This window comes from Cytobacillus oceanisediminis, assembly GCF_022811925.1.
Taxonomy (GTDB): Bacteria; Bacillota; Bacilli; order Bacillales; family Cytobacillaceae; genus Cytobacillus; species Cytobacillus oceanisediminis_D.
Genome location: NZ_CP065511.1, coordinates 2698088 through 2755758 on the forward strand (window position 1 = coordinate 2698088; position 57671 = coordinate 2755758).

The following is a 57671-nucleotide window of genomic DNA, read 5'->3' on the forward strand; positions in this document are numbered from 1 at the left end:
CAAAATAAAATAGTGAACTGTTTTTTGGAAAGTATAGCTTTCAAGAAATTTATATAGCTTTGGAAGCTCCAGCGTATTTTCAGTCTTAATTCCGATAGATACAAGTGGTTTAGCCGAATCAGATCTTTCTATAAATAAATCCTGGTAATTGAAGTCTTTTTCAGCTTTCTGACTGGGATTTTGTTCAGCAGCCCGAATAGTCATCTGATTACGCCTATGAATCTTTCTCGCTGATTTTAATAAAATATCTGCTGAAATCGGCTTAAGTATTAAATCGGATACACCCATGTCGATGGCTCTTTTTGCTTGTGAAAAGGTCGCTTCCATTGTTAAGGCAATCAAATCCGGCCCTATGATCTGAGTGGTTTTTAAAAATGAACCATAATTTTCTTCATTTATTAGATCAAGTTCAAAAATCAATAGGTCTGGCTGAAAAGTTTCAAGCTTCTTAATAAGCCCTGATTCATTTTGGGCGGACTCTACTTGCCATGCGTTCATAGAAGATTTAAGAAGCCACTCTATGCCTTTTGTATCGTACTCATCCCGATTGGCCACAAGTACTTTGTACATGCTGCCACATCCTTTTTTAATTCTATTATGAAATAATATTTTGGCAAATGTAAAGAAATTATCGTAATAATCTCAGAAATATTAGACAAGTTATGATGCCCTTCCTGCATATCTATATATGGACAACCAATTAGGAAGGAGTATGAGCATGCCTTTTGTTGTATTAAAGAAACGCAGCATCATTGCATTTGTCATCATATTTTCAGTCATCGTTTCTGCATCAGTATGGTTTTTTTCAAAGTCTGATAGTATGACGGTATTCAACCAGACGGAGGGAGAAAAAGTCCGGGAAATTCACATGGTTACAGGAGAATTTAAAGCCAAGCTGCCTGATGGCAAAGAAATCGAAGCTTATCGCTGGGATCCGGGAACTATTTTTCTGGAAAAAGGTGAAAAGGTAAATCTGAAGATTTGGGGAGTCAATGGAATGGAACATCCATACATCATAGAAGGAACTGATATTAAAGGTGTGGTAAAGAAAGCAGAAGAAACGGTGGTCCCTCTTCAATTTGATAAAGAAGGCGTTTACCGTCTGGTGTGTCTTACTCATCCGGATAAGGATAATAGCGGACCGATGATTGCTTATATTGTAGTAGACTAATGGGAAAAGCAAAAGCACCGGATTATCCGGTGCTTTTCTTCTTACCTCCCAATAAACATCTGTGTCCAGTAATGTCCATAATAACCGCCCTGTGCATATCCCACTCCGATTTCTGTGAAATTGGCTGATAGGATGTTCTTGCGGTGACCTTCGCTGTTCATCCATGCTGTTACAACTTCCTGAGGTGTTTTTTGACCTGCAGCAATGTTTTCTCCAGCGGTTCTGTAAGTTATTCCAAAGCTCTTCATCATATCAAACGGGCTTCCGTATGTAGGAGAGTTGTGATCGAAATACTTCTTATTGATCATATCCTGAGATTTGTATCTTGCCACTCTCGCAAGCTCCCAATTTGATTTTAGAGGCTTTAACCCATATTTTGCCCTTTCCTGGTTTACGAGCTGAACTACCTGCTCTTCCACACTTGTGGTAGCTTTTGATAAAGCAGGAATATTCACCTTTTGTCCAGGATAAATGAAGTTCGGATTTGAAATCTGCCCGTTGGCATTAATGATTTCAGGAACTCCCACCTGATACTTCAGGGCGATCTTCCACATTGTATCCCCTGGCTGAACAGTATGTACTGTTGATGCTTTTGCATCGAAATTGAATCCAAAGACAAGTGCGACAGACAACATTAGAATGAATGAAAGTTTTGATAGTGTTTTCATATTTATATTTAATCAAAATCTCTTATTCTATTAAACAGGTAATTGTTGGCGCTGATTGTAAGAATTTCATGATCTCCTCGTCACTTTTCTTCAAGTTGGATTTTCAATCTCTATATAACAGTTCATAAATACGAGTGGTTTTATAGTACACATAAGCGTTATTAAATACAGTTTTACTATATTTCACAATACGTTCAAAAAGATTGTGATTTATTTCACATTATATCTGTTATATTGAATGTATAGTTAAGTTGTAATAACTGTTATACACATTGATTATATGAGGTGAACGAATATGGAAAGTTGGAATGGCTTTAAAAAGGGCATTTGGACACATGAAATTGATGTTAGAGACTTTATTTTGAAGAATTACTCACCTTTTTTCGGGGATGAATCATTTTTGGAGGGTCCAACAGAAGCTACTTCTTCATTATGGGAACAAGTAATGGATCTCACAAAAAAGGAACGTGATATTGGCGGCGTGCTCGATATGGACACAGAAATCGTCTCAACAATTACTTCACATGGGCCTGGTTACCTGGACCAATATAAAGAAAAAATTGTGGGTGTTCAGACTGACCGTCCGTTTAAGCGCTCTCTTCAGCCATTTGGCGGAGTCAGAATGGCTGTGGCAGCTTGTGAAGCATACGGCTATGAAGCCAGCAAAGATATGGAAAAGATATTTACAGACTATCGCAAAACACATAACCAAGGCGTGTTTGATGCCTATACCGATGAAATGAAACTTGCCCGCAAAGCCGGCATTATTACTGGCCTGCCAGATGCATATGGCCGAGGGAGGATTATCGGTGATTACCGCAGGGTTGCTCTTTATGGAGTTGACCGCTTGATTGAAGCCAAAAAAGCGGATTTGAAATCAACTGCAAGTGTGATGACGGAAGACAATATTCGCCTTAGAGAAGAGATTTCAGAACAGATCAGGGCTCTGGATGAACTGAAGGAGCTGGCAAACAGCTATGGTTTTAATATTTCAAAGCCTGCAGGAAATGCTCTCGAGGCTTTCCAATGGCTGTATTTCGCCTATCTTGCTGCCATCAAAGAACAAAATGGAGCAGCTATGAGCCTTGGCCGTGTCTCGACTTTCCTTGATATTTTCATAGAAAGAGATATCCAGAACAGCATGCTTACCGAGAAGGAAGCCCAGGAACTGGTCGATCACTTTGTCATGAAGCTGCGCCTTGTTAAATTTGCGAGAACGCCTGACTATAATGAATTATTCAGCGGCGATCCTACATGGGTTACAGAGTCCATTGGCGGGATGGCTCTTGATGGCCGTCCGCTTGTTACGAAGAATTCTTACCGGTTCCTTCATACTTTGAATAACCTGGGTCCAGCACCTGAACCGAATTTAACAGTATTATGGTCCAGCAAGCTTCCGGAGAACTTCAAAAAATATTGTGCAAGGATGTCAATAGAAACAAGTTCAATTCAATATGAAAACGATGATATCATGCTTCCTGAATATGGGGATGATTATGGAATTGCCTGCTGTGTTTCTGCAATGGCGATCGGAAAACAAATGCAATTTTTCGGTGCAAGAGCAAACCTTGCAAAGGCCCTGTTATATAGCATTAATGGCGGAAAGGATGAAAAACTTAAGCGTCAGGTCGGCCCTTCCTATGCCCCAATTACCTCAGACATCCTTCAATATGAAGAAGTGATGGAGAAGTTTGATTTAATGATGGAATGGCTGGCAGATCTCTATATTAATACTCTGAATATCATTCATTACATGCATGATAAATATAGCTACGAACGGATCGAAATGGCTCTGCATGACTCCGAAATTCTCAGAACAATGGCCACTGGCATTGCGGGTCTGAGTGTAGCGGCCGACTCACTGAGTGCGATAAAATATGCAACTGTTAAGGCAATCCGTGATGAGAACGGGCTAGTGATTGATTTTATGACAGAAGGAGATTTTCCGAAATACGGCAATAATGATGATCGCGTTGACAGCATAGCTATAGACCTGGTTGAACGGTTTATGAAAAAACTTCGCAAGCATCCGACTTACAGAAACTCTATGCATACGATGTCTATATTAACCATTACATCCAATGTGGTATATGGAAAGAAAACCGGCAATACGCCTGATGGACGACGTGCCGGCGAGCCATTCGCCCCGGGAGCAAATCCGATGCACGGGAGAGATACGAAAGGAACGCTTGCTTCCCTGTCTTCTGTTGCAAAACTGCCCTACAAGCATGCGCTGGATGGCATCAGCAACACCTTCTCCATTGTCCCTAAAGCACTCGGGAAGGATGCTGATAGCCGTATCCGCAATCTGGTATCTATATTGGATGGATATGCCATAAAGTCTGGACATCATCTAAATGTAAATGTATTTAATAAAGAAACGCTTCTGGATGCCATGGAACACCCGGAAGAATATCCACAGTTAACCATTAGGGTATCAGGCTATGCTGTGAACTTCATTAAGCTGACTAAGGAGCAGCAGCTTGACGTTATCAATCGAACATTCCATGAATCAATGTAACCAATAGGATGGCGGGCCTTTATAAGAGGCCCCCTCTTCAAAAAAAGTTTGAGCAATGGTGCTGTGGCTGCGCCGGTTGCCTTTTGGAAAGGAAGATGATGATGTACGGCAACATTCATTCAATTGAGACATTCGGTACAGTAGATGGGCCTGGCATTCGTTATGTCATTTTTACACAGGGGTGCCTCCTTCGCTGTCAATTTTGCCATAATGCGGACACTTGGGAAATTGGGGCAGGAAAACAAATGTCCGTTTCAGAAATCATGAATGATCTGCAATCTTATCTCCCTTTTTTGGCGGCTTCCGGAGGCGGCATAACAGTGAGCGGCGGTGAACCTTTGCTTCAGATTCCTTTTCTTATAGAACTTTTTAAAGAATGCAAGAAACTTGGCATTCACACTGCAATAGATTCATCGGGAGGCTGCTATTCCACCTCCCCGTTTTTTCAAACCCAGCTGAAAGAGCTCCTGGAATATACGGACCTGGTGCTGCTGGATTTGAAGCATATTGATAGGGATAAGCATAAAAAACTGACAGGACTTACAAATGAGCATATACTTCAATTTGCCCAGTATCTGTCTGATAATCAGGTGCCGGTATGGATCCGCCACGTGCTTGTGCCTACAATATCTGATGATGAAAGTGATCTGGAACAGCTGGGGCGTTTCATTAAAGAGTTGAATAATGTGAAAAAAATTGAAGTTCTTCCCTATCACAAGCTTGGTGTTTATAAATGGGAAGCGCTCGGATTGGAATATCCGCTGAAGGATATTGAGCCGCCAAGTGAGGAAAAAGCAGCATGGGCTTATCAGCTTTTGACTGGGTTATAAAAAGTTGGTTTTGATTTAGGATTTTAGATACAGCGTTTTACGTGGTTTGCCCCAATTGCGATTGGGGCTTTGTTTGTATCTTGTATTTGTTCGTTTTTGCAGTATAGGTGTCGGGTTCTGACTCAAAACCGCGAACGGATGGTCGTTGTGTCCGAAGCTGGCATGGGTTCGGACTCAAAACCGCGAACGGATGGTCGTTGTGTCCGAAGTTGACTGGTGTTCGGACTCAAAACCGCGGACGGATGGTCGTTGTGTCCGAAGTTGGCATGGGTTCGGACTCAAAACCGCGAACGGATGGTCGTTGTGTCCGAAGTTGACTGGTGTTCGGACACAAAATCGTTAACGGATGGTCGTTGTGTCCGAAGTTGACTGGTGTTCGGACTCAAAATCGCGAACGGATGCTCGCTGAGTCCGAAGTTGGGATGGGTTCGGACTCAAAACTGCGAACGGATGGTCGTTGTGTCCGAAGTTGGCATGGGTTCGGGCTCAAAACCACGAACAGATGCTCGCTGAGTCCGAAGTTGACCGGTGTTCGGACTCAAAATCGTTATCAGATACATGCTGAGTCCGAATTTAGATTGATTTCAATATCATTTCACCCTCTTTCTAAGCTATAATTTAATTGAGGTGGATAAATATGACAAATTTCTTGAAAAGGCCTAAATGGCTATGGTTTGGTGTACTTACATGCTTGATTCTGCTTTCCAACTATACTCTATATAGAACCACCCTTTTTGATCCGGTTCCTGACGAAGCGGCGGTTGGCTCCCTGCTTGATTTTCTGGTCGTTGTACCGATATTGGCGTATTTCCTCGTACTGCGCAAGAGATATTCGCTGAAGTATTTAGGAGCAGTCATTTTAGCAGGATACGCTGCTGCTTATTTAATTATCCCTGCCAGGCATTTCCTGCAATTTCCCTTTTTGCCCTATTTAATAGTTTTTTCCGAAATGCTTTTTATTGGGCTGGAGCTGTTTATTGCCTATAAGATTCTTACTAAACTGCCAGGACTTTTAAGAGAATATCGCAGGCTGAATGGAATCAATTCGCTTTTTCTCTTTAATGCTAAGAGATCGGCGGATAAGTATTTACCCAATCATAAAATAGGGTCTGTTTTTGTGACTGAATTCGCCATGTTTAATTACGCCCTGTTTTCATGGAAAAAGAAAACTTCGATAAAGCATGGCGATTCTTTTACCTACCATCAAAAAACAAGTGTGAATGCTGTTTACATCATGCTGATCCATGCGATTGCCATTGAATCAATCGGACTGCATTTCTGGCTTCATTCATGGAATGCTATTGCAGCATATATCGTATTAATAGCAAATATTTATGGTATTTTGTACTTTCTGGCCGAGATAAACGCCACCCGCTTAACACCTTTCGTGCTTACTGATTCTCACTTGCTGCTGCAGTCCGGATTCTCAAAAAGTATGTACCTTCCATTGGAAAATGTTAGAGAAATCATGTACTATGATGGACCTGAAAAGTTCAGCAGACAAGAAATGAATGATTTATTTGATGCCAGAGTGCCTGATTTAATTCAAGAAAAGCCGATGTTCGAAATTCTGCTGAAAGATCCCCAGGTTTATGAATTAATGTATGGCTTAAAAAGAAAGGCCAGCCGCATCGTGCTGAATGTGGATGAACCAGAACGGTTTTACCGGGAAATGCTGAATAGGCTGAACCAAAAGTAAAAGGAAAATCCCTTAATGGATTTTCCTTTTTAAGTAGGCTTATTTCCACCAGTTATCATGCATGGATGCAGGCAGCTGGCGCTTGTGTTCAGAAACCAGGTAGCGTTTTTCAATTTTTTCTGCAGCTTCCGGATTTACTGATTTCCCTTCAAGGTAGTCATCCAATTCATCGTATGAGATACCTAATTCAGTTTCATCAGCCTGTCCGGGTTTCTGGTCAAGAAGATCGGCAGTAGGCACTTTTAAGTATAGTCTTTCCTCTGCCCCCAGCTCTTTAAGAAGTGCTTTTCCCTGTCTTTTTGTCAGTCCGGACAGCGGCAGGACATCTGCGCCGCCATCGCCATATTTTGTAAAGAATCCAGTCACTGCTTCTGCAGCATGATCCGTGCCGATGACCAGCAAGCCATATTGGCCGCCAATCGCATATTGGGCAATCATTCTCATGCGGGCTTTAACATTGCCTTTATGATAATCCTTCAGGGGTTCTTCCGGGATAATACGATCATACTCCGTTTTCACTTCATCGACTGCATTTTTAATATTAAAGACCATTTCTTTGTCAGCCTGAATAAAGGAAAGGGCAAGCTGTGCATCCTTCTCATCCTGCTGAACGCCGTACGGAAGGCGGACTGCTATGAATGTTGCGTCCTTCCCTTCTTTTCGAAGCTCTTCAACCGCAAGCTGCGCAAGTCTTCCTGCAAGAGTGGAATCCTGGCCGCCGCTTATGCCAAGTACATAACCTTTTGAATTTGTTTTAACAAGATAATCCTTTAGAAACCCAATTCTTTTCTTTATCTCTTCCCTTGGATCGATATTGGGATTTACATTTAAACTTTCCATAATTTCTTTTTGCAGATTCATTGCAGGTTCCTCCCTCTTCTTAAAGCTTCAGCCTTTTATATTTTGTTGCACCTGGCTGATCATTTTCATCTTATTATCCCAGCACTCCTGGCTAAGGTCGACTGGGTATTCCTCCGGATTTAGTGAACGGCGGTATTCATCCCATAATACATTGAGATTTTCCTTTGCAAAGCTCTGCATCTCTTTTAAAGATGGAACTTTATAGGTAAGCTTGCCTTCCTGAAAAATCACTTTATGCAGTTCCCTGGCTTCGAAATTTGTAACGAACTTGCTTATAAATGTGTGAACTGGATGGAACATCTTAAGCTTTGGCTCAGCTTGAGGAGTTTCATGATCCAGAGCAATATAGTCCCCTTCTGATTTATGGTTATCTCTGTTAATAATCCGATAAACCCTCTTTAATCCGGGAGTTGTCACTTTTTCCGGGTTGCCGCTTATTTTTATGGTGTCAGCCATTTTGCCATTTTCATCTTCTATTGAAACGAGTTTATAAACAGCCCCTAATGCAGCCTGTTCGTACGCTGTGATCAGTTTTGTGCCAATGCCCCAAATATCGATTTTCGCTCCTTGAGCTTTCAGGTTTATGATGGTGTATTCATCCAGATCATTTGAAGCAATAATCTTTGCTTCGGGGAAACCTGCATCATCAAGCATTTTTCTTGCTTTTTTAGAAAGGTAAGCCAGGTCCCCGCTATCAAGCCTTATACCTTTAAAGTTAATTTGACCCCGCATTTCCTTCGCCACTTTAATTGCGTTCGGTACTCCTGATTTAAGGGTATCATACGTATCGACGAGAAAAACACAGTCCTTATGGCTTTGGGCATATTTCTTAAAAGCTGTATACTCGTCCCGGTAAGCCTGTACAAATGAATGGGCATGGGTCCCTGCTACAGGTATGCCAAACTTCTTGCCTGCTCTAACATTAGATGTGGCATCAAAGCCGCCGATATAGGCAGCTCTTGTTCCCCAGATAGCTGCGTCCATTTCATGGGCTCTTCTTGAACCAAATTCCATGGCTGTTCCATCGCCAATTACTTCTCTGATTCGAGTTGCTTTTGTAGCAATCAATGTCTGGTAGTTAATGATATTCAAAATAGCTGTTTCAATAATCTGGGCTTCAGCCAGGGGAGCTTCTACACGCAAAATTGGCTCATTGCCGAATACAAGCTCACCTTCTTCCATTGATTTGATGGTCCCTGAAAACCTCATGTTTTTCAAGTATTCGAGGAAACCTTCTTCATAATTCAATTCGTTTTTTAAGTACTGCACATCACTGTCTGTAAATCTGAAATTTTCTATATACTCAATAACTCTTTCCAGGCCGGCAAAAATTCCATAGCCGTTGCCAAAAGGCAGCTTCCTGAAGAACACTTCAAAGACAGCCTTTTTATTATGTATGTTGTCTTCCCAGTAAGTCTGGGCCATATTTATTTGGTACAAATCAGTATGCAAGGATATACTATCATCCGCAAATTCCCTCTGCATTATCGCAACCTCCTGTGACAAATATAACAATTCCTTTTAAAATTCTGTTATCTGCTATTATCCCCCATTCGATTTTTTATCATCTTAAATGGATGAAAAATTTGGCTATTATTTTTAATAGTAGTGAAGTTCATCGTCTTTATCAAATTTTTCAACCTCCAGGCATACGGTTATTTACCCCTTAAGGATTTTTTTACACATTCTTCAGCGTTTGTTCGTTATATTGAACATTGATATTATCCTGTTATAACACTTTAAAATTATTTCCCGAGTGTCCCGCGCCGCGATATTATATTGAAATAAGAAGCGGGAATATCACCTCAGTCTGCACTCTCCTATTACTGCAATCACCAATTTTCCGCCCTCCGCATAAGATGTCATGAACTGACAAGGAGGGCTGTGAGAAATGGAAAGACGGGGACTTTTGCCTTTCGTTGTGACCGCATTTTTTGCCGTAATGATTTCGCTCTTTGCTTTCTCCCTGATGGATTCAAAGGATGACGCGCCAAAAACTCAGACCATTCCAGATAGCCAAAGCAAAAGCAATGACAGTGATATCAGTAATCAAGTAAAAAATAATATAAAAGGCAATAAAGCCAATGTAAATAACTCAATCGACAATGATTTGAATAATGGTGATGATAGCCAAATTGATAATAATGTTACGAATGACATTGAGGTAAATGTGGATGTTAATGTAACTAATACAATAAAAAATAAGGCTGATAAAAATCAGGACTCCGGTCAAACAGGAAATGGAAATGAAAACAGCGGCAGCGATAAAGGTGCGAAAAATGACCAGGATGGCAAGTCAGAGGATGATGAAGTCGTTTGGGGTGTAGACTCGGCAAGTCTCACCACAAGCGACTTGCTTTCATGCGTACGGGAAAACTTCGGGTCTCCTAAAGTGTGGGGACGCTATTTAGGTGAAAAAGAAGGTGTATCAGCAGGCATCACACCTCAGGAGGCTGAACTTCTGCAAAGCAATGATATTAAATTACTCGTGATTTGGAATCGATTTAATGAGGCAACAGGCCTGGAAAATGGACAGAGTGAGGCGAAAGCAGCTATTGAATTGGCACAGGAGCTGGGAATACCGGAGGGTGTAGCGATTTTTGCGGATATTGAGCCAAATTATCCTGTTGATTCTTCCTTTATTGAAGGCTGGTATCAAGCAATGGAGGAGTCACCCTATCATCCTGGCATATATGGGGTTTTTGATAAGGAACAGGCCCTGACTAAATCTTTCAGTCAAGAAGCAGCCGAAAATTCTTCCCTTCTTGAAAACACATTCATATGGACAGCTGCGCCAAATATAGGAATTACTGAGCAGGAACAGGCACCTGGATATAAACCTGAAGCTCCTGCAAATTCATTGATTGCAGGCTGGCAGTATGGAATTGATGCAAAGGCGTGCAATATTGATACAAATTTATTCAACAAAGACATTCTGGATGTTCTTTGGTAAATATATAAAAAATAAAGAGCCCACAAAGGCTCTTTTATATTTTGAAGCTGTTTTTCGGCATTCCGTTATTCCAAAACTGGTTCATGACAAACGGCGTACCAATAAACACAGGAACTATATAATAGCTGAGACGGTAAAACATGAGAATCAGCAGCCCCAATTCGGTGGGAACACCCTGCGATTCCAGTCCGATCAAAAATACAAAATCAAAGGAACCAATGCCTCCAGGGATCATACTCGCAATGCCAGCACAAGCTGAAATGATGACAATTGGAAACAGAACAAAAAATGAAATCGATACTTCAAGGGCCCGGGCAATTCCCCAGATACATATGATAATAAATAGCCACTCCGATAAAGAAACAGCCAGCAATTCCCCTGCAAACCCCTTTTTGATGTGTTTCATATTCCAAAATGAAGACTTAAAAAAGTAAACGCCCAGCAGCAGAGGTGTATAAGCAGCAACGGCCCAGACTGCGATCTTTATAAGTTTAACATCATCATATAAATGTAAATCTGTAAAAAGGACAATCCATGACAATATGGACAAGCCGGTTAGGTAAAAAAGTGACAGTTTGGCAATTATTTTGATATATGGAGTACTGCCAGTTAGGTAATCCTTATAAAAATAGGACCTGAGTGTAGCTCCGGCCACACCTCCAAATCCGATAAAGTTAGAGAATGCGTTGGCAGATAAAGAATAAAATAAAAGCTTTTTTTTAGGCACTCTAATTCTGAAAAGCCTTTGGAGTATTTCATCATAAAAATACATTGGAAAAAGTGCAGCCAGTCCCAATAAAAGGATAAAAAATACTCTGCGGAAGGTTAGCCGTTCAACATAAAGCTCAAGGAGAGCCCAATTAAAATCATTGAATATCCCTTTTGCCTCCAGCATGACAAACAGCAAAATGAATAAGGGTACGAGGAGTTTGGCAAGTGTTATAATAGTTTTTTGTTTTAACAAAGACAAAATACCCCACCATTCATGTAGTGAACTAGAGATAATGATTATTTAATCTCCCTGATAGAGTGTATCATACTAAAGCGGACAATATATATACTTTCTCCTATTATATTCCTGCATAGGTACAATAGAATGGACAAACGATAACTTTTTTGCAATTGGTTCACATCTGCAATTGTTTTCAATGCAGCATTCAATTATACTTAAATCTGTGAATAGAGGTGAAATAATATCTTTGAAATAATAACTGAATCGTCTTTTATTTCATCAGAATATACTCTTTATTTAACATATATCATTGGTTTAGCAGCAAAGCTGTTAATCATTTGGAAAATAGAGCCGACTTTATACAGTACTAGATATATTGAGAACGAAAAAAGACAATTTGAAAGACTTCCAGGGTTCTGCATGGAGCGGGGCTTTATTTGCGATTCAATTCAATCCTGGCTTGCAAAACTTATTCTAAAAAAAGGTGAAGAAAGTGATGAGCCAGAAGGTCTCTCCCCTATTTAAAGAAAAATATAGCGGGAGGCTTGACCTGTATGAGAAAAATTAAACTATTATTAGCTCTTATCATGATTACTGTACTGCCAATATTCTTATCTGCCTGTCAGACACAAGGAGGACAAGGAACAGGCTTTTTCCATCATTATTTTGTCGATCCGTTTGCATTGGCAATACATGGAACAGCTGTTTTCTTTCATGGCAATTTCGGCTTGGCCATTATCTTCATTACCATAATGATTAGGCTGATATTAATGCCTTTAATGCTGAAACAATATAAAAATCAAAGCGTAATGAAAGAAAAAATGGATAAGTTAAAACCTGAACTTGAAAAAATCCAGCAAAAGCTGAAAACAGCGAAAAAACCACAAGAGCAGCAAAAGCTGCAGCAGGAAATGTTCGGTTTGTATCAATCTCACGGAGTAAATCCTCTGAATGCTGCGGGATGTCTGCCAATCTTTATTCAAATGCCCATTCTGATGGGGTTCTATTATGCCATAAGAGGAAATCAGGAAATTGCTGCACATTCGTTTCTCTGGTTCAATCTTGGTCAATCTGATATTTGGATCACAATCATTGCAGGAATTGTTTACTATCTTCAGTACCGATTCACTCTAACTAACATGACTGCGCAAACGCCAAAGCAAATGAAATTCATTGGTTTATTGTCTCCTGTAATGATTATGCTGGTTTCTTTAAATGCTCCTGCAGCTTTGCCGCTATATTGGACTGCGGGCGGAATATTTTTAGTTTTCCAATCATGGCTTGGCAGAAGATTATATACAAAGGATAAACCTGATACTGTGCAGTTCATGTCAGAATCGTAATTATATGGGGAGCGGGTTAAATGCCTGCTCCCCTTTTTGTTGTTATATATTAAATAAATCTGCATAAAGGCCATAATTCTTGGAAAGATAAGGGGGAAAAAACGAAAGGAGGAAAGTTTATGATTAAACGCAAATTAATGATGGCGGGGGCTCTGTCAGCTGCATTGCTTGCAGGCTGTGCAATGAACGATAATGATATGAATGAAACAGCACAAAGAAACAGAGACTTGACAGAGCCTACAAAAGTGAACGACAGCAATTTTGGAGAAAATGGACGGACCACTGAACCGGGGATTGACCTTACCCGCACAGGAACAGACAATGAAAATCGAAATGAATCCCCGCGAATGGAGGTTGCAGATAAAGCTGCCGATAAAATTACCTCTATCCCGGAAGTCGAGTCAGCGAATGTAATCGTGACAGACAATAATGCATATGTTGCCGCACGCTTGAATGGTGGAAATGGAGAATTGACTAAGGATGTCGAGGGGAAAATTTCCGATCAGGTTAAAGCAGTCGATCAGGACATTGATAATGTATATGTTTCTGTTAACCCCGACTTTTATGATCGAATGACAGGATATTCAGAGGACATTCAAGCCGGTCAGCCAATTGAAGGATTTTTTGATGAATTTACAGAAACTGTCCAGAGAATTTTTCCTACACAAAGGTAAAGGAATATAAAAAAACGGCCAATTTTAACTGGCCGTTTTCTTCATTCGATTAAGCATCCTGGAAATAGTCTTTATAAAATCCGCTTACTTTTCCGGAATTGTCTACGATGAAATAGAATTCTTCAGTTTCATTTTTTACATCATAGATATTTCCTGCTGTCAATGCCCGGTCTACAATGTATTTTGCTGCATCCGTATGCACACATTTTACTTTTTTCAATGTTTCGCGTTCATGCCATTTTAAATGAATCAAAATTGCCACTCCTTCATAATCTGCATAACTTTCTATGATTAGTTTTTATTATAAAGAATACGAACTGTTGTCTGCAACTAGATTCTTTTTAACTGCTGGCATTAACTTCATTATTTTCCGGAATCTGCTGATTTTATCCGCCTCAAATGTATACACATCTCCAGTTAGCGTGTTTTTCATTGTTACATAGTTAATTTCACAGATTTGGTCCATTCGTACAAACTCTAAATGATCATAATGCTCGTTATCATATTCCACTTCATAAAAGCCATTATCTGCTAAAATTTTCATTTTGATGACCTTCTTTCTAAGATGATGGCAAAGGTAATATACCACCCGCTTAGCCTGTTTCAAACCACCAATTAGAATTTTGCGCTATTTTAGCATATTTTAATAGATGAAAACTGGTCAGCACAGAGAAAAAAAATCAATATTGGCTAGAGCTATGCATCCAATCTAATTTGAACACCCAGTTTTTCCAGCTGCTGTTCAAGCTTTCTGTAATAATCGTTACTTACTCTGCCTCTTGCTCCCCGGAGAATTTCAAGGGCGTAATGGTCAGGCGGGGGCAGCTCCCCCTTTTTATTGTAGACATGAAAAGTCAGGACATCTCCATAAAACTTATCTCCAACTTTAACATTCACAAAGGCAGGACGATACCATTGTCCATAAAAACCTTCTCTATGGAACAGGTATTCAACTGCTTCATAAGGAAGTTCATATAGAACTCCTTCAGTGATGCCGCCATTTTCTATAATATCTGCCCTTCCTCCATCATCCCTGGAAAATAGGTATTGCATCGAATAACCGGCCAGCGTTCCCCCGCCGACGATGGTTTTGAAGTGGTGATCTACCTTTGCCACGCAAAACCTCTCATCATCCATGCAGGAACCGTAAGCAAAATAAAAGGTCTTTTCCGGTTTATCCTTCATTAAGCGGTAAAGCTTCCAATCCCCATGAAGAATGGGTTCGGCTAACAGTTCATCCCGGCAGGAAATATATACAAGTGCACTTACATCTCCTGCATCAGTATGAACAGTCTGTTCCACCCTGTCATACAAATTATCTTTTCTTCCCGGGATATAATCCTCAAGTTCATCCAGCTCAGTGAAATGATCTAAATGCACTTCATAAAGCTCTCCATACACTTTTTGGTCAAGTGATGGTTTCATAGAGGGATAGCCAAGTCCTGTATCAAATAATTCCCCATATACCCATGCCTGCTCGGCAATGCAGGGACTGCCTTTTAAAACGAAGTGATTTGACTCGTGTTTTCTTAAGGTTCCATAAACAAACAGCTTTTGAGTTGTCATTAGCACTTGCTCCCCCTTATTTCTCTCTTTTGTTTATTATACTACCATTTTCTGAAGATTCTTTTCAAAAAAATAAGACGGAGAGCATTCTCCGTCCTAGCTGCATTGGCATACTGTGAACTTTTTTACTAAAGGAAGCTTGCAGCAAAATTTTTCTTTCGTATTTTCTTGGAACGGATTAATCTGGTTTAGTCCAGCAATTTCCTTCAGCTTAGCCTTATTCAATACTTCAATGACATAAATTTCCTCGTACATTTTCTATCTCTCCCTTCATTTTATCTTTAATCTCATTTTAAATACTTTCACGCAGTAAAACATTGGCTGTGGGATTGAGATTTATTAAGACTTATGAATGAAGGAAGGCGGAGTTCTTTAGAAAAGCGGAAGGCGCCTGGAGCTAGACAGTTATCTAACTTCAGAATCTATACCTCTTATTCCATAAAAAAACCTGCTGGAAAAGTCCCAACAGGTTAAATGTACTTTATTTCAATGTATTTGCTTTTTCGATGACTTCTTTAGCCTGTTCACGCAATCTGAATTTCTGAATTTTTCCAGAAGCTGTCATTGGATAATCCTTCGTAAACTCTATATAGCGAGGGATTTTATGGCGTGAAATTTTCCCTTTGCAGTATTCGCGAAGTCCGTCTGTTGTTAATTCAGTGCCTTCTTTTACGATTATCCAGGCGACCACTTCCTCACCATAGACGGCATCTGGAACTCCAACCACCTGAACATCCAGGATCGCTGGATGCGTATAAAGAAATTCTTCAATTTCGCGGGGATATATATTCTCTCCTCCGCGAATGATCATATCCTTTAGTCTTCCAGTGATTTTACAGTATCCGTTCCCATCCATTACAGCGAGATCACCTGTATGGAGCCAGCCTTCTTCATCTATGGCTTCTTTTGTAGCATCAGGATTTTTATAATAACCCTTCATGACATGATAGCCTCTTGTACACAATTCCCCTTGTTCCCCGGACGGTACTTCGTTATTGGTGCCTGGCTCCACAATTTTCACTTCCACATTGGGCAGTGCTCTTCCTACAGATTCCACTCTCAGTTCAATCGGATCATCCGTCCTAGTCTGCGTAATGACTGGAGAGGATTCTGTTTGTCCATAAGCAATGGTTATTTCGCTGGCACCCATTTTTTCAATAACGTCTTTCATGACTTCAATAGGGCAATTTGATCCAGCCATTATGCCAGTACGGAGAGTCGATAGATCATACTTTGAGAAGTCAGGATCATTCAGCTCTGCGATAAACATTGTCGGCACCCCATGCAGGCCTGTACATTTCTCATCCTGGACCGTCTGCAGAACAGCTTTAGGACTGAACTCCTGCACCGGCACAATGGTTGCGCCGACGGATATGCATGCCATCGTTCCCAGCACGCACCCGAAGCAATGGAAAAACGGAACAGGAATACATAAGCGGTCATCTTTTGTTAAACGCATGCAATTAGCAATATTATAGCCATTGTTAACAATGTTGTTATGGGTTAGCATAACCCCTTTAGGAAAGCCTGTCGTCCCAGATGTATATTGCATATTGATGGCATCGTCTGGGTCCAGGCTCTCCATACGCTCATTGAGTTCTGCGTCTGTGACTGCTTCGCCCATCCTGATAATATCTTCCCAGCTGTAAGTACCAGGAAAGCGTTTTTCTCCCATCACGATAACATTTTTTAAAAAAGGAAGTCTTTTGCTTTTCAGCTGTCCTGGCTCAGAATCCTTAAGTTCCGGAACAATACTGTATAGCATTTCTATGTAGGAGGTTTCTCTGAACTTTTCCATCAGAACAATAGTTGTACTGTCAGATTGCTTTAATAGGTATTCAAGCTCAGCAGCTTGATAGTTTGTATTAACTGTTACAAGGACAGCACCCATTTTGCCTGTTGAAAACTGGCATGTAAGCCATTCGGGCGTATTGGTTGACCATGCGGCAATATGCTCTCCTTTTTCAAGACCCAGCTTCATAAACCCTTTGGCAGCATGCCTGCAATATTCATTAAACTCCTTATAACTCATTCGGAGCCCGCGATCTGCGTAAACTACAGCTTCATGATTCGGGTGAAGGCAGGCTTTCTCCTCCAGGAGCTTCCCTACTGTTAGATTCATTAGTTCCGTCATCCAGAAATCCTCCTTGGTATATGATGATTTAATCATTGTGTAAAGAGTTCTCTAAGATGCTGATATAAAACGCTTTCATTTTATGTTATCATACATTGCCGAATATTCAATATTTTCATATATTGATAACTTATAAATTTTTCTGGCTCAATTTTCATAACTCTAGATTTATCAAATTTGTATTCCTTTATAATAAAAAACTGCCCCTTAATATAGGAGCAGCTTCCTTATGTTCAAACTAAAATTTTTTCCTTCTCCCTTTAAAAATAATCAGCTTCAAATAGGGTTATTTCTTTTTCAAGGCCGGGCGAGAACTGAACAGCAAAGGGCTTCTCCCCCCTTTTTTTCAGGACTTCCATAGCCCTTCCTTCATCCTGCAATGGCTGGCAAAAGGTGATTTTTACTGATCCAATTCCAATGGATGCTCTCTTCTCTTTTCCATCGCTGCTGATGTAAACATCAGCCATGGAAATCGGCATCATCGCCTTCCATAACTCAGCAGACTTTTCACAGTCATTGGAGGCTATAAATATTTCTTCAATTTTTTTATTTTCAAAGTTTTCATCAATAAAGCCAAGACGTCTCAGTTCTTCAAATCTTCTATCATCTTCCACACCCCAGTCAATAAAGAAAGGATATTTATAATTGGGGTTTTCTTTGAAAAACAGCATCTTCCATGATAGCATGCTTCCATCCTGCCTCTTTCTGCTTCCTTCAAAAATTGGATGGGTCTCAAAGCCCTTCCTCTTTAATTCAATCTTTAGGTCTTCAATTTTACTGGTTCGGAAGCAAAGCTGTCCGATGCCTTCCCCTAACGGGAGTTCATCTGTCAGCTGTTTAATGAGCGGGTTTTCAGCAGCAGCGGCAATATGATTTATTTCAATTGATAAAAATTCAATGTATGACTGCCCGATATATAAAAGGCTGTTATATGTCCCCCAGTTTTCATGGCTTCCTCCCAATACTGCTTTATAACCCGCATTCCTCCATTTTGCCACTGCTTCAGATGGATCAGCTTTAATAAAGTGGACGAGATGGTCTAGTGCCAGATTCATGAGCGGCTCCCTCCTTTATACAATCTATTTATATAAATCTTACCCGCGGTTTGTATTCGAGTCCACTATCAGCTGCTGAAATGCGCCAACCAAAAATGTCATCATAATGAAATAAATCTTTTCTATATAAAGGGTTCACAAAAACTTAAAAAACCTTTACAATAATTAAAAATAGAATATTCAATCCATTTAACCAGGAGGTATGCATAATGAAAATTATGAGTAATGAACAGCTGGTCGTCTCGTATCGTGATGCATTGAAGTCAGGGTCTGAAAAGGAATGGATTAGGATATTAAAGACGGAGATTCAAAAACGGGGATTGAAGCCGTTTAAAGAGTAAGTTTCAACTTAACTTTAATTTGCCAAATACTTAGTGGGTATGTAGAGCGGGAGCTATTCCCGCTTTTTTTTAATATTTTCGCACGGATTTTGGCAGTTTATTTGCTTTTTTAATATTTTCATATTCTTGTTCACTTAGAACCCCTAATCTCTTTAACACTGTACTATATTGGAGTATCTTCATTTGTCTTCTTCTCAAGCTCATCACCTGCTTTTTAATATAATATGCATAACAAGTACAATGTTTCCTTAATGCAAATAATTTTCGATAAAGAAAATAATAAAACCAGAGCGGATTCCGCTCTGGTTTTATTATGTTATTATGCTTCAAAAAGAAGGCTTTCTGGATCTTCAATCAGTTCCTTGACGCGTTTCAGGAATGTTACAGCTTCTTTTCCATCAACAATACGGTGGTCATAGGAGAGTGCGATATACATCATTGGACGGTTTTCCATTCTTTCAGCATCAATTGCAACCGGGCGCAATTGAATGGAATGCATTCCAAGAATACCAACCTGTGGTCCGTTCAAGATTGGCGTAGACATCATGGAGCCAAATACACCGCCATTTGTGATAGTGAAGCTTCCACCCTGCAGGTCTGATAAGGCAAGTTTGTTGTCTCTGGCCTTAATTGCAAGGTCCATGATATCCTTTTCGATTTCTGCAAAGTTTTTGCGGTCTGCATCACGTACAACCGGAACTACAAGACCTTCAGGTGCTGACACGGCAATACCTATGTCATAGAATTTTTTAAGGACAATTTCATTGCCTTGAATTTCAGCATTTAAATAAGGATTTTTCTTAAGGGCTGCAACTACCGCTTTTGTGAAAAATGACATGAAACCAAGTTTAACATCATTCTCTTCGAAGAATTTATCTTTGCGCTTCTTGCGAAGGTTCATCACATTTGTCATGTCCACTTCATTGAATGTAGTCAGCATCGCTGCAGTTTGCTGAACTTCTACAAGGCGGTTTGCAATTGTCTGTCGGCGGCGGGACATTTTGATTCGTTCCACTTCTTTTCCGCCGGCCTGCTGTTCTGCAGGTTTTGAAGCTGCTGCCGGTTTTTGCGGCTGAGCTTGCTGTTTTGCTTGATTTGGATTGAAGGACTCAACATCCTGGGTTCTGATTCTGCCCAGTGGATCAGCAGTCGGCACCTGGCTTAGGTCAATCCCTTTTTCTCTTGCCAGCTTGCGTGCTGCCGGAGAAGCGATCGGACGCTGTCCGCCAGCTTTTTCTTCAGCAGCTGGCTGTGCGGGCTGATCCTCTGCTTTAGGCTGTTCAGCTTTAGGCGCCTCAGGCTTTTCTTCCGCTTTTTCTGGAGCAGGCGCAGCTTGTCCGCTTTCATTAACGATAGCAATGGTTTCACCTACATTAACCGTGTCGCCTTCCTGGGCTTTGATTTCCTGTAAAACACCGCTATGTTCAGAGATTATTTCAACATTTACCTTATCAGTTTCAAGTTCTACAACATAGTCACCCTTATTTACAGTGTCACCAGGCTGTTTTAGCCACTGTGCCACCGTACCTTCTGTAATGGATTCCGCCAATTCTGGAACTATGATTTCTGCCACCTTAATTTCCTCCTTCATGCTTGCGTGTTAAAGTGAAACTTCAATCAGTGGGGGATTTTTCCCACTGATTGTTAGTTGAACCAATCGGGCCTATACGGGGAGTTTTACTGCCCGTTAGACTGCGATAGGGTTTCATCTATTATGCGTGCTTGTTCTTTCTTATGAACAGTCGGGTCACCTTCAGCAGGGCTTGAACGTCGTCTTCTTCCAATATAGGTGACGTCTATATCACTTCCGGCAATTTCTTTCAGTCTAGGTTCAACGAAATTCCATGCACCCATATTTTTTGGTTCTTCCTGAATCCAGACGATTTCTTCCACATTCGGATAGCGCGTTAAAATTTCTTTAATTTGATCCATTGGGAACGGATAGATTTCTTCCACACGTAAAATATGGAACCAATCCTGATCCTGGTAGTTTTTCAGGTTTTCGGATAAATCAATTGTGATTTTACCTGTTCCAAGAATGATGCGTTTAACTTTTTCGTGATTTTGACCAAGGCCAGGCTGTTCCATAACAGACTTGAATTCTCCTTCGCTCAATTCCAGTCCATTTGAAGCGACATTCGGATTGCGCAGCAGACTCTTAGGAGACATGATCACTAACGGGCGAACTTCCTCTTTTCCGAGAATGGCAGCCTGTCTTCTTAAGATATGGAAGTACTGTGCTGAAGAAGAAAGATTGGCAACTGTCCAGTTGTTTTCTGCTGCAAGAGTCAGGAATCTTTCCAGGCGTGCACTTGAATGTTCAGGTCCCTGTCCTTCATAGCCATGTGGAAGAAGCATGACAAGACCTGATTTTTGGCCCCATTTCGCACGGCCAGCAGCAATAAACTGATCAAACATTACCTGTGCCGCATTGGCAAAATCACCATACTGAGCTTCCCATAGAACAAGTGTTTCCGGAGCGAATACATTATATCCATATTCAAAGCCTACGACAGCAGCTTCAGATAATGGGCTATTATGCACAGCGAAAGATGCCTTGGCAGTTGAAAGCTTGTGCAAAGGTGAATACGCTTTTCCAGTTGTATGATCGTGCAGAACAACGTTTCTTTGTGCAAATGTACCTCTCTCGGAATCCTGGCCAGTCAGTCTGACAGGGGTACCATCAGATAAAATGGTTGCAAAAGCCAGTGTTTCGGCAAGTCCCCAATCAATCTTGCCGTCTCCTTCAAGCGCTTCCAATCTGCGCTGTAAAATTTTGCCGAGTTTATCAAACACTTTGAAATCCTCTGGCCATTTTAATAATTCTTCGTTAATTTGCTTTAATTTATCGACAGACACAGCTGTTTTAATTTTTGGCAGACCCTTTTCGACTGTTTCAGGTGGATTGGTTAACTCCGCCTCTTTCTTTTCATTTGGCACTTTTTCATAGGCAGCCTTCATTTTTTCCAGTACTTCATGATGAATGCCTTCTGCTTCCTCTTTGGAAATGATCTTTTCATTTAGAAGCTTATCAGCATACAGCGCTTTCACGGTTGGTCGCTTGCGAATAATGTTATACATAAGAGGATTAGTCGTCATAGGCTCGTCCATCTCGTTGTGCCCAAATCTGCGGTATCCGATTAAGTCGATAAGGAAATCTTTTTGGAATTTAGCACGATATTCACAAGCAATTCTTGCCGCTGCGACTACTGCTTCAGGTTCATCTGCATTCACATGAAGAATTGGCATTTCATACCCTTTGGCAAGATCACTTGCATATCTGGTAGAACGTGAATCATGTGATTCTGTTGTGAAACCAATTGTGTTATTGGCAATGATATGGATTGAACCGCCCGTATTATAGCCAGTCAGCTGCCCTAGGTTCAGTGTTTCTGCTACAATTCCCTGTCCTGGGAATGCTGCGTCTCCATGAATGATAATGGCTAAAGCAGCTTTTGGATCTACTTCAGGATAACCGGCCTTTGTTCTATTATCCTGTGAAGCTCTGGTGTAGCCCTCAACCAGTGAACCTACAAATTCAAGATGGCTCGGATTGTTTGCTAATGTCAGTCTGGCTATGGTCGTATTCTCATCTTTGATCTGTTTATCAAGACCAAGGTGATATTTAACGTCGCCTGTCCAGCCATAATTAATTCCGATAGATCCTTCGGAAGGAACCAATTCTTTATTTGGCGCATGCTGGAATTCCGCGAAGATCATTTCATACGGCTTTCCAAGCACATGTGCAAGAACATTTAACCTTCCGCGGTGGGCCATGCCGATATTAATCGTTTTGGCTCCATCAGAAACGGATTCAGAAACAATTTCATCCAGTAAAGGAACCATTGTATCAAGACCCTCAATTGAGAATCTTTTCTGTCCAACGAATGTTTTATGAAGGAACTTTTCAAATTCCTCAACTTCAGTCAGTCTTCTTAAAACTTTCAGTTTTTCCGCCTTCTGCATTGACAGTTTGTGGCTGTTGGCCCCTATTTTACGGCGAAGCCAGTCTTTTTCGTTTTCATCAAATATATGCTGGAATTCAAACGCAATTGGTCCCATATAAGCGCTTTTCAGGAATTCAATTGCTTCAAGTCCGTTGCGTAATGGATATGTGGCGTCTTTAGTAATGACCCCAGCAGGAATCTCTTTTAAATCATTTTCAGTTAAGCCATATTTGCTCAGTTCGAATAATGCACTTTCAGATTTATTGTTACCCAGCGGATAAATATCTGCAGCCAAGTGGCCATATGTGCGGATATTATCAGCAAGGCGAATTGCAGCAAGTGTTTTTTCAAGCTGTCCGGCATTCATTGGCTGATTTGCTGATGAAGCCATTTGCGGAGTTCCTTCACTCGCTAGAGGGGAACCATTTCTTTCAAAGTAGTCTTTCATTTCAGGATCGATAGAAGATGGATCCTCTAAGTATCTTTCATATAGTTCAATAACGTAGCCAAGGTTGGGGCCATGAAATCCTTGTTCAAAAGGTCCCTCACCATTCGATGGCTTTTTCATGGAAAATTACCTCCATAACTGTTTTTAAGTAAATAATTCAAATTCATTTTTCTCCCCTGAAAATACAATACCCATCTATAAGTTGCATTAACGTTTTATTTTTACGAATAATAATATTTTTCAGAGGATAAAACGTTTCCACAGTTATTCTAACACGGAAAATCTAGTTGTACAAAGATAAAAACATGAATATAGTGGAAAACTATTAAAAATTTTTTTAGTAATTACTTATTCTAATAAAATGTTTTGTTAAATGTTAAACAATTATAAATAAGAAATAACTGGGTGGTTTTTATAAGAGGCAAAAATAAAAAGCCGAAGTGCTGTTCGGCTTTAAAAAGTCTCAACTAAGTTAATATAGATTTGTTTGACTGCATTCGAATTTTTTCTGTTTTCTTTTAGGGAAGATTCAATTGCTTCTCTCGTTTCCACAGGAAAATCAAAATGGCCGCAAGTTGTACATTTTTCGAACATGGAACCAGAAACATTTACTTCAATGCCATCCATGGTCTGGAATACAGCTGGTCCTTCGGATTCCGCAAACCGGTGGCGGCAGTGGCTATGTTCTCGCATATTAGCTTCCCTCCAAGAGAAATTTCATTTGCCTTTATTATAAAACAAATATTCTGAACTTTAAAGCGATCCACTTCTAACATTTTATGCCAAGATTTTTCCAAAGAATAATTTGTGTAATTTTAAGGCACATTAAAATTATTCAAATTCAGGAGGTTTTTCCATGAATATTGGCAGAGCAAAAGAGATTGCTGAGTCTGCTGAAATGTACAGTGTTACTTTCAATGGCATCCCGATCATCATTCAGCATGTAGATGAGCAGACTAAGACAGCACGTATATACACAAAAGCAGATTCTGAAAAAGAAATGGATGTGCCGGTTAACGATTTGATTGAAGAATGAATACTTTAAAGAAACTTTCCAGAATGTGATGGAAAGTTTTTTTTTTCAAAATCCTCCTCATTCCCCCTTAAAAACGGACGCTTAGGGCAAAAGGACTCAAGACATCTGAGTGGATATTTTTTATAACATAAAATATTCAAAAAAGTGTTGACGATTAGCGGTTTACTGTAGTAAAGTTTAGAGAAAATTTAATATTTGATTTCTTATCCAGAGAGGTCGAGGGTAAGGCCCGACGACGCCTCAGCAACCAGCAATCATTTTTTTTGATTGAAAAGGTGCTAATTCCTGCAAGTTTCTTAAAAACTTGAAAGATAAGAAGAATGGCTGATCACATTAAAAAGTCTTCTTCTTATAGAAGGCTTTTTTTATTTTTTCTAAGGAGTGGTTACAAGCATGTATAAAATTGACACCAGATTAGCGCAAATCGGAAACAGGAGTGAGTCAGCAACAGGTGCAGTCAATCCGCCTGTATATTTTTCCACGGCATATCGCCATGAAGGCATTGGCCAGTCAACTGGCTTTGACTATAGCAGAACAGGCAATCCCACCCGCCAGCTGCTTGAAAAGGCAATCGCCGATCTGGAAGAAGGCGATCAAGGCTATGCCTGCAGTTCTGGAATGGCTGCAATTCTTACTATACTGTCTCTTTTTAAATCCGGAGATGAATGGATTGTATCCAAGGATTTATATGGCGGTACATATCGTCTGCTAGAACAGGGCTTCAAGAAGTGGGGACTTCAGAGCAAATATGTAAATACCAGCAATCCCGAAGATGTTGAAAATTTAATCACGGAAAAGACCAAGGCAATATTTCTGGAGACTCCAACTAATCCTCTGATGGAACAGACTGACATTCAATTGATAGCAGACATTGCCCAAAAGCATAATATCCTCCTTATCGTTGATAACACGTTTTATACCCCTCTCCTTCAGCAGCCGTTAAAGCTTGGAGCTGATATTGTCATCCATAGTGCAACAAAGTATCTTGGCGGGCATAATGATGTCCTTGCAGGATTAATTGTTGCAAAGGGCAAAGAGTTATGTGAGGCACTGGCTATGAACCACAATGCCGCAGGGGCTGTCCTTAGCCCTTTTGATTCATGGCTGTTGATCAGAGGCATGAAGACACTCTCTCTCCGCATGGAACGGCATGGAGAAAATGCGAAGGAATTAGCAGAATTTTTATCGGGCCACGATGCAGTAACCGATGTCCTTTATCCTGGCAAGGGAGGCATGATATCTTTCCGAATCAAGGATGAATCCTGGGTGAATCCATTTCTGCAGAGCCTCTCCCTTATCTCCTTTGCTGAAAGCCTTGGCGGAGTCGAGAGTTTCATAACTTATCCAGCAACACAGACACATGCGGACATCCCTGAAGAAATCCGCATTGAAACCGGTGTCTGTAATAGGCTTCTGCGTTTCTCGGTTGGAATCGAAAATGCAGAAGATTTGAAGGCGGATCTTGAACATGCTTTTGCAAAGGTTGTTAAGGAGGCAGTACGATGAGCTCGAACTACACATTCCAAACGAAATTGCTTCACAATAATCAAAAATTCGACCCGGAAACAGGAGCTGTCAGTGTACCGATCCAGCATGCCTCCACTTTCCATCAAAAAGATATTGATGCGTTCGGAAAATATGATTACAGCCGCAGCCTGAATCCAACAAGGGAAGCACTTGAAGAGGTCATCGCGGAGCTTGAAGAAGGTATTAGAGGGTTTGCCTTTTCTTCTGGAATGGCTGCCATTTCTACAGCATTCCTCCTCTTATCACAGGGAGATCATGTTGTCATTACAGAAGACGTATATGGCGGAACCTATCGCATGACAACAGAAGTCCTGTCCCGTTTTGGCATTGAGCACACATTTGTTGATATGACAAATCTTGAAGAAGTAAAAGAAGCAATTCGTCCCAACACAAAGGTTTTCTATGTAGAGACTCCTTCCAACCCGCTGCTGAAAGTGACAGATATAAAGGCCATTAGTTCACTTGCAAGACAGCATGGAGCCCTGACATTTGTGGATAATACATTCCTGACCCCTGCCCTTCAAAAACCTCTCACTTTAGGTGCAGATATAGTGCTGCATAGCGCAACCAAATTTTTATCCGGACACAGCGACGTCGTTGCTGGCCTGGCGGTTGTGAAAGATCCGGAATTAGGCGCAAGACTTGCTTTTCTCCAAAATTCCTTTGGAGCTGTTCTGGGTGTTCAGGATGCCTGGCTTGTGCTGAGAGGCATTAAAACGCTGCAGGTAAGGCTTGATCAGTCTGTGAAATCAGCTGAGAAAATTGCTGGTTTCCTTAATGATCACCCATCTGTTAAGAAGGTGCATTATCCAGGTTTTGCAGATCATCCAGGATATGAAATCCAGAAAAAACAGGCTGTGAACGCAGGTGCCGTCCTATCTTTTGAGCTTGAAGATGAGCTATCGATGAGAACATTTGTTGAGAATGCCAAAATACCTGTTTTTGCAGTAAGTCTGGGAGCTGTTGAATCTATTCTCTCCTACCCTGCAAAAATGTCACATGCAGCCATGCCTGCATCCGAACGGGAGCAGCGCGGAATAACGGACAGTCTTCTTCGTCTATCTGTTGGCCTGGAGAGCACAGATGATATTATAGAAGATTTCAAAGCAGCTTTATCTGCTGCCGGACAAACAAAACATTCGATTTTACAGCGGGGGTGATACTTTGAGTTTCCTAAATAAATTAAAGAATGAAATAATCATAGCAGATGGCGCGATGGGAACTCTTTTGTACTCCTATGGTACCGACAGCTGTTTTGAGGAATTAAATCTATCACAATCTGAGCAGATCCAGCACATCCATGAAGCATACATAGGCGCTGGGGCTGAATTGATCCAAACCAATACGTATGCGGCGAATTATCTGAAGCTGCAGCGATATGGACTGGAGGACTCCGTTAAGGAGATTAACAGTGCTGCAGCTAGGATAGCCAAAAAAGCTGCCAAGGGCCGCGCATATGTTGCTGGTACAATCGGCGGGATCAGAGGTTTCAAGCCCAACATGATTACACTTGAAGAAATAAAAAGAAGCTTCAGGGAGCAGCTATATTGCCTGCTGCTTGAGAATGTAGATGGTATTTTGCTTGAAACCTATTATGACCTGGAAGAACTTGAGACGGTCCTTGCCATAGCCAGAAAAGAAACTGATTTGCCGGTTATCGCACAGGTGTCTCTTCAGGAAGCGGGTGTTCTTCAGAACCAGACTTCTATCGCTGATGCTTTAACAAAGCTTGAAGGCATTGGTGCGGATGTTGTGGGAATCAATTGCAGGCTTGGTCCGCATCATATGCTGAAAACTCTCGAAAGTGTACCTTTGCCAAAGCATGCCTATCTTTCTGCTTATCCAAATGCCAGTATTCCAGCCTATACGGACGGCAAATTTCATTATGAAGGAGATGCAGAATATTTCCGGCAGTCAGCAATTGAATTCCGAAATCAGGGTGTCCGCCTGCTTGGAGGCTGCTGCGGAACAACACCTGACCATATCAAGGCGTTTTCTGACGTTTTAAAAGGACTTCCGCCAATCGAGGAAAAAGAGACAAAGGCAATCAATAAAGTCATTGTTTCTGAAAAGCCATCATCATCAAGAGAGCTCCCTCCTCTTCAGGATATTGTCAGGGAAAGGCCTTCCGTAATTGTTGAATTGGATCCCCCAAGAAAGCTTGATACTTCACGCTTTTTCGAAGGTGCAAAAGCATTGAAGGAAGCCGGAATAGATTCTATTACACTTGCAGATAACTCCCTTGCTTCCCCCCGGGTTTGCAACTCTGCGCTTGGCTATCTCGTCAAGCAGCAGACAGGATTGCGACCGCTTGTTCATGTGACCTGCAGGGATAGGAATATAATTGGCCTGCAATCCCATTTAATGGGGCTGCATGCACTTGGATTAAATGATATTCTTGCCGTTACGGGTGATCCTGCACGTGTCGGTGATTTTCCAGGAGCATCTTCCGTATATGATGTCTCATCATTTGAATTGATCAGTATGATCAAGCAGTTAAATGAAGGGTTATCTTTTTCAGGGAAGGATCTTGGCCAGAAAGCTGCTTTTTCAGTTGCAGGCGCTTTTAACCCCAATGTCCGCTCATTGGAAAAAGCTGTTGGACGGCTTGAAAAGAAAATTGAACATGGTGCAGATTATTTCATCTCGCAGCCTGTTTTTTCTGAAGAGAAGCTGCTGGAAGTTCATGAGGCTGTGAAAGATTTAAAAGCACCTGTTTATATCGGCCTTATGCCTCTTACCGGCAGCCGGAATGCAGAGTTTCTTCATAATGAAGTTCCGGGAATCAAAATTTCCGACAGCATTAGAAACCGAATGGCTTCATTGAAAGATGATCCTGCAAAGGCTGGAGCTGAAGGCATTGCCATTGCAAAGTCGCTGATCGATGCCGCGGCAGAGCTGTTTAATGGCATTTACCTTATCACTCCATTTATGCGCTATGAAATGACTGTTGAACTATCAAACTATGCCCGTGAGACAACCGAACGGCTTTCAAGGAGGAAACAACATGCATAAAACATCACTGCAGGAGCAGCTAAAAAAGAAAATCCTGATTATGGATGGAGCAATGGGCACCATGCTGCAGAGAGCCAACCTTACCGCCGATGACTTTGGCGGCGAAGAATATGAAGGCTGCAACGAGAATTTAAATATAACAGCTCCTTCTGTGATTGAACATATTCACCTTGAATATTTAAAAGCCGGCGCAGATATTATTGAAACCAATACCTTTGGCGCAACTAGCATTGTTCTGGCAGATTACGATCTGGAAGAACAAGCTTATGAACTAAATAAAATTGCTGTTGAAATTGCCAGGGAAGCCGCAGACAGCATTTCAACTCCTGAATGGCCGAGATATGTGGCTGGTGCCATGGGACCTACGACGAAGACGCTGAGTGTAACCGGCGGGTCTACATTTGAAGAAATGATAGCAGCTTATGAAGAACAAGCCAGAGGGTTAATTGACGGTGGAGCCGATCTTCTCCTCCTGGAAACCAGCCAGGACATGCTCAATGTGAAGGCTGGTTTTATCGGCATTGAAAATGCATCAAAAAAGACGGGAATAAAACTTCCGCTCATAGTTTCGGGAACGATTGAACCGATGGGCACAACTCTTGCAGGCCAATCGATTGAAGCATTTTATATTTCCCTGGAACACATGAAACCTCTGGCAGTTGGACTTAACTGTGCGACAGGTCCCGAATTCATGCAGGACCATATCCGTTCTTTATCAGGATTGGCATCCACTGCTGTCAGCTGCTATCCCAATGCAGGATTGCCTGATGAAGAAGGACAGTACCATGAAACTCCCGAATCACTGGCGAGCAAGCTTGAGGGCTTTGCCAAGGAAGGCTGGCTGAATATTGTAGGCGGCTGCTGCGGAACCACACCTGAACATATCCAGGCAATTGCTGAGTCGGTTAAAGATTATAAACCAAGGAATTATGAGGGGAATTCACTGCACAAAGTTTCTGGAATTGAACCACTGATTTATGACGACCCGACATTAAGGCCCATTATGGTCGGCGAGCGCACAAATGTAATTGGCTCACGCAAGTTTAAAAGGCTGATTGCTGAAGGTAAGTTCGAGGAAGCTGCTGAGATAGGCCGTGCACAGGTAAAAGGCGGAGCCCATGTAATTGATATTTGCCTTGCAGATCCTGATCGTGATGAAATGCAGGATGTGGAAAACTTTATCAAGGAATTAGTGAAAAAAATTAAGGTCCCGCTGGTCATTGATTCAACTGACGAAACGGTTATCGAGAAGGCCCTCACCTATTCACAGGGTAAAGCCATCATAAATTCCATTAATCTGGAGGATGGCGAAGAAAGATTCGAAGCTATTGCTCCACTGATCCATCGATATGGTGCAGCTGTGGTAGTAGGTACGATAGATGAAGTCGGAATGGGTGTTACGGCTGAAAGAAAACTTGAGATTGCAAAGCGTTCGTATGATTTGCTTGTAAATAAATATCAAATTCCGCCTCAGGATCTTATTTTTGACCCCCTCGTCTTCCCTGTCGGCACAGGGGATGAGCAATACATCGGGTCTGCAAAGGCAACGGTAGATGGTATAAGACTTATTAAAGAAGCTCTCCCGGAAGTACAAACCATACTGGGAATCAGTAATGTTTCATTCGGCCTCCCTCCTGTCGGCAGGGAAATATTAAATTCAGTATTTCTGTATCACTGTACTCAAGCAGGCCTCGATTATGCGATAGTGAATACGGAAAAACTCGAAAGATTTGCTTCTATTTCAAAGGAAGAGGTCTTAATGGCTGAAAAACTTCTTTTTGAAACTACTGATGAATCACTTGCCATTTTCACTGATTTTTACCGGGATAAGAAGAAAGAAAGCAAAAGTGTTCTTCCGGATATGACACTTGAGGAACGCCTCGCTTATTATATTCTTGAGGGAACAAAAGAAGGGCTCCTGCCTGATCTTGATCTGGCCCTGCAAGCATACCCTGCTCCTCTTGATATCATTAATGGGCCTTTAATGAATGGAATGAAGGAAGTAGGAAGATTGTTCAATGATAACCAGCTGATTGTTGCAGAAGTCCTTCAAAGTGCGGAAGTTATGAAAGCATCTGTTGCTCATCTTGAACCTTATATGGAAAAAGATGCTGCACAATCTTCATCCAAGGGTAAAATCATCCTCGCAACCGTTAAAGGCGATGTCCATGATATAGGGAAAAATCTAGTGGATATTATTTTAAGCAATAATGGATATGAAGTAATAGACCTGGGAATCAAGGTCTCCCCTGCTGAACTGATTGAAAAAATCAGGCGTGAGAATCCGGATATGGTCGGCCTCTCAGGTCTGCTTGTTAAATCCGCACAGCAGATGGTCATTACGGCACATGACATGAAACAGGCAGGAATCGATATTCCGATATTAGTAGGCGGCGCTGCACTGTCGAGAAAGTTCACAGATACTAAAATCTCCAAGGAATATGATGGACTTGTACTATATGCCAAGGATGCCATGAATGGACTTTCTTTAGCCAATCAGCTTCAGGAGCCCGAAGAAGCGGAGAAACTGCGGATTCAGCAGGCAGAAAAACAGGCAGCCGTGCTGAATGCAGTCCCTTTTGACCGGGGATCTGTTGCAGTTGCAGTAAAGCCTAAACCAACAGTCAGCACAAAAGTGCCAGTTTTTGTTCCAAAAGATTTAAAGCGGCATTTGCTGAAAACATATTCCCTCTCGCATATCGAGCCGTATATAAATAAGCAAATGCTGATTGGCCATCATCTTGGCTTAAAAGGAAACCTGCAAAAGCTTCTTGCGGAAAAAGATGAAAAGGCCATTAAGATTAACGCAATGGTTGATGAACTGATTGCTGAAGCAAAAGAGAAAAACTGGATAGAGCCAAAAGCAGTTTATCAATTCTTCCCTGCCCAGTCAGATGGCGATAAAGTGTATATCTATGATGAAGATGAAAAAACGGTCATTGAAACGTTTGAGTTCCCGCGCCAGGAAACAGAGCCATTCCTATGTCTGGCAGACTTCCTTAAATCAAAAGAAAGCGGTCAAATGGATTATGTTTCCTTCTTTACTGTGACAGCCGGGAAAGGAATACGCAGTATAGCAGACAGTTTAAAAGCGGAAGGCAGGTTCCTGGAAAGCCACGCCCTGCAGTCGCTGGCTTTGGAGACAGCTGAAGGGCTTGCCGAGCTGATCCATCGTCAGATTCGGGATCGCTGGGGATTCCCTGATCCAGTTGAAATGACTATGAAAGACCGTTTTGCAGCGAAATACCAGGGGCAGCGCTTTTCTTATGGATATCCTGCATGCCCAGAGCTTGAGGATCAGAAAAAGCTATTTAAACTTATACAGCCCGAAGATATCGGAGTTAAGCTTACAGAAGAATGTATGATGGAGCCGGAAGCATCTGTATCTGCAATGGTTTTTGCCCATCCGGAAGCAAGATATTTTAATGTATTAAGATAGTAAAATACCCGGCAAATAAAATTGCCGGGTATTTGCCTATCCCTTTTTAAAACCTTTACAATGGTTACATAGCAAGGAGGGAGATTTTTATGAATGTTCTCTGGGATTTAGATGGCACAATTCTAGATACATGGCCTACTTTGGTTCAGTCTTTTATTCGCATATCCGGCAAAGAGCTGGATCCTCAAGAAGTTCTTACGCCCCTTAAAAACGGGACAGCATATCAGAAATTTAATGTTTCTCCGGAAAAAATTGCTGATTTTCGTCAAATGGAAGCAACTTTTAAGCATGAAGAGAAGCCATTATTTCCATATGTAAGGAATATATTAGAGCAAAATAATGTAAACGTGCTTGTCACCCACCGTAACCGGCAATCAACGGAGGAATTGCTGGAGTATTGGAAACTCACTTCCTATTTTGAAGAAGTTATCTGCCCGGAATTTGATGGTTTCTCCTTAAAGCCGCATCCGGAGTCTTATGAATATCTGCACCGGCGTTATCATATTGATTTGGCCATTGGCGACCAGGATACAGATTTAATGCCTGCCAGACAGATCGGCATCAGCACCTGTGCGTTCCGCAACCCTAATCCCTATGCAGACTTCTCGATTGATTGCTATTCAAAATTTGAATTTTAGAAATAAGGAACCAGGGCTTCACTATGATGAAGTCCTGGTTTGATACCGATCAAGTTAATTAGCTGATCTTCGCGTATTAATCCTGATTACTCTCTCAGTTTTTGAATCAAATTCAATATCAATGTATAAACCGAACTCTTTGCCGCTATCCTCTATCCATAGCTTAAACTTTTCGATGTCTGTCGTTTGTCCCTTTTCTCTGCCGATATGCAAGTAGTCAAGAATTTTAGCTTTAGGGTATTTCTCTTTTGCTGTTTCCATAGCAAGTCTGCCCCATTTTGCATAGGCTGGTTCTGGTCTTTCTGCAAACGCTTCTCCGGTGAATGCCCGAATGGGAATATACTCCGATAAGAACATCAAAACCATAAAGCTGATAATTATTTTCTTCATCTTTTACCTCTTTCCAAAAAGATCTTAATCGTTATTCCCGTTATTCATGGTTTCTTCCTTCATCCGTTCTTCCTCTTCCTCTACACAGATATAAGCAATTTGTTCTTCCATTAGATGATGGAGAATATCTTTATCATCTGTACAGGAAATGTCTTTTCTTTTTTCCATTATCCTCTCTCCCCTCCTCATTCATTCGGGATTTATTAAAATAGTTTCTAATCCCGCCAACTAACGCTGATAGCATTTTTTTATCCAGAAATGCCATATGAAAAACATACATTAATATTGATTTCATTAAGAACAGCATAAATAGCTTCAGCTGTGAAAAACGGAGAAGTTTCCAAATCCCGATCTTTTTGAACCAAGTATAAAAAGGGTAGGCGAAAAAGGCATCAACAACTGCATTCAAAAGTAAATACAGCAATGGCCTTCCATAAGTTAATTTTAATATCCATATAGATCCCGCAAAAAATGGCCCTAATATCATTGGCAGTTCTCCACTGAGCTTTGGATGAAATCTTTCCTTAATAGTCCACCATTTGTTTTTTTCAGCGATAAACCCTTCTATCAGAACATAAATGCACATAAAAATGGCTGCTGGATAAAAACGTTTAAAATCCCTTTTGCCTATGAATGGAACAGTCAGCCAGGAAAGGAGAATTATAAGCACCAAATATAGCTTCTTTTTCATCTTACCCCACCTTTTTTTTAAGGTTTTGTATTTAAAGGAAATTTATTCATTCTTTCCGGCTGAACGGCAGATATTTTAAAATTGCTTAAAATATGTGTTTTGAAAGTTCCGATATGTGTAATAGATTAACAAGCATATAAGGAGCTGATCAGCATGTTAACAATGTATAAATGCAAAAATTTCAATAAAACTGGTAAAATTCTTCTCCCCAGCAAGTGGCGCTGCCAATTTGGGCTTTTGCCGGGAAAACTGGCTGATCTTCGCTTCGATCAGGATCAAATAATTATTGAGAAGGCCAATTTGGATTCAACTCATAATAAAAGACTTATTTCTGAAAATGGCTCTATCCATATCCCAAAGGAACTTCAGCATCTGCTTGATATAACGGAGGAAGAAGAATATTGCCTTTTCATTGATGAGGAAGATAAGAGTTTTGTCCTTAAGGTGATTTCAGAACACTAAAAAAGCTGCAGCTATTTCCTTAGCAGCAGCTTTTTAGCAGATATATTTTCCTGTCAGCTTTGAAAGTGCCCTGCAAAACTTTTCCCAGCCTATAGGGAATGCCTGAATCCCCTGACTCTCAAAAATATTTTCCTTTGTAATCAGCTTTATGGACCATGTCACACTATCCAATATTATTCCTGGGTTTTGGTATTCCTTCTGCCACTTCCAAATTTTCAGCCGATATAATTCTTTCTTGAATTCCTCAATGCTGCCTGATGCTGCAGGCAGTTCATTTCTAGGTGAGAACGAACTTAAATGCCATTCAAAATATACAAAACGTCCATTGATAAAGTCCACTTCAATTTTGTACCATGGCCCGGGATAACCGCCGAGGCTGACACTCAAAAGGATGGGATCTTTATCAGGGTCAATCGTGACAATATTATTTTTTATATGGAAAATTTCTCTTTTTCTGCTGATGACAGATTTTACATGTGATAATTCAAGCGGTTTCCGGTTGGTATTCTGAAAGTTACTTAGTCTATTCATTTCGTCAAGCAAGGAAGGGATTGATATAGCCCCCTTTTTCTCCAAGATATCCAATATATTCTCGAAAATACTCATTGTTTCTTCCTCCATCAAAACAGGGTGGGTTTATGTACCAAAGAATGTTTTCTTCCCTAATATCCTTTTTTCCCCCTGTGCAAACATTCTTTAGTACTTAAGGATCGTGTGTGAATAAATTCCGCCTGCTCATTGCACGCTATTGATTGGGAGGTGCAGCCATGGATCCAATAAAACCAGGAAGCAAAAAGCTGCCGGATTTCGAAGAACTGGATGATCGATTGATTGCAGGGCATACTTCGGGGCCAACACTTGTGATAAAGACAAATCTTGATCCAGAAAATTCGACAGAAGATAATCCTTACTTTAAGAAAAAAGGCGAAACGGATACAGAGGAATTTCGGGATTATTTTGAGGAGTAAAAGCAAACCGGCAGGCTTATTGCCTGCCGGTTTGCTGCATTATTTAGAAATCGAAGTTGTCAGGGTCCGGACCTACTCGTCTATTTTCATTTAAGCTGCTGATTTTGTCCATATCTTCTGAAGAAAGCTCAAAGTCAAATACATCAGCATTTTCAATGATGCGATGTTCTTTTACTGACTTGGGTATTGTAACAATTTCATTCTGAAGATCCCATCTTAAGATAACTTGTGCAACCGATTTGCTGTACTTTTGGGCAATTTCCTTCAATGCTGTGTTTTCAAGAAGCTCTCCCTGTGCCAGTGGTGACCATGCTTCTATTTGAATGTCCTGCTCCTTGCAGAAGTCCCTAAGCTCAGCCTGGTTCAGCAAAGGATGAAGCTCGACCTGGTTAACCATGGGTTTTATTTCAGCATCCTGCATCAGATCTTCAAGGTGATGGATCTGGAAGTTGCTCACACCAATTGCCTTTACTCTCTTTTCTTTATAAAGAGTTTCAAGGGCTTTCCATGTTTCTTTATATTTCCCTTTCACAGGCCAATGGATCAGGTAAAGGTCAATATAATCGAGACCAAGCTTTTCAAGGCTGGTTTCAAATGCATTGATTGTAGAATCATAGCCCTGGTCAGAATTCCAAACTTTTGTGGTAATAAAAAGTTCTTCACGAGGTATGCCTGCTTCCTTGATTGCCTGGCCTACACCTTCTTCATTCTGATAGACTGCTGCCGTATCAATGCTTTTATATCCTGCTTTAAGGGCTGATTTAACTGACTGGACAACTTCCTCTCCGTCCTGTACCTTGAAAACACCCAGTCCCAGCCACGGCATTTTGACACCGTTATGTAATGATGCAGCAGATTGTAAATTCTCCATTCTTTCACCTCTTTTATCAATTAGGGTACTGGATAATTTTCTCACATTCGTTTCAGTTAACAAAATTTTTTGCTTAAAAAAGAAAAACATTGCCCCATGTTGGGCAATGCATGATCAGTTACTTTTATCCGCCGAAGAAAAAATCCAGAACGTTTCCTGCAGTGGAAGAGTTTTTATTATAGAATTCTGAGTATCCGCAGTTTTTACAGTAAACTACCAGAAAACGGTTATGCTGAATATCAAACATTTTGGAAAGTCCTGTACCAGTCATGGCAACTTCTTTTTGGCCGGCATCACTGCTGCCGCATTTAATACAGCCTTTTTTCCCCATATTCTCACCCTTTCGATTTCTTACCTTAATTTACGTTCACAACTGAAAAAAGTTTCGCCAATAATCATACTGTGATTTAAATCACATTTACGTTAATATAACTTCTATATAATGAGAATTAAAAAAATGTAATTCAAGCAGGTGAAGAATCGTGCATGATTTTAAGACACTTTTTGAAGAAATAGGAGGAACTGAGACCATTGAAAAGCTAGTGGAGGCGTTTTATCCCCGTGTTTATGCAGATCCCGTATTAAGTCCCCTTTTTGAAGGTGATATAGAGGACATTAAGCGAAAACAGAGGATGTTTCTTACACAATTTCTTGGAGGACCTCCTTTATACAGCCAGGAGTTTGGCCCGCCTGCCATGAAACAAAGGCATCTGCCATTTGAGATTACACCTTTAAGAGCACAAAGATGGCTTGCCTGCATGAAAGAGGCCTTTAAGGAAACGGGGCTGGATCAAAACCCTGCATCCGCTCTATTCTATGATCGACTAATGCAGGTGGCGGCCATTATGGTTAATAGTCCAGAATAAGAATAGACCTTCCCTCCGGAAGGTCTAATATCAGTTGGATTAGAAAGTTTAAAATTTTGATCGTCCAGTTCCAGAGCTTTACCAGTTATAGTGATTCAAAATATTCTTTTGCATGTTCTACTGACTGGAACATTTTAACTTCTGTCACCTCTTTTTCATCATAAGCTACTCCGAGAAATCCATCTGCAAGCTGAAGGATATCAGCAGATGATGTGTTTTCATCTTCTACGATAACTGTTTCTTCCATTTCAAGCTGCCCTTTTTCCGCCCAAGATTGAACTTCGGCCGAGTAAGTATCAATATTCATTCCCTCATCAATACGATCATCCAATTCAGCAACTGAGAGTGGCTTTTCTTCACCTTCTGTATTCGTAGCTTCATTATATTCCTGGCTATTAGTTGAATCATTCTCTGCTTCTTCCTTATTTTTTTTCTCTGCACTGCATGCTGTCATCAGTATGCAGGCGGTAAAAGCAAGCATCCATTTACGCATATCTGTTCATCTCCTTTTAATTATTCTAAGCTAGTAATCTATACCCCAAATTTTGGTCTGCATTCATAATAAAAAAATAAGCACCCACAAAAAGGTGCTTCAGCTATTTAATCCTGAGCTCTTCTCTATCAAGTGATTGAGGCGGCTTTTCCAGCCAGCCGTTGTCAATCATAATTTTTGCTCCATCATCAGCAAAATCACCGACTTTAATCATCATTTTAGCATACTGAATAGCCAGGTCTTTTCTAATGCTCGCACCGATGGCTATGCCAAAGTCCATTACGCCGACCGCAGTTATGCTGGCGATCAGAAACATCATTAATTTATCCGAAAAAGGTGAGGTGGTTGAGTCAGTAATGGACCCATCCCATGTGCTTGGATAGGCTACATCGTCATTTTTCAAGACATTGAGAAAATATTCGACATGCTCCAGGCTCATTTCATAGCCTTTTTTAAAATAATCGCTTATTTTTTTTTGTTTGGCTACCTGGCTGAATGCCAAAAGCATGGTTTTGGCAATATTGGATAACTCGATATTCGTACCAAGATGGGCAATTTCAATGGCCAGCAGCTGCCTCCTTTTGCCTACAATTCCCCCCAGAAAACGATGGTCTGATACATACTTTACTTTCTTAGGATATTCTATATATGGTGATCGAATGAAAATTCCCTTTTCTTGCATAGCCTCAGCAGCCATATCAAAAAGTTTTTCAGTTTGTTCATAGTATTTTTTAAACATGCTGCGAACGTCTTTTCTTGCAGAAACTGATTTAGCAAGTGAATAGGCATTCAATCCGGTTCTTCCCAAATGATGCATGAATCTTAAATAGGTTATGTCTGAAAATAATTTGGGAGTGTCATTGTGCAGGTCTTTTTCATTAAATCCATCAGGTATGGGGAATTCTTCTTTTTTAAAGAGTGAGGCAATGTCGTTTATGTGATCCTGGGCAATGGATAGCGCGTATTTCAATACCGGCAAGACATCTGGATCTTCATTTGTTTGTATATAGTGCTTTATGCAGCAGACTGCTGCAGTATCTGCTACATAGGTATTCCAGAGCAAGGCCATTTCGGAAGATATTAATTTAGGAATATTGCTGCCGTTCATATTCTCACCAGCCGTTTAGGAAAATTATATTTATATACTATCAGCATTATATTAGCCTTCATTCAACATTTTCATTCAAATATATGGTAATTTATTTCCATTATTGTTTTTTATCGGAGCATTAAGGAAAAGAACCAGCCAGAAAAGAGGCCGGTTCCTTTTAATTAATTTAACTCAAGTTCTCCTGCTTTTTTGAATCCATCTATATGGTAGGCATCAACTTTTTTAGGAGAAATGCTATAAATGTGGTCACCGATATAGATAAGCCTTTCGATTGTATCTTCCCATTCTTCATAGATTGCATTTTCTGTCTGATGGGTAATTTTACTTTGAAGCTCGATTCCATTTTGGGCAGTAATTTTGTATACTAACGCACCCTGGAAGTCGAATTTGGATTCAAACTGGCTTCCTTCTTTATTCTGGTAGATCGAAATGGGAAATCCATATAGATTTTTCTTTTTATGAATGAGCAGAGCTTTGTGATCGTAATTTAAAGGTGAATATGTTCCGCGTCCTCCTATTATTTCTGTATCTTTTTCCACGGGCTTATTTGTATTGCTTACATCGAATAAAGATATTTTAACACCGTCCGTTGTAATAACAGGCTGGCTGCCTGGTCCCTTGCCTCCTGTTATCTTCGTATCATGTCCGAAGCCAATGAGATGGTTTTCATCCAATGGGTGCAGGTAATTACTGAAGCCGGGAATTTTTAATTCACCCAGTACAGAAGGTTTCTCCGGATCTGACCCATCAATGACAAAGAGCGGGTCAGTTTCCTTAAAAGTAACCATATAAATTCGGTCATTCATAAACCTTGCAGAATAAATCCGTTCCCCCCTAGCCAGGTCTTCAAGCTGTCCAATCTGATTTAAATTTTTATCCAGAATATAAAGGCTGTTGGATGAGGGAGTTCTTTCGTCCCAGGCCTCCCCCTTGGTTGTTACCACCCTGAAGTTTCCATTATATTCATCCATTGAAAATTGATTTAAAACAGTGCCTTTTATTTCAGCAGATGTCTGAAACTCGACTCTTCCGCCTTTTATATTGAACTTATAGATGCTCGTATCCGGATGGGGCATCTGTCTGTCTGCGATGATTTCATTACTGTAATTGGCGGCTGATAAATATAGATTATTATTGGACATATAGAATTCATTTCCGCTGCCTAAGTAGCTTGTGACAGATAGTGGCTCTCTGCTTGCTCTTACATTCAATACAGCTATATTAATATAGTTTGCGTTTTGAGAACCAGGAAAATATTTTATCTCATGATAATCAACGATCTGCTGCTCCCTGCTCTCAGCAGTATCAAAATAACGAGGACGCAGATCTGCATTTTCATTTCTTTCCAGAATCCAATATTCGGGAAAATAACTTGTAATCAAATATACCTTCCCATCCATTAGCCTGGAAGAAAGCAAACTTCCTTCGATGTCTGCCTCTCTAATTTGTTTTGGTTTTTGTTTATTTTCGATATTGAAAACAATCGTTTTTGTGGAATGAAATGCAGGTGCAATCTTTTTTTCTGAAGCCGCTTTTCCAATGTGATCAGGAGCATCTTTATAGCTGTGGCCCACAACTATTAATTGATTCCCTTCTATAAATAACTGATAGGGAGAGAAGGCTTGATTAAATGTTAATTCAGAATCCATCTTCATTTTATCAGCCGGCATGGCCTTAATAATCTGGACTTTATTATCAGTGATTTTGTATATATGCGTGCCATCCGTTTTTACCAGATCAGCTTCATCTATACCGGCTACTTGAACATTTGTCCCGGAATAGTCTGCACCTGCAGAATCTGCTGAGCTCTTTTCACTGCTGTTCTCCTCGCTCACTGCCATATCCCTTCCAGCAAGGAAAGTCCTTTCTTCATTAAGCATTTTTGAAAAGTAAATGTTCAATTTATTTCTTGAGCCGATTGCCGGCAGAGTATCTATAACTTTGAAAGCAGTTTTTACTGATTGTTTCAGATTTTGCCCGCCCTCTGTTTTAATATCTTTTGTCAGGACCAGGGTATAATGAGGAGAATTTAGATTATATCCTTCAGTAGGGGGCTGAATTTCAATGGATTTATTATTATTTTTCAGAGAGATTTTAACCTGCTCTTTTCCCCCTTCCTCATTCAAAATATAAACCGAGCTGCTGTTGACACTATCTGGATTAAATTCTTTTGAAAACGTAACTTCCCATACTTTATTCTTTAGAACTATAACTTCTTCATTATTTTCTGCCAGATTACTGACAATTTTCAATCTGTTAAGGAATGAAAAAGACGCCAATAAAATAATGAACAGTGTGATTCCGCCTAGAAAAAGCCATTTTTTCTTCATGAAAGACACCCCTTTTTAAGTAAGTTGACGGGTTAATTCTTCCAATAGTTACATATTAATTTTTATTAAATTTCTGAAATTAATGAATTTTCCTGGCAGTAAAGGTAAAATGTAATTTATTACAATGCAGGAAGAAGGTTTTCTCAATTGCTGGATGAGACAAACAAAAAGTACGGTTTTTTAATGCTGATTTTAGCGAACATGATTTGGGGAGGTAATTTTGTTATTGGGAGAATTGGTGTCGATTATTTTCCGCCGATCCTCTTTTCCCTAATGCGATGGATCATTGCATTCTTGCTTTTAACTCCTTTTATGGTCAAGCAGCTAAAAAAAGATTGGAGCATTATTTGGCAGCATAAGCAGATACTTTTGCTTTTGGCAGTGACAGGTGTTGCCGGTTACAATACAATCATTTATTTTGCGCTGCAATACACCACTTCGATTAATGCATCTGTGGTAAATAGTACTACACCGCTTTTTATCGCAATTCTAGCCATATTTATATTAAGAGAAAAGATTCTAGCCCACCAGGCAGCAGGAATTTTCCTGTCAGTCTTTGGAATTTTATATATTATTTCAAAGGGATCGATTGAAATGTTTCTTTCATGGAAAATAAATTCTGGAGATTTATACGTATTGGCAGCAGTCATTATGTGGGCATTGTATTCGGTAATTGGTAAAAAATATTCAGACGTATTGCCTGTGCTATCTGCTTTTTATGCATCATCATTTCTCGGCATTATACTATTGGCGCCCTTAAGTTTGATTGAATATTTTGTGATGGAAGCAGAGCCTGTCTTCTCCTTAGCTTCCGCAGGAATCTTGCTGTATGTTGGTTTTCTGGCTTCAATTATGGCTTTTCTTTCCTGGAATTTTGGAGTTTATTTAATCGGAGCAGCGAAAGCAGGGGTTTTCCTGAATCTTCTTCCTGTTTTCGCCATCATATTCGCATTGTGTTTTACTGAGGAAAAATTGTATTTGTATCAGTTAATCGGAGGAGGAATAGTTATCTTAGGCGTAGTAATATCTTCTGCAAAAACGCTTCGATTTAAGAATCAATTTCAAGAAAATAAGTTTTCAGCATAAAAACTCCCCTCAGTTCCTGACTGCGGGGAGTTTCCAAATATATTACCAATCCTGGGTTCGCTCTAATAAATGATCAATTTCTACATGTCTGATCATATAGCCAAGATCTTCTTCGGCAATTTCCGATGTGGCTTCCAATAGCTGATCAATATCCATTTGCACCAATCTCATAACCAGACCTCCTGATTTAATGAATCTATAATCTCTTTCCTGCTATACTATTCGCTGTGTATCAGACAGGTATGGGGGCAGCCAAAAAAATTTATCAGTATTAATTACCCAGCTGTTTTAGAACATAAACATTTATACAAAAAACAAGGTTGAATGATTGTTCACTTTTTGTCACGGCTCCGCCGGAAAATAAATAGTATATAACAAGTTTTAAAAAATCTTAACAGGGAATAGAGTCATAAAATACATTGCTGTTTGAAGGTGTCTATTATGAATACTAACTTTAGTGATTTTGCAAAGCTTTTGGAATCAGCTCTTGATAAAGGGCAAACAGATAACGAAGTGACCATTCATGAATTGCTTGATGATATAAAAAATCAGCTTGAACCTTTAATCAACAAAAAAGAAATCGGCTAATGAGCCGATTTCCTTTTATTTAGCTATAAACATTTGTGTCCAATAGGAGCCATTGTCCGTATATCCAACACCAATATGTGTGAAAGTGCTGTTTAATATATTTTTCCGATGCCCTTCACTTTCCATCCACGCTTGAACAACTTGTTCAGGAGTTTGCTGTCCCATTGCAATATTTTCGCCAGCGCTGCTGTAATTGACCCCAAAATCCCTCATCATGTCAAATGGAGAACCATAAGTTGGGCTTGTATGAGAAAAGTAATTCTTCTGCTGCATATCATTTGATTTCGCTTGTGCCACATTACTTAGCGGATTATCTGATTTTAATGCATTTAGGCCATTTTTCTGACGTTCTGCATTTGTTAATTCGATTACTTTAGATTCAAAGTTATTTATTTCATCATTTTGAGCTGCGGGTGCCTGTCCGCTATCTCTATCTTCTTGTGGCGCAGCTGATTCTGGCTGCTGTTGTCCGCCTCCCTGCCGATCTGGCTGCGCAAATTGGCGGCTTTCCGGCTGTTGGGGTGTCATCCCCTGATCTTGCTGCTGGTCTTCTCCGAATTGGAATAGGGGCATTCCGCCATCATCTGTTAATTGGCTGTGTGGAAATTCCTGACTTGGTGTTGCTGTACTGTAAGAATTCGGGTCAATGGTGAGATAGCCATTATTTACACGCTGCAATTCCAGAGGTGCTGCTCCCCGTCTTTCTCTATCCACATTCACATTATTTGTATTGCTTATTTCCTGGAGATCTTCCCCTGTCAAGGCCCCGGAATCCATTCCTTGCTCTGCGTTATTATTACATGCCGCGAGCATGAGAATCAGGAAGAGGCCAAGCAGAAAATTTTTCTTTAAGTTCATTTTTCAATTCTCCTTTAGAAAGTGTTATTTTAACTTTCTTATCATATGGAGTCAGTCATAAAGTATAGGTGGAAAAATTGAGAAGTCATCGAGAGAGAACGTAAACATTGTTTGGCATATCTTATTGATAAAGATAACAAGGAGGGATTTCTTTGAGGCAATATATAATTACAGGCATAAATGGTGCACATTATTATGGATATCCTCAGATGCAGTATGGGCCCTGGTGGCAGCCTATTCATCAAGGCTATCCCTATCACAGCATTTGGCATCAAAGTCATTATCATTCCCAGCATTACACTGCTGTTCCGATGCAAAGAATAATTTGAAACAGAAAAACGCATGTTTAACGGAGAACATGCGTTTTAAATCTGATTATAAAGTTTGATCAGCTGTTTTTTGAATGGCTTTTATTGCATGATCAAGTTGGAGCTTAGTCACGTCATAGTGAGTGACAAAACGCACATAAGAGGGTCCAAAAGTTCCTGAAAGTACGCCTTCAGCTTTTAACCTATCAACAAATTCAGATGAATTCATTTTAAGATTTTTTACATCAGCGACAATGATATTCGTATCCACTTGATTGACGATTTCAATGCCTTTGATTTGTCCAAGTCTCTGTTCAAGATATTGAGCATTTTCGTGATCCTCGGCTAAACGCTCTCTCATATTCGTTAATGCAACCAGTCCGGGAGCAGCTATGATCCCAGCCTGGCGGAGTCCTCCGCCCAATCTTTTGCGCCATTTTCTTGCTGCAGCAATAAATTCCCTGCTGCCTGCAAGAATGGAACCCACTGGAGCACCGAGTCCCTTTGAGAGACATACTTGCACAGTATCGCATTGTTTAGCCAATTCTGAAGCCGGCAGGTTTAATGCTGCAGCAGCATTAAACAGTCTGGCACCATCAATATGTACGGGAATATTATTCGTTTTTGCAATGCTGTAAATTTCTTTCATATTATTAATAGGTATTACGGCTCCGCCAGCTCTGTTATGAGTATTTTCCAGACAAATCAATCCTGTTTCCGGATAATGCTGATCTTCTCCCCTAATGGCATACTCCACTTCTGAGGGATTCATTGCACCTCGTGACCCATTTAGCGTCCTTGTCTGGACTCCGGCAAATGCGGATGAAGCACCGCTTTCATAATAAAAAATATGGCTTTCTGCTTCGAGAATAATTTCATTGCCCGGTCGGCAGTGTGTTAAGATGGCAATCTGGTTTCCCTGAGTGCCGCTCGTTACAAACAGAGCTGCCTCCTTACCAAGCACCTCAGCAGCGGTCTCTTCCAATTTATTGATTGATGGATCCTCTCCATATACGTCATCCCCAACTTCTGCTTCATAAGCAGCTTTCCTCATTTCTTCAGTTGGCTTTGTAACTGTATCACTTCTTAAATCAATCATACCCTCACCCTGTCCTTATCTATTTTTAGTCCATGTTACTGTACTATTCAGTATTTTTCAACAAAGGGAGAATGAACATTATTCATTCATTAATTATTGCATTGAAGTTTTTATTGGAGATTTTTTACTAGAGGATAAAAGTAAAATCAGAAATTTAGGGTGGCGCATTAAAGTTCAAAATTTGTTCAAAAGTTGTTTTTGATGATCAAAACCTTGCAATAATGCTATTTGTGAAAAATTATCAGTTGTCCAAATCACTTACATTTATTTCCTTCCCACTTTTGTCACAACTTTTCACATTTGCTTATGTTAATATCATTTACACAGTGATAACTAAGTTAAATAAAGGTTTAAAGGATGTTTATGTTTACCAGCTATATATTTTTTTGGCATCTTTGTGAAAACCCGCACATTATTTGTGAATTATTTAACAATAGTTTTTGTCAAAAAGGAGATGAAACATCAGATGAAGAAAATGCTGCTCTCTTTAACAGCTCTATTGCCCTTAATGGTTCTCAGCGGCTGTAATATGGTTGTATTTGAACCTCAGGGCCCCGTTGCAAGAAGCATAACCGAATTAATTAACTGGTCCCTGATCTGGATGCTTCTTGTCGTTGCAGTTGTATTTGGATTATTCGGCTACATTGTCTGGAAATACAGGGAACGACCTGAAAATAAAGATTATGAACCCCCGGAGGAGCATGGCAGTACACTCCTTGAAATTATCTGGACCGGGATTCCGATATTAATTGTCATTGCCCTGACAATCCCGACAGTAAAAACTCTTTATGCTCTGGAAGAAACACCAAAGGGCTATGAAGAAAAAGAACCTATTACAATACATGTAACATCTGCTGACTGGAAATGGATCTTCAGCTATCCTGAAGAAGGCATTGAGACAGTGAACTATGTAAATATACCGGAAGATACGCCAGTTCTCTTTAAGATGACATCTGCAAGCACCATGCAATCTTTCTGGGTGCCAGCTCTTGGCGGACAAAAGTATACCATGCCAAAAATGGAAACAGAATTGTATCTTGTTGCAGACAACCCTGGATCTTATGAAGGCCAGAACACGAACTTTAACGGCCGAGGATATGCGGATATGAAATTTGAAGTGCTTGCACAAACCCAGGAAGATTTTGACCAATGGGTTGACGACGTTAAGGATACAGCTCCCAAGCTAACGGAAGATGAGTATGAAGGGCTGCTGAAGCCTACTCATTTAGGAAGACTGACATATTCCAATACTCATTTAGAATGGGTCAATCATGCTGATCCAAATTCGAAGGCTTATACAAATCCTGAGCTCTACAGAGGCCATGGATATCAAGGTAAAACTTTCGAAGAAGATGACAATTATAAAAATGAGAATCCAAACGTAATTGAAGGTCATGGCGAAGAAGAAAGCCATGATAGTCAAGAAAACCATGGAGGTGACCATCATGGGCATTAAATGGGATGAGTTTTTTATTACTGGGGACCCCCTTATACTAGGTTCACAGATTGCTATTTTATTAACAATGATTGGTGCAGTCGCTGGCATCACTTATTTAAAAAAGTGGAAATACCTTTGGACAGAATGGCTGACTACAGTTGATCATAAAAAAATCGGTATCATGTATATCATCTCCGCAGTATTGATGTTCTTCCGCGGCGGGATGGACGGCTTGCTGATGAAAGCTCAGACAGCACGCCCTGAAATGGAATTTCTGAATTCCCAGCACTATAATGAAATCTTTACAACACACGGCGTTATTATGATTCTTTTCATGGCTATGCCGTTTTTGATTGGATTAATGAACGTAGTCATTCCGCTGCAGATCGGTGCGCGTGACGTTGCCTTTCCACAGCTGAATGCTCTAAGCTTCTGGCTGTTCTTCAGCGGAGCTATGCTATTTAATATTTCCTTCGTCATCGGAGGATCGCCTGATGCAGGCTGGACATCTTACTTCCCTCTTGCAGGCAAGGAATTCAGCCCGGGAATCGGCAATAACTTTTACGCAGTCGCACTGCAAATTGCTGGTATCGGTACTCTAATGACAGGTATAAACTTTATTGTCACGATTTTGAAAATGAAAACAAAAGGCATGACATTGATGAAAATGCCGATGTTCACTTGGACTACCTTTGTAACATCCATTCTGATTGTGGCTGCTTTCCCAATTTTCACAGTTGCATTGGCATTGATGACATTCGACCGTCTGTATGGAACACACTTCTTTACAGTATCAGGCGGCGGAATGGATATGCTTTGGGCTAACCTATTCTGGCTATGGGGACATCCTGAGGTTTACATTGTTGCCCTTCCTGCTTTCGGGATTTTCTCAGAAGTTATTGCAACATTCTCAAGAAAATCTTTGTTTGGATATAAATCAATGGTATTTTCCATCCTTGGAATTGCGCTTTTAAGTATGGTTGTATGGGTTCACCATTTCTATACAATGGGATCAGGCCCTGCAGTTAACTCTTTCTTCTCCATCACGACGATGGCGATAGCCATACCGACAGGAGTTAAGATGTTCAACTGGCTGTTTACGATGCGTAAAGGCCGCATAAAAATTACTTCCGCCATGCTTTGGGCACTCGCATTCGTCCCATGCTTCGTCATAGGCGGGGTTACAGGCGTAATGCTTGCAATGGGTGCAGCGGATTATCAGTATCACAATACATTATTCCTGGTTGCCCACTTCCACTATGTATTAATTCCAGGTGTAGTATTTGCCGTATTTGCAGGTCTGTACTACTGGTGGCCGAAAATGTTCGGCTTCATGCTGAATGAAAAAATCGGTAAATGGCATTTCTGGCTATTCGTTATCGGTTTTAACGTAACATTCATGCCTATGTTCTTCCTTGGATTAAACGGAGCTGTAAGGCGTGCTTACACATACTCTGCCGAGTCTGGATTTGCACCGCTCTTCATGCTATCGGCAATTGGTTCCATCATTCTGGCAGCAGGCTTCGCGGTATTCTGCTACAACATTTACTGGAGCATCCGTTATGCCGACAGAAACATCTCAAGCGACCCATGGGATGCAAGAACATTGGAATGGTCTACTGCTTCACCTGTTCAATTCTATAACTTTGCAAAACTGCCGGAAGTTAAATCCCTTGATCCTTTCTGGCACATGAAGAAAAAGAATGAAGGCTTAACGTTATATGACAGTGAAATCGAAGAAATTCATATGCCAAGCAATTCCTGGCTGCCGATTTATATGGGTGTCATCTTCGGCATCGCAGGCTTCCTCCTTGTATTTGAATGGCATATCGCTGCGGCTGTTGCTGCAATCGGCATTTTTGCTGGATTGATCATCCGTTCATTCGATTACAACGAAGGATTCCATGTTACAAAAGATGAAATTCACAGAATTGAAAATGCCTGGAGAAAAACAGAAGGAGAGGTGCATGATCATGTCAGCTAAAGTGGATACTTCCTTGCCCCTTGAATATCAAACTGAGCAGGACCGGATGAATATTCTTGGCTTCTGGGTTTTCCTTGGCGCTGAAATCGTTCTATTTGCCACTCTGTTCGGAGTATATGGAGTATTATATGAACGCTATGCAGGGGGACCTACACATAAAGATATTTTTGTGATCAAGGATGTCATGATTCAGACAGTCCTCCTTTTGACAAGCAGCTTTACAATGGGCATCGCCATTTTTGAAATGCGCCGCCATAACCTGAAGGGGCTAATTACCTGGCTGGTGATTACCCTTGCTCTTGGCGCAGGATTCCTATTCATGGAGATTAATGAGTTTATCCATTATGCCCATGAAGGCGCAACGATGCAGACAAGTGCGTTCCTGTCCAGCTTATTTGTCTTGCTGGGAACACACGGAGCTCACGTAACATTGGGAATTGGCTGGGCAACTATGGTCATCATCCAGCTTTTAAAAAGAGGCCTTACCCCAACTACTGCAAGAAAAACGTTTATTATCGGCCTTTATTGGCACTTCCTTGATGTAGTCTGGATCTTTATTTTCACATTCGTGTATCTGAAAGGACTGGTGGCTTAAATGGAACATCATCAATCAAAAAGCTTCCCGATAAGCCATGTCATTGGATTTGTAGTTTCCCTTGTGCTGACATTTGCAGCAGCAGGTATTGCCCTAAAAACGAACCTCTCTTTTAAAGTGATCATGTGGATTATCGGCTCACTGGCTGTCATTCAGGCTGGCATGCAGCTGTTCATGTTCATGCACTTAAGAGAAGGCGAAGACGGCAAGACGAACTTAGTAAATATGATTTATGCCGTATTTATGGTTATCGTTATTGTAGTGGGTTCTATTTGGGTTCTGACTTCTGGGCACGCTGCTCATTAATATCAAAAAACCGGTCTCCTATTTGGAGGCCGGTTTTATTTGTATTGTCTGATTCCTTTGCTTCCCTGTGTCATTTCCTCCATTACGTTGATAAAAAAGCCAAAACCAAATATCAGCATGGAAGAAACCATAATGCTTAAGCCGATTGATAAAACATATTGCCCTGTGAGACCGCTTACAAAAAAGCTTGAAATAAAGACAATTAATCCTAAAAGTATACCGGCTGCTGTAATATTCCTAAAAAAGTGAAGCACCTTTTGCTGTTTTAATGTCATGTTTTCATCCCCTTTTATTTAATATTCTAACTATGTTCACAAATTTGTCAAACTTTTTGTCACAAATCTGTCAAATTTAAATTGAAAAAGAAAAAAAGCCTTGCAAGATGCAAAGCAATTTTCTACTGATATAGTTTTTTAATGTTCTCCAAATCTTTCTTTAAACTGCATATTTCCTGCCTGGTCAGCATTAACGGCATTTGATCGTACAGTGTAATAATTTGTCCTCCCTCATCCTCCTCATGGAGGGATAAATAGTTATACAAATTTTCACATTGATTTTTGTTGAGGATCGACTGGGTGGTGAAGCTTTTAACTTTTTGAATCTCAAAGGCACTGGTTTCTGCATCAAAGACACCTGTAATGATGTTACCCTGCAATGTGTTTGACAAACAATCACTCCCCTTTTTGAGTAATATACCCATTTTTCAGGAGCAATTTCCTAAAATATGAAAAAACCTCTTTGAAATATATTCAAAGAGGCTGATCTTAATTAGGAAGCATGTTTTTGCGATTGAACAATTTCATCCGATTTTCTCATGATTAATCTAGGTGCCGAAGAAATGATTAATGCTGTTAAAATGGAACAAAGAATTGCAGCACCAAGCATTGTTGCGCCATTTGCCATGAAGGAGAATAATACAGGCGACATCCCTTCTGGCGCATAGCTTCCGAAGAAAAATACACCTGCTATGAAATGCCAGAAATACCGGGCAAGGCTTCCGGCAAACACAGCTAAAACTATCCAGCCCAATGCCTTGTTCTTGTTTCCCCTGCGCAGCTGATATTGAATTGGGCGGAAAAACAAACCGGCAAAACCAATACAGGCAAATGCCACAAAGTACTCAATAAATGCCTGAAGCGGAGTAGCAATCCAAGCATCTCCCATGGCAATCTGCAAAATTCCCCATAAGAGGCCTGCGATGAAGCTTACCTTAAAACCCCACCTGAAAGCCAAAATAAAGATCGGAATCATCGCGGCAGAAATGGAAATAGACGGTGACAGCTTGATTGATGGCAGAAAATCCAGAATGATGGCAAATGCTGCAAAAAATGAAGCTTCAATCATCGCGGTTAAGCTTAATTTTTTCATAAAAAAATCCCCCTTTAATCGTTGACGATACCCCAAGGGAGAACATGCAGGCAGAAAATCTCCTTCCGCCTTTTATTCCACATTCCTGCGCTAGCATTATCTAACAGGTTCAAAGGGTCAGAACAGCGAACTGTTCACTCTCAGCAAAATGCTCCCCTTGTGGCACGTTATTGAATTATCCGATTTTAGTATATATGAAATGAAACATTGTGAAAAGGATTCTTTGAAAAAACTTTTTAACTTATATGCCAGGTTTTCCCCCTGCTTGTCACATTTTTTTCACATATTGATGCCATCTGTTAGCTGTTGTAGCACACTTTCTTATAAACTATATTATTTTTCCATAATTTACAACGTTTAAAAAGAGTAAAACCCTGTTATTAACAATATTATTTCCTTATAATGTAGGTATGTTCAATGAGGAGGGAAATAGTTGAAATCACGTCTTAAGAAGCCTTCGACGATTGTTTCTATTGCATTTGTGATCACGGTGATTTTGGCGGCGGTTATTTGGACCGTACAAGCAGGAAAAAAGGATGTGACAGTTCCGTTTTCTTCTGTGGAAAAAATTATTGCCTCCCAGGATGGAAAGACTGTTGCAGTACAGGAATTTAAAAATGGGAAACTGCTGATCACAGCCCCTGATGGCGAGTACATCTCCCATGTGCCTCCCAACAGTGAGATGGTTGATAAATTAGTAGAAACCTATAATATACAATATACGTTCGCAACCACAGGACCTTATACCCCTTGGATTCTGGGCGGTGTAGTCCTTTTGTTCATAGCCATTGGCATTTACCTGTTTAAGTCAGGAAAAGGCGGAATGGGTGCTACAAATACAATGAAGCAAAGTGTTTCTAAACCAAAGCCCCTTCCTTCCATTTCACTTGAAGATGTTGGAGGAATTCAGGAAGAAATGAAAGAGGAAATCATGCAGACTCTTTCAATATTAAAAGAACCTGAGCGCTCTCTGAAAATGGGCATTAAGCCGCCGAAGGGAATTCTATTATACGGGCCTCCTGGAACGGGGAAAACATTGCTGGCTCAGGCAATCGCTAAAGAACTTGGAGCAACATTTTTCTCAACCAGCGGTTCCGGTTTTAATGAATTGTTCGTTGGTGTGGGAGCATCCCGAGTAAGAAACCTTTTCCAAAATGCCAGAAAGCATGCTCCTGCCGTCGTCTTCATTGACGAAGTAGATGCACTGGCAGGCCGAAGAAAGCAGCATGGCGGAGAAGAAAGCGAAAAAACATTAACTGAACTTCTAGTCCAGCTGGACGGCGGACATTCCAATGATGGAATCCTATTTATTGCCGCCACAAACCGGAAGGATATGCTCGATGAAGCCTTCCTCCGTCCCGGACGGATTGACTTCTCCTTCAATGTCCCTCTTCCTGATACAAAGGGCCGAAGAGAGATTATCAATATTCACACAAAAAATAGATTGCTTGCTGAGGATGTCATGACAACACTTGGCGATTTAGCAGAAAGCACTTCTGGATTCTCGGGAGCAGATCTTCATTCCCTTTTTGAAACGGCAAGCCGCAGAGCTGTCCGTAACGGCCAGGAAATTATCTCAAAGGAAGATTTGGATTATGCGCTTGACCGGACCATTCTGGGAACAACCACCCGGGCTTTACAGGATCACGGCACGAAGCAGCGCGTTGCCATACATGAAGCTGGCCATGCATTAGTGGCTGCTTTAACAAAACCCGGATCCGTCCGAAAAGCAACCATCATTCCGCGTGGCGAAGCACTTGGGTATGTAGCTCCTATACAAAAAGAACTTCACTTATCGACTTCAAGTGAATTGATTGACCAGGTTGCCATGATACTAGCAGGCGGTGTATCAGAGCGTATGATTCTTGGCGAGCATAGCATTGGAGTAAGCGGTGATGTTAAACAGGCCAAGCATATCATAGAGCAAATGGTTGATACCGGGTTACTGGATAACGGCTTTGAGCTTACTTTTAACAAAGGACAAAAAGAAGCTAAAATGCAGGATCTTTTCCAAAAAGCATTGGAAAGATGCGAATTGATCATCGCAAATCATCAGACCCAATTTGAAACACTGGTAGAAGCCCTTCTTGAAAAAGAAACTCTGGAAGGCAGTGAAGTCCAGGAGATTGTTGGAGAATTGAAGACTGAAATGGTAATAGCATGATGAGAAACCGGCCCCCCTCTTTGCGGGCCGGTTTTTTTATTGAATTTCCAAACTTTAATATAATAATATTATGTAAACAATCTTTTGCCATTTGAAAAAGCCTCCATTTGATGAAGGCTTTTTCAGCTATCCCCTGCCGGATGCACGGCCTCTTATAAAGTTTACCACTATGATAATCGCTGCTATTACCAGCAGTATATGAATGATGCCTCCTGCGACTTTAAATATTAACCCGAGTATCCATAATACAAGCAGAATACCTGCTATAGTCCAAAGCATGCAATTCACCCCTTCCTGTTGATTTATTATTTACATACCCCTAACAATCAGGACTAATTCATGAGTAAATGAAAAATGCAAAAAAAAACATTGCCGCACTTTTTACAGTTCTGACAATGTTATGTTTTGCAATGGATGGATATTTTTATTCAGAAAGTATTTCATTTTCCAGCACTTTTGCAGCAGCCGCTATTTCCCCGTTCTCTTTTAATAAAGCGAATAGTCCTTTTATTACCACCATTTCAGGTCTGGATTTTCTTGTTTCTTCTGATATGCGATTGGCAATTTCTTTTATTGCAGATGCTTCACTTTTTTCCAAATCCTTAAGTTTGCTATAAAATGTCTTCCATGCCTGCTCCCTTTTCTCAAAAGAAATGAATGCACCTTCTTTGTCCATTTCAACAGCAAAATCCTTCATCATCTCTTCATCTAGAATCGGACGGCTGTTTCCCCTGATAAAGTCATTTGCCATTGCTTCGAGCTGTCTAACGATATGTTTGCCTATTTTTGCTGGTGAAATTTCCGCCTTTTCAGAAACCATGAGCATCATATAGGTCCGATAAATGGATTGGATCATGAACATCAAATCCCATTTATATTCTGAGACTTCTTCGCCATAAAGACTGATTAGACTCTTTTCCAGCCAGGAAAATAACCTTCCTCTCATTCTGTGTTCCATAGCGGAAATTTTTTTATTATTTGTGGCAGCTTCTCCCCTCATATGCATTTTCATATATGCTTTATATTCCAATATGCCTTCAAACTGAACTGTAAATTGCTTCTCAAGCTTTTGAAGCGGCGGCAGATCTTCATCCAGACCGATGATAAATACCCTCTCAAATACCAGCTGCTGATAATGTTCATAAATCGATATCATCAGATCTTCTTTAGAAGTAAAAAAAGAATATAGGGATCCCTTGGAAATACCTACCCCATCGGCGATTTCCTGCATGGAGGTCTGGTTGTACCCTTTCTCGGCAAAAAGGCTTACCGCCGTTTCTAAAATTGCTTCCCGTTTATTCATAACCTAAACACCTCATAAATGATTTTCGTCCGTCAGCACATCCATTCTTGACTCCATTAACAAAACACTTCAAAATGACTATTGAGTCAGGAGAAAAACCTTTATTTTTCAATAGGTTAAAAGTATTTTGTTTTCATTTTGACCCGAAAGTCAATTCTAAAGGAGGAGAATTTATGCTGGAATGGATTCTTAAGCGATCCAAAATCATATTGATCTTGTTTTTATTGTTTATTATCGTAGGAGCCTTTACATTCTTACAGCTCCCTCAAAGGGAAATTCCTGAAACAGCCATTAATATCGGGACGGTAAATACGGTTTATCCCGGAGCGACTGTTGACAGTGTGGAGAGAAATATTACCAATCCCATTGAGTCTAAATTGCAGTCCATTGAAGGGATTGAAGAAATCAGTTCATCTTCAGCTGCCGGCTTCTCTGCTATTATCGTAACCGTATCTGACGGAGAAGACAAAAAAGAAGTGTTCAGCAATATCCGGCAGGCTGTTTCAGACGCTGCTGCCGGATTTCCTGAAGAAGCATTTGAGCCTGAAATTAATGAAACGAATGTAAAAATGCCAATCGTTTCTTACCATCTTACAAGTGACAGTATAGATAACCTTCTTCCTTTACAGGATGAACTGGCGCGCTGGAAGGAAGAAGTTGAATCGTTAAAAGGTGTTGAAGGTGTAACTATAAAAGGTTTAGCTGAAGAAGAAATCGCTATACAGCTTGACCCTGAATCACTAAAAGAAAAAGGCATCATTCTGCCTGATGTGATCGAGGCAATAAATGAAGAATACTACCCTGCGCCAATAGGAAAACAAGAATTAAATTCGGAAATCGTTCAATTGACAGTGGATCATTTTACGACTGAGGATGAGATGGAAGATGTATATGTTGGAAAGACACCTCAGGGTGAATCTGTCGTTCTTGGTGATATTGGCAATGTGGAAATTGTTCAGAAGGAAAAAGAAGATATTGTTACATTTAAAGGCAAACCTTCGATTTCATTCACAGCATTTGTGGAAGCAGGACAGGATATTCCGTCAGTTAATGATATCGTAAGCGAAAAAACGGAGGAACTCAGCAAATCCCTGCCTGAGAATGTGACTTTTGAGAATTATTATTCACAGGCGAATCTCGTCAACGAGATTTTTGACGGCCTGTTTCTATCCCTTGCCATCTCAGTCATTGCAGTAATATTAACAACGGCCCTTGGCCTGACTGTTTCAGGTGCATTCGTTGTTGCACTGGCTATACCGATTTCAGTATTAATGGGGCTTATTCCCCTGCCGGTTTCCGGAGTTGATTTAAATCAGATTTCGGTGATTGGTGCCATAATCGCATTAGGGATTTTGGTTGATGACTCCATAGTTGTTAATGATAATATCCAAAGACGGTATAAACTTGGAGACAATGCATTAAAAGGAGCTATAAATGGGACAAAAGAAATCTGGGTTTCGATTGTTACCTCCTCCCTTGCGATTGTTTTTACCTTCCTGCCGCTTATCTTTCTATCTGGAGGGAATGGGGCATTTATCCGAGCGCTGCCAACAGTGCTGATAACTACCATTTTGGCTTCAACTTTGGTTGCGCTGATATTTGTGCCAATGATGCGCTACATGATGTACAGCAGAACGAGCAGGAAAGTTTCGGATGCACCCGGTTTATTGGGAAAGCCGCTGAATAAATCTGCAGATCTATATGCTGACAATCTTTTAAAGTCTTTTTCCAAGAAACCTAAGCTTGTTTCTTTCTTAGGATTGATTGTTACTACAGCTATTTTAGGGCTTGCTGTGTTAACGCCTTTTGAGTTCTTCCCTGCTGCAGATCGTGAAGAAGTGACGATCGATGTGTCTTTGCCAATCGGCACAACACTTGAAGAGACTGCCAAAGAACTTGAGAACATTGAAAAGATGCTTTTAAGCGACAAGGGTGTGAAGGAAACAAGTGTCTTTGCCGGGACAGGTTTGCCTAACTTATTTAATAGCTCCCTTAATGTGACTGGTTCCAATACAGGTCAGATTGTTGCCCGGGTAGACCGTGAGAACCAGACCGCACAGGGGCTAATCGATGACTGGTCGCCCATTTTGAGAGAGGAATATCCCGATTCAGAAATTTTCATGGAAACGATACAGCAGGGGCCTCCTGCTGGTGCACCTGTGACGGTAACAGTCAAAGGACCAGAGTTAGATAAACTGCTGGAACTCCGCGATAACCTCTCTAGAGGAATGAATGAAGCAGGAGCTGATTTTGTAGTCGATAATATCGGCAGTCCTGAACCAACTTTAAAATACGTACCGAAGAGAGAGCTTCTGGAGGAATATGGGATAACGGTCAACGAGATCAGTGAGCAGATTCGTCTGGCCACTGAAGGGATATCGCTTAAAGCTTTTGATAATGGTGTTGTCAAAAGAGATATGAGTATCCTTCTTGGAGATAAAGGTGCAGAACTTGACCTATCCAAGCTGGAAATCCCAGCGGAAAGCACACAGGGTGGACCTCCGGCTTTGATCTCCGCTGACACGCTTGTTGAGGCAGAAAGAACGAAGGGAATTCAGCGGATTCCTCACCTTAATGGGGAAAGGGCCATTACAATCAGGGCTTTCCCGAAGGATGAGAAAACCTTTAAGGAAACCGTGCAAAATCTTGTGGATGACGAACGTGAAAAAATGAATGATAAAGATTACAGCATTTCATTAGGCGGGGAAAACCAGGCACAGAATGATTTCTTTGCCGAAATAACGGTATTGTTTATTATCGTGATTTTCCTTGTATATTTGCTGATCGCATTTCAATTTAATTCACTTGGCCTGCCATTCCTTGTGTTAGTTGCCGTATACCTGGCGATTGCCGGTGCGATTCTTGGCTTATTCGTTACACAAACGCCAATCAGTTTCCTTGCTGTAATGGGCATGGTTTCATTGACAGGCATAGTAGTCCGGAACTCTGTTGTTTTAATCGAATTTATGGAACAGGGATTAAAAACAGGAATGTCCATTCAAGATGCAGTAGTTGAAGCTGGACGTGTCAGATTCAGGCCAATTATCCTGACTGCCCTCACTTCGATTGTTGCATTAATACCTGTTGCAGTTAGCGGCGACGCACTCTTCACGCCGCTTGCCATCACCATCATCTCAGGCATCTCATTCTCGGTCATCCTGACCCTGATCATTGTTCCGATGATGTATCTTGCGTTTAAAAAGGTGCCAGACACCCATGCCACTCAAGATCAATAAGATCATACAAAACCTTCCTGCATTCAGGGAGGTTTTTTGCATCCTTTTGCTATCACTGCATATACTATATTCACGGCCGCCCACCTCTTCTAACATCGCTTCGTTGCGGGACTAACCAGACCGGAATGTGGGCGGCCACCCTTTTTGGGTGCCAGGCGCCTATACCACCATTAAAACGCTTCTATACACACCATGAACAAAGCTGCAAACCTGGTGAGGTTTGCAGCTTTATTTTATTTATAGGAAATTATAAGATGGAACGGTGTGAATCACTCTGTGGAAAGGTTATCTGCATCTAGCTCCAGCGCCTAGCCCCTCGGGTCATAAGCCAAATCACT

At 40.7% G+C, this 57671-nt stretch carries 57 protein-coding genes and 2 riboswitches (1 of these 59 cut by a window edge); of the genes, 26 read left to right on the forward strand and 31 right to left on the reverse strand.

Features of this window, described 5'->3' with window-relative positions; genetic code table 11:
• Positions 1-570, reverse strand: partial view of a response regulator transcription factor gene (locus IRB79_RS13670; RefSeq protein WP_243503026.1) — the 5' portion only. Its footprint begins 915 nt before the window's first position; the window shows 570 of its 1485 coding nt (coding positions 1-570); it begins with the start codon at positions 568-570; its stop codon lies beyond the left edge, outside the window.
• Between the two features lie 148 nt (positions 571-718).
• Between IRB79_RS13670 and IRB79_RS13675 the strand changes: the two genes are divergently transcribed.
• Entirely contained in the window at positions 719-1171 is a 453-nt protein-coding gene (locus IRB79_RS13675; RefSeq protein WP_243503027.1) for a cupredoxin domain-containing protein, read from the forward strand.
• A 41-nt stretch (positions 1172-1212) separates the two neighbouring features.
• Here the strand turns inward: IRB79_RS13675 and IRB79_RS13680 are convergent, their stop codons facing one another.
• Positions 1213-1725, reverse strand: coding sequence for a CAP domain-containing protein (locus tag IRB79_RS13680; RefSeq protein ID WP_019379849.1), 513 nt, complete (start codon positions 1723-1725; stop codon positions 1213-1215).
• 409 nt (positions 1726-2134) lie between these two features.
• Between IRB79_RS13680 and pflB the strand changes: the two genes are divergently transcribed.
• From pflB to IRB79_RS13695, 3 genes are all read left to right on the forward strand, one after another.
• Positions 2135-4360 carry a formate C-acetyltransferase gene (gene pflB, locus IRB79_RS13685; RefSeq protein WP_243503028.1) on the forward strand — a complete coding sequence of 742 codons (2226 nt, stop codon included), beginning with the start codon at positions 2135-2137 and terminating at the stop codon, positions 4358-4360.
• A gap of 101 nt (positions 4361-4461) precedes the next feature.
• On the forward strand, positions 4462-5190 hold the full coding sequence (gene pflA, locus IRB79_RS13690; RefSeq protein ID WP_243509409.1) for a pyruvate formate-lyase-activating protein: 729 nt from the start codon (positions 4462-4464) through the stop codon (positions 5188-5190).
• A 637-nt stretch (positions 5191-5827) separates the two neighbouring features.
• Positions 5828-6889, forward strand: coding sequence for a hypothetical protein (locus IRB79_RS13695; RefSeq protein WP_243503029.1), 1062 nt, complete (start codon positions 5828-5830; stop codon positions 6887-6889).
• Between the two features lie 39 nt (positions 6890-6928).
• Here the strand turns inward: IRB79_RS13695 and nadE are convergent, their stop codons facing one another.
• Together nadE and IRB79_RS13705 are read right to left on the reverse strand one after the other, a co-directional pair.
• Entirely contained in the window at positions 6929-7750 is an 822-nt protein-coding gene (gene nadE / locus IRB79_RS13700) for an NAD(+) synthase (RefSeq protein ID WP_243503030.1), read from the reverse strand.
• Between the two features lie 27 nt (positions 7751-7777).
• Positions 7778-9235, reverse strand: coding sequence for a nicotinate phosphoribosyltransferase (locus tag IRB79_RS13705; protein ID WP_243503031.1), 1458 nt, complete (start codon positions 9233-9235; stop codon positions 7778-7780).
• Between the two features lie 406 nt (positions 9236-9641).
• On the opposite strand from IRB79_RS13705, the gene IRB79_RS13710 reads away from it, so the two are divergent.
• Positions 9642-10703, forward strand: a complete 1062-nt coding sequence (locus IRB79_RS13710) for a glycoside hydrolase domain-containing protein (protein WP_243503032.1) — start codon at positions 9642-9644, stop codon at positions 10701-10703.
• Positions 10704-10737: 34 nt separating this feature from the next.
• Here the strand turns inward: IRB79_RS13710 and IRB79_RS13715 are convergent, their stop codons facing one another.
• Positions 10738-11667: a lysylphosphatidylglycerol synthase domain-containing protein gene (locus IRB79_RS13715; protein WP_243503033.1), complete on the reverse strand. Its 930-nt coding sequence runs from the start codon at positions 11665-11667 to the stop codon at positions 10738-10740.
• A 542-nt stretch (positions 11668-12209) separates the two neighbouring features.
• Here IRB79_RS13715 and yidC point away from each other — a divergent pair.
• Both yidC and IRB79_RS13725 read left to right on the forward strand, forming a co-directional pair.
• Positions 12210-12998 (forward strand): membrane protein insertase YidC, encoded by a 789-nt coding sequence (gene yidC / locus IRB79_RS13720; RefSeq protein ID WP_243503034.1) that lies wholly within the window; start codon positions 12210-12212, stop codon positions 12996-12998.
• Positions 12999-13117: 119 nt separating this feature from the next.
• Positions 13118-13672 carry a YhcN/YlaJ family sporulation lipoprotein gene (locus IRB79_RS13725; protein ID WP_243503035.1) on the forward strand — a complete coding sequence of 185 codons (555 nt, stop codon included), beginning with the start codon at positions 13118-13120 and terminating at the stop codon, positions 13670-13672.
• Between the two features lie 49 nt (positions 13673-13721).
• Here IRB79_RS13725 and IRB79_RS13730 read toward each other — a convergent pair whose 3' ends face one another.
• The 6 genes from IRB79_RS13730 to IRB79_RS13755 all read right to left on the reverse strand — a co-directional run bounded on the left by IRB79_RS13730 (position 13722) and on the right by IRB79_RS13755 (position 18427).
• Complete coding sequence (locus IRB79_RS13730) at positions 13722-13925, reverse strand: DUF6501 family protein (protein WP_243503036.1); 204 nt, start codon at positions 13923-13925, stop codon at positions 13722-13724.
• 48 nt (positions 13926-13973) lie between these two features.
• Positions 13974-14216: a hypothetical protein gene (locus IRB79_RS13735; RefSeq protein WP_243503037.1), complete on the reverse strand. Its 243-nt coding sequence runs from the start codon at positions 14214-14216 to the stop codon at positions 13974-13976.
• 152 nt (positions 14217-14368) lie between these two features.
• Positions 14369-15238: a gamma-glutamylcyclotransferase family protein gene (locus IRB79_RS13740; protein WP_243503038.1), complete on the reverse strand. Its 870-nt coding sequence runs from the start codon at positions 15236-15238 to the stop codon at positions 14369-14371.
• 96 nt (positions 15239-15334) lie between these two features.
• Positions 15335-15493, reverse strand: coding sequence for a hypothetical protein (locus IRB79_RS13745; protein ID WP_243503039.1), 159 nt, complete (start codon positions 15491-15493; stop codon positions 15335-15337).
• Positions 15494-15719: 226 nt separating this feature from the next.
• Positions 15720-17408, reverse strand: a complete 1689-nt coding sequence (locus IRB79_RS13750; RefSeq protein ID WP_279401019.1) for an AMP-binding protein — start codon at positions 17406-17408, stop codon at positions 15720-15722.
• A 224-nt stretch (positions 17409-17632) separates the two neighbouring features.
• On the reverse strand, positions 17633-18427 hold the full coding sequence (locus IRB79_RS13755) for a VOC family protein (protein ID WP_243503041.1): 795 nt from the start codon (positions 18425-18427) through the stop codon (positions 17633-17635).
• 209 nt (positions 18428-18636) lie between these two features.
• Here IRB79_RS13755 and sda point away from each other — a divergent pair, with 209 nt between their 5' ends.
• Positions 18637-18768: a sporulation histidine kinase inhibitor Sda gene (gene sda / locus IRB79_RS13760; protein ID WP_009334545.1), complete on the forward strand. Its 132-nt coding sequence runs from the start codon at positions 18637-18639 to the stop codon at positions 18766-18768.
• 319 nt (positions 18769-19087) lie between these two features.
• Here sda and odhB read toward each other — a convergent pair whose 3' ends face one another.
• From odhB to IRB79_RS13775, 3 genes are all read right to left on the reverse strand, one after another.
• Positions 19088-20341, reverse strand: a complete 1254-nt coding sequence (odhB, locus tag IRB79_RS13765; RefSeq protein ID WP_243503042.1) for a 2-oxoglutarate dehydrogenase complex dihydrolipoyllysine-residue succinyltransferase — start codon at positions 20339-20341, stop codon at positions 19088-19090.
• A gap of 104 nt (positions 20342-20445) precedes the next feature.
• Positions 20446-23283: a 2-oxoglutarate dehydrogenase E1 component gene (sucA, locus tag IRB79_RS13770; protein WP_243503043.1), complete on the reverse strand. Its 2838-nt coding sequence runs from the start codon at positions 23281-23283 to the stop codon at positions 20446-20448.
• A gap of 333 nt (positions 23284-23616) precedes the next feature.
• Positions 23617-23856 (reverse strand): hypothetical protein, encoded by a 240-nt coding sequence (locus IRB79_RS13775; protein WP_243503044.1) that lies wholly within the window; start codon positions 23854-23856, stop codon positions 23617-23619.
• A gap of 163 nt (positions 23857-24019) precedes the next feature.
• Here IRB79_RS13775 and IRB79_RS13780 point away from each other — a divergent pair, with 163 nt between their 5' ends.
• The 6 genes from IRB79_RS13780 (at position 24020) to IRB79_RS13805 (ending at position 32818) form a co-directional block, all read left to right on the forward strand.
• Entirely contained in the window at positions 24020-24199 is a 180-nt protein-coding gene (locus tag IRB79_RS13780; protein ID WP_243503045.1) for an H-type small acid-soluble spore protein, read from the forward strand.
• A 200-nt stretch (positions 24200-24399) separates the two neighbouring features.
• A riboswitch (SAM riboswitch) is annotated at positions 24400-24517 on the forward strand.
• A 75-nt stretch (positions 24518-24592) separates the two neighbouring features.
• Positions 24593-25705, forward strand: coding sequence for a methionine biosynthesis PLP-dependent protein (locus IRB79_RS13785; protein ID WP_243503046.1), 1113 nt, complete (start codon positions 24593-24595; stop codon positions 25703-25705).
• On the forward strand, positions 25702-26886 hold the full coding sequence (gene metC / locus IRB79_RS13790) for a cystathionine beta-lyase (RefSeq protein WP_243503047.1): 1185 nt from the start codon (positions 25702-25704) through the stop codon (positions 26884-26886). Before IRB79_RS13785 ends, metC begins: the two co-directional genes overlap by 4 nt.
• A 4-nt stretch (positions 26887-26890) precedes the next feature.
• Complete coding sequence (locus IRB79_RS13795; RefSeq protein WP_243503048.1) at positions 26891-28741, forward strand: bifunctional homocysteine S-methyltransferase/methylenetetrahydrofolate reductase; 1851 nt, start codon at positions 26891-26893, stop codon at positions 28739-28741.
• Positions 28734-32180, forward strand: a complete 3447-nt coding sequence (metH, locus tag IRB79_RS13800; RefSeq protein ID WP_243503049.1) for a methionine synthase — start codon at positions 28734-28736, stop codon at positions 32178-32180. Before IRB79_RS13795 ends, metH begins: the two co-directional genes overlap by 8 nt.
• Positions 32181-32269: 89 nt before the next feature.
• Positions 32270-32818, forward strand: coding sequence for an HAD hydrolase-like protein (locus IRB79_RS13805; RefSeq protein WP_243503050.1), 549 nt, complete (start codon positions 32270-32272; stop codon positions 32816-32818).
• A gap of 54 nt (positions 32819-32872) precedes the next feature.
• Here IRB79_RS13805 and IRB79_RS13810 read toward each other — a convergent pair whose 3' ends face one another.
• From IRB79_RS13810 to IRB79_RS13820, 3 genes are read right to left on the reverse strand one after another with little or no spacing between them, the layout of a single operon-like run.
• A complete protein-coding gene (locus IRB79_RS13810; protein ID WP_243503051.1) occupies positions 32873-33208 on the reverse strand; it encodes a DUF3889 domain-containing protein in 336 nt (111 codons plus the stop codon).
• A 24-nt stretch (positions 33209-33232) separates the two neighbouring features.
• Entirely contained in the window at positions 33233-33376 is a 144-nt protein-coding gene (locus IRB79_RS13815) for a hypothetical protein (RefSeq protein WP_243503052.1), read from the reverse strand.
• Positions 33342-33899 carry a hypothetical protein gene (locus IRB79_RS13820; protein WP_243503053.1) on the reverse strand — a complete coding sequence of 186 codons (558 nt, stop codon included), beginning with the start codon at positions 33897-33899 and terminating at the stop codon, positions 33342-33344. The genes IRB79_RS13815 and IRB79_RS13820 overlap by 35 nt, the downstream gene beginning before the upstream one ends.
• Positions 33900-34052: 153 nt before the next feature.
• Here IRB79_RS13820 and IRB79_RS13825 point away from each other — a divergent pair, with 153 nt between their 5' ends.
• Positions 34053-34361: a hypothetical protein gene (locus tag IRB79_RS13825; RefSeq protein ID WP_243503054.1), complete on the forward strand. Its 309-nt coding sequence runs from the start codon at positions 34053-34055 to the stop codon at positions 34359-34361.
• 33 nt (positions 34362-34394) lie between these two features.
• Here IRB79_RS13825 and IRB79_RS13830 read toward each other — a convergent pair whose 3' ends face one another.
• Positions 34395-34967: a hypothetical protein gene (locus IRB79_RS13830; protein WP_243503055.1), complete on the reverse strand. Its 573-nt coding sequence runs from the start codon at positions 34965-34967 to the stop codon at positions 34395-34397.
• A gap of 161 nt (positions 34968-35128) precedes the next feature.
• Between IRB79_RS13830 and IRB79_RS13835 the strand changes: the two genes are divergently transcribed.
• Positions 35129-35329: a hypothetical protein gene (locus tag IRB79_RS13835; protein WP_243503056.1), complete on the forward strand. Its 201-nt coding sequence runs from the start codon at positions 35129-35131 to the stop codon at positions 35327-35329.
• 43 nt (positions 35330-35372) lie between these two features.
• Here the strand turns inward: IRB79_RS13835 and IRB79_RS13840 are convergent, their stop codons facing one another.
• Positions 35373-36200 carry an aldo/keto reductase gene (locus IRB79_RS13840; protein ID WP_243503057.1) on the reverse strand — a complete coding sequence of 276 codons (828 nt, stop codon included), beginning with the start codon at positions 36198-36200 and terminating at the stop codon, positions 35373-35375.
• A 124-nt stretch (positions 36201-36324) separates the two neighbouring features.
• A complete protein-coding gene (locus IRB79_RS13845; protein ID WP_009334528.1) occupies positions 36325-36531 on the reverse strand; it encodes a zinc ribbon domain-containing protein in 207 nt (68 codons plus the stop codon).
• A gap of 148 nt (positions 36532-36679) precedes the next feature.
• Between IRB79_RS13845 and IRB79_RS13850 the strand changes: the two genes are divergently transcribed.
• Positions 36680-37066: a globin domain-containing protein gene (locus IRB79_RS13850; RefSeq protein ID WP_221879327.1), complete on the forward strand. Its 387-nt coding sequence runs from the start codon at positions 36680-36682 to the stop codon at positions 37064-37066.
• An 85-nt stretch (positions 37067-37151) separates the two neighbouring features.
• Here the strand turns inward: IRB79_RS13850 and IRB79_RS13855 are convergent, their stop codons facing one another.
• The 3 genes from IRB79_RS13855 to IRB79_RS13865 all read right to left on the reverse strand — a co-directional run bounded on the left by IRB79_RS13855 (position 37152) and on the right by IRB79_RS13865 (position 41000).
• Positions 37152-37559, reverse strand: a complete 408-nt coding sequence (locus IRB79_RS13855; RefSeq protein WP_243503058.1) for a putative periplasmic lipoprotein — start codon at positions 37557-37559, stop codon at positions 37152-37154.
• Positions 37560-37662: 103 nt separating this feature from the next.
• Positions 37663-38667, reverse strand: coding sequence for a DUF3231 family protein (locus IRB79_RS13860; RefSeq protein WP_243503059.1), 1005 nt, complete (start codon positions 38665-38667; stop codon positions 37663-37665).
• Positions 38668-38831: 164 nt separating this feature from the next.
• Positions 38832-41000: a beta-propeller domain-containing protein gene (locus IRB79_RS13865; RefSeq protein ID WP_243503060.1), complete on the reverse strand. Its 2169-nt coding sequence runs from the start codon at positions 40998-41000 to the stop codon at positions 38832-38834.
• Between the two features lie 147 nt (positions 41001-41147).
• On the opposite strand from IRB79_RS13865, the gene IRB79_RS13870 reads away from it, so the two are divergent.
• Positions 41148-42086, forward strand: a complete 939-nt coding sequence (locus IRB79_RS13870; protein WP_243503061.1) for a DMT family transporter — start codon at positions 41148-41150, stop codon at positions 42084-42086.
• A gap of 42 nt (positions 42087-42128) precedes the next feature.
• Here the strand turns inward: IRB79_RS13870 and IRB79_RS28045 are convergent, their stop codons facing one another.
• Positions 42129-42257 carry a hypothetical protein gene (locus IRB79_RS28045; RefSeq protein ID WP_019379822.1) on the reverse strand — a complete coding sequence of 43 codons (129 nt, stop codon included), beginning with the start codon at positions 42255-42257 and terminating at the stop codon, positions 42129-42131.
• Positions 42258-42527: 270 nt separating this feature from the next.
• On the opposite strand from IRB79_RS28045, the gene IRB79_RS13875 reads away from it, so the two are divergent.
• Positions 42528-42674, forward strand: a complete 147-nt coding sequence (locus tag IRB79_RS13875; RefSeq protein ID WP_243503062.1) for a YwzD family small protein — start codon at positions 42528-42530, stop codon at positions 42672-42674.
• A 15-nt stretch (positions 42675-42689) separates the two neighbouring features.
• Here IRB79_RS13875 and IRB79_RS13880 read toward each other — a convergent pair whose 3' ends face one another.
• Entirely contained in the window at positions 42690-43532 is an 843-nt protein-coding gene (locus IRB79_RS13880; RefSeq protein ID WP_243503063.1) for a CAP domain-containing protein, read from the reverse strand.
• Positions 43533-43684: 152 nt separating this feature from the next.
• Here IRB79_RS13880 and IRB79_RS13885 point away from each other — a divergent pair, with 152 nt between their 5' ends.
• Entirely contained in the window at positions 43685-43861 is a 177-nt protein-coding gene (locus IRB79_RS13885; protein ID WP_243503064.1) for a hypothetical protein, read from the forward strand.
• Positions 43862-43907: 46 nt separating this feature from the next.
• Here the strand turns inward: IRB79_RS13885 and ltaE are convergent, their stop codons facing one another.
• Positions 43908-44939 (reverse strand): low-specificity L-threonine aldolase, encoded by a 1032-nt coding sequence (gene ltaE, locus IRB79_RS13890; RefSeq protein ID WP_243503065.1) that lies wholly within the window; start codon positions 44937-44939, stop codon positions 43908-43910.
• A gap of 466 nt (positions 44940-45405) precedes the next feature.
• Between ltaE and qoxA the strand changes: the two genes are divergently transcribed.
• Genes qoxA through qoxD form a run of 4 tightly spaced genes read left to right on the forward strand, consistent with a single transcriptional unit; the run spans position 45406 to position 49262 of the window.
• Positions 45406-46395: a cytochrome aa3 quinol oxidase subunit II gene (gene qoxA, locus IRB79_RS13895; protein ID WP_206839714.1), complete on the forward strand. Its 990-nt coding sequence runs from the start codon at positions 45406-45408 to the stop codon at positions 46393-46395.
• Positions 46385-48361, forward strand: a complete 1977-nt coding sequence (qoxB, locus tag IRB79_RS13900) for a cytochrome aa3 quinol oxidase subunit I (RefSeq protein ID WP_243503066.1) — start codon at positions 46385-46387, stop codon at positions 48359-48361. The genes qoxA and qoxB overlap by 11 nt, the downstream gene beginning before the upstream one ends.
• Complete coding sequence (gene qoxC, locus IRB79_RS13905; protein ID WP_113880964.1) at positions 48351-48956, forward strand: cytochrome aa3 quinol oxidase subunit III; 606 nt, start codon at positions 48351-48353, stop codon at positions 48954-48956. Before qoxB ends, qoxC begins: the two co-directional genes overlap by 11 nt.
• The gene (gene qoxD / locus IRB79_RS13910; RefSeq protein WP_019379818.1) at positions 48957-49262 is read left to right on the forward strand and encodes a cytochrome aa3 quinol oxidase subunit IV; all 306 of its coding nucleotides are present in this window, start codon (positions 48957-48959) and stop codon (positions 49260-49262) included.
• A gap of 35 nt (positions 49263-49297) precedes the next feature.
• On the opposite strand, the gene IRB79_RS13915 is transcribed toward qoxD, so the two are convergent.
• The 3 genes from IRB79_RS13915 to thiT form a co-directional block, all read right to left on the reverse strand.
• On the reverse strand, positions 49298-49537 hold the full coding sequence (locus IRB79_RS13915; protein WP_243503067.1) for a hypothetical protein: 240 nt from the start codon (positions 49535-49537) through the stop codon (positions 49298-49300).
• 122 nt (positions 49538-49659) lie between these two features.
• Positions 49660-49929: a hypothetical protein gene (locus IRB79_RS13920; RefSeq protein WP_243503068.1), complete on the reverse strand. Its 270-nt coding sequence runs from the start codon at positions 49927-49929 to the stop codon at positions 49660-49662.
• A 101-nt stretch (positions 49930-50030) separates the two neighbouring features.
• A complete protein-coding gene (gene thiT, locus IRB79_RS13925; protein WP_243503069.1) occupies positions 50031-50630 on the reverse strand; it encodes an energy-coupled thiamine transporter ThiT in 600 nt (199 codons plus the stop codon).
• Positions 50631-50695: 65 nt separating this feature from the next.
• Positions 50696-50798, reverse strand: a riboswitch (TPP riboswitch).
• Between the two features lie 265 nt (positions 50799-51063).
• Between thiT and IRB79_RS13930 the strand changes: the two genes are divergently transcribed.
• Positions 51064-52794, forward strand: coding sequence for an AAA family ATPase (locus tag IRB79_RS13930; RefSeq protein ID WP_243503070.1), 1731 nt, complete (start codon positions 51064-51066; stop codon positions 52792-52794).
• 126 nt (positions 52795-52920) lie between these two features.
• Here the strand turns inward: IRB79_RS13930 and IRB79_RS13935 are convergent, their stop codons facing one another.
• Together IRB79_RS13935 and IRB79_RS13940 are read right to left on the reverse strand one after the other, a co-directional pair.
• Positions 52921-53073: a lmo0937 family membrane protein gene (locus tag IRB79_RS13935; RefSeq protein WP_221879184.1), complete on the reverse strand. Its 153-nt coding sequence runs from the start codon at positions 53071-53073 to the stop codon at positions 52921-52923.
• 145 nt (positions 53074-53218) lie between these two features.
• Positions 53219-54097 carry a TetR/AcrR family transcriptional regulator gene (locus IRB79_RS13940; RefSeq protein ID WP_243503071.1) on the reverse strand — a complete coding sequence of 293 codons (879 nt, stop codon included), beginning with the start codon at positions 54095-54097 and terminating at the stop codon, positions 53219-53221.
• A 173-nt stretch (positions 54098-54270) separates the two neighbouring features.
• Here IRB79_RS13940 and IRB79_RS13945 point away from each other — a divergent pair, with 173 nt between their 5' ends.
• On the forward strand, positions 54271-57333 hold the full coding sequence (locus IRB79_RS13945) for an efflux RND transporter permease subunit (protein WP_243503072.1): 3063 nt from the start codon (positions 54271-54273) through the stop codon (positions 57331-57333).
• Positions 57334-57671 lie beyond the last annotated feature (338 nt).

Bases quoted from the DNA above. Each gene is read 5' to 3' on its own strand.
- IRB79_RS13675 (WP_243503027.1), top strand. From the start codon at position 719: ATGCCTTTTGTTGTATTAAAGAAACGCAGCATCATTGCATTTGTCATC.
- IRB79_RS13680 (WP_019379849.1), bottom strand. From the start codon at position 1,725: ATGTGGAAGATCGCCCTGAAGTATCAGGTGGGAGTTCCTGAAATCATT.
- pflB (WP_243503028.1), top strand. From the start codon at position 2,135: ATGGAAAGTTGGAATGGCTTTAAAAAGGGCATTTGGACACATGAAATT.
- pflA (WP_243509409.1), top strand. From the start codon at position 4,462: ATGTACGGCAACATTCATTCAATTGAGACATTCGGTACAGTAGATGGG.
- IRB79_RS13695 (WP_243503029.1), top strand. From the start codon at position 5,828: ATGACAAATTTCTTGAAAAGGCCTAAATGGCTATGGTTTGGTGTACTT.
- nadE (WP_243503030.1), bottom strand. From the start codon at position 7,750: ATGAATCTGCAAAAAGAAATTATGGAAAGTTTAAATGTAAATCCCAAT.
- IRB79_RS13705 (WP_243503031.1), bottom strand. From the start codon at position 9,235: ATGCAGAGGGAATTTGCGGATGATAGTATATCCTTGCATACTGATTTG.
- IRB79_RS13710 (WP_243503032.1), top strand. From the start codon at position 9,642: ATGGAAAGACGGGGACTTTTGCCTTTCGTTGTGACCGCATTTTTTGCC.
- yidC (WP_243503034.1), top strand. From the start codon at position 12,210: ATGAGAAAAATTAAACTATTATTAGCTCTTATCATGATTACTGTACTG.
- IRB79_RS13725 (WP_243503035.1), top strand. From the start codon at position 13,118: ATGATTAAACGCAAATTAATGATGGCGGGGGCTCTGTCAGCTGCATTG.
- IRB79_RS13735 (WP_243503037.1), bottom strand. From the start codon at position 14,216: ATGAAAATTTTAGCAGATAATGGCTTTTATGAAGTGGAATATGATAAC.
- IRB79_RS13740 (WP_243503038.1), bottom strand. From the start codon at position 15,238: ATGACAACTCAAAAGCTGTTTGTTTATGGAACCTTAAGAAAACACGAG.
- IRB79_RS13745 (WP_243503039.1), bottom strand. From the start codon at position 15,493: ATGTACGAGGAAATTTATGTCATTGAAGTATTGAATAAGGCTAAGCTG.
- IRB79_RS13750 (WP_279401019.1), bottom strand. From the start codon at position 17,408: ATGATTAAATCATCATATACCAAGGAGGATTTCTGGATGACGGAACTA.
- IRB79_RS13755 (WP_243503041.1), bottom strand. From the start codon at position 18,427: ATGAATCTGGCACTAGACCATCTCGTCCACTTTATTAAAGCTGATCCA.
- sda (WP_009334545.1), top strand. From the start codon at position 18,637: ATGAAAATTATGAGTAATGAACAGCTGGTCGTCTCGTATCGTGATGCA.
- sucA (WP_243503043.1), bottom strand. From the start codon at position 23,283: ATGAAAAAGCCATCGAATGGTGAGGGACCTTTTGAACAAGGATTTCAT.
- IRB79_RS13775 (WP_243503044.1), bottom strand. From the start codon at position 23,856: ATGCGAGAACATAGCCACTGCCGCCACCGGTTTGCGGAATCCGAAGGA.
- IRB79_RS13780 (WP_243503045.1), top strand. From the start codon at position 24,020: ATGAATATTGGCAGAGCAAAAGAGATTGCTGAGTCTGCTGAAATGTAC.
- IRB79_RS13785 (WP_243503046.1), top strand. From the start codon at position 24,593: ATGTATAAAATTGACACCAGATTAGCGCAAATCGGAAACAGGAGTGAG.
- metC (WP_243503047.1), top strand. From the start codon at position 25,702: ATGAGCTCGAACTACACATTCCAAACGAAATTGCTTCACAATAATCAA.
- metH (WP_243503049.1), top strand. From the start codon at position 28,734: ATGCATAAAACATCACTGCAGGAGCAGCTAAAAAAGAAAATCCTGATT.
- IRB79_RS13805 (WP_243503050.1), top strand. From the start codon at position 32,270: ATGAATGTTCTCTGGGATTTAGATGGCACAATTCTAGATACATGGCCT.
- IRB79_RS13810 (WP_243503051.1), bottom strand. From the start codon at position 33,208: ATGAAGAAAATAATTATCAGCTTTATGGTTTTGATGTTCTTATCGGAG.
- IRB79_RS13815 (WP_243503052.1), bottom strand. From the start codon at position 33,376: ATGGAAAAAAGAAAAGACATTTCCTGTACAGATGATAAAGATATTCTC.
- IRB79_RS13820 (WP_243503053.1), bottom strand. From the start codon at position 33,899: ATGAAAAAGAAGCTATATTTGGTGCTTATAATTCTCCTTTCCTGGCTG.
- IRB79_RS13825 (WP_243503054.1), top strand. From the start codon at position 34,053: ATGTTAACAATGTATAAATGCAAAAATTTCAATAAAACTGGTAAAATT.
- IRB79_RS13830 (WP_243503055.1), bottom strand. From the start codon at position 34,967: ATGAGTATTTTCGAGAATATATTGGATATCTTGGAGAAAAAGGGGGCT.
- IRB79_RS13835 (WP_243503056.1), top strand. From the start codon at position 35,129: ATGGATCCAATAAAACCAGGAAGCAAAAAGCTGCCGGATTTCGAAGAA.
- IRB79_RS13840 (WP_243503057.1), bottom strand. From the start codon at position 36,200: ATGGAGAATTTACAATCTGCTGCATCATTACATAACGGTGTCAAAATG.
- IRB79_RS13845 (WP_009334528.1), bottom strand. From the start codon at position 36,531: ATGGGGAAAAAAGGCTGTATTAAATGCGGCAGCAGTGATGCCGGCCAA.
- IRB79_RS13855 (WP_243503058.1), bottom strand. From the start codon at position 37,559: ATGCGTAAATGGATGCTTGCTTTTACCGCCTGCATACTGATGACAGCA.
- IRB79_RS13860 (WP_243503059.1), bottom strand. From the start codon at position 38,667: ATGAACGGCAGCAATATTCCTAAATTAATATCTTCCGAAATGGCCTTG.
- IRB79_RS13865 (WP_243503060.1), bottom strand. From the start codon at position 41,000: ATGAAGAAAAAATGGCTTTTTCTAGGCGGAATCACACTGTTCATTATT.
- IRB79_RS28045 (WP_019379822.1), bottom strand. From the start codon at position 42,257: ATGAGATTGGTGCAAATGGATATTGATCAGCTATTGGAAGCCACATCG.
- IRB79_RS13875 (WP_243503062.1), top strand. From the start codon at position 42,528: ATGAATACTAACTTTAGTGATTTTGCAAAGCTTTTGGAATCAGCTCTT.
- IRB79_RS13880 (WP_243503063.1), bottom strand. From the start codon at position 43,532: ATGAACTTAAAGAAAAATTTTCTGCTTGGCCTCTTCCTGATTCTCATG.
- ltaE (WP_243503065.1), bottom strand. From the start codon at position 44,939: ATGATTGATTTAAGAAGTGATACAGTTACAAAGCCAACTGAAGAAATG.
- qoxA (WP_206839714.1), top strand. From the start codon at position 45,406: ATGAAGAAAATGCTGCTCTCTTTAACAGCTCTATTGCCCTTAATGGTT.
- qoxB (WP_243503066.1), top strand. From the start codon at position 46,385: ATGGGCATTAAATGGGATGAGTTTTTTATTACTGGGGACCCCCTTATA.
- qoxC (WP_113880964.1), top strand. From the start codon at position 48,351: ATGTCAGCTAAAGTGGATACTTCCTTGCCCCTTGAATATCAAACTGAG.
- qoxD (WP_019379818.1), top strand. From the start codon at position 48,957: ATGGAACATCATCAATCAAAAAGCTTCCCGATAAGCCATGTCATTGGA.
- IRB79_RS13915 (WP_243503067.1), bottom strand. From the start codon at position 49,537: ATGACATTAAAACAGCAAAAGGTGCTTCACTTTTTTAGGAATATTACA.
- thiT (WP_243503069.1), bottom strand. From the start codon at position 50,630: ATGAAAAAATTAAGCTTAACCGCGATGATTGAAGCTTCATTTTTTGCA.
- IRB79_RS13935 (WP_221879184.1), bottom strand. From the start codon at position 53,073: ATGCTTTGGACTATAGCAGGTATTCTGCTTGTATTATGGATACTCGGG.
- IRB79_RS13940 (WP_243503071.1), bottom strand. From the start codon at position 54,097: ATGAATAAACGGGAAGCAATTTTAGAAACGGCGGTAAGCCTTTTTGCC.
- IRB79_RS13945 (WP_243503072.1), top strand. From the start codon at position 54,271: ATGCTGGAATGGATTCTTAAGCGATCCAAAATCATATTGATCTTGTTT.